Consider the following 57,671-nt stretch of genomic DNA (forward strand, 5'->3'; position numbering starts at 1 on the left):
TCTTTGGTGAAAGTGCTGAAACGTTAGCGGGTATTGTGGTGTTTAGTTCGGATCACACAAAAGATATCGGTTTTGGTGGTACGAAAAATAGCAGTGAAAGTGAAGAAATAACAGCAAGCACGGATGCTTCTTAATTTTTTCAAAAATAATATTATAAATTTGTTTGGTAATACAATCGGTTAATTCTTTGAATGTGGTATTAGTGGTCATTAAGCTAAATGTTAGCAACAGATAATCTGGTATAGGGTTATCTGTTTTTTTTTATCAAAAATAAACCGATCTTAAGGAATAGATCGATTTTTATTATAAGGATATACATGCGTTATTATCAAAAACGAAAGGAATTGTTTTTTATTATTAGTCTGTTATTCATGCCATTAAAAGTAAACGCCAAAGAAAATAATTCTGTTTTATTCTCCTATTCTTCATCTCAACACCACGTTGCTCAAATAGGCCAACAACTTTATCGCGCTTTACAGCAACAGCTGTGGAACAAGGCCGAAGAACTATTACTGGACTATCAACAATTACCTTTCCATGAAACACTATTAATTGATTATGCTAAAGCGCTTTTAGCCCAGACAAAAGGCGATTATTTACAAGCTGAGTTTTATTATCAGCAACAACTTAAGCAAAAAGCCGATTTTATCCCAGCGCAAACTGGGTTAATTCAGCTTTATTTTCATTTGCGAGAATATAAAAAAGCACAACAACAACTCAATCAGTTGAGCAATATGATTGATTTACCTAACGATATTAGTCAATCCATTGCGTTTTATCGAGTTAAATTAGCCTCTTATTTTCAAGGCCAACGTTTCTACCAACTTAGTTTTTTTTATGATGATAATATTAACCATGCACCTGATATAGCTGAAAAAGTTGTCTCTCAATCTACTCAAAGAAAAGTGACGTTAAGAGGTGCAAAACCTATTGCATCAACGGGTCTTACTCATTATTTTTCTTTTTATCAACCCGTTATCCTTTATTCTCACCATACTTTTTCTTCTTATACTTATGCACGATATATCGATTATCACTCTCACCGTAGTGCTAACTTTTTTGCATTATATACACAACTGGGTTATCGCTATCAAAAACCTCAATATCAATGGTTAATAACACCTTATTACGAAATAAAAAAATCAAAAACTCAATATGAATATCAAGCATGGGGAAGTGAAATACAATTTTCTTATTTGATTAATAAAAAGCAAACTATTAATTTAAGTTTGAACTATAAAATAAAGCAATATCAAGAAGCGTTAAATAATTTAAATAGTCAGCAACTTAGTTATAGTACTAATCATAACTATTATTTTAATAATGGAATGCACTTAGTTAATCAATTAAATTATCAGTTAAGCCGTAAAAAAAACACTTTATTAAATTATCAGCAGTATGGTATAAAAACTGGCGCTTATTATCCATTGTCAGTGAATTGGCATATATCTCTTTTTTTTCAGTATCAATTTAAACACTTTAATAACTATAATCCTTTATTAAAAAAGGGAAGAAAAGACAATAGCTTTGTTTTTACAATCAATATTAAAAATGAATCACCTTTTATTTTAGGGTTTTATCCCGCAATAGAGTTACGTTATACCCGAAGATTAAGCAATGTGGATTGGTTATATCAATATCAGCAACATGAAGTGTTATTTAAATTAGAAAAAAATTTTTAATTAAATAAATTACTTCCTTTATTAATTGAATAGGTAAAACAATGCATATAATGCTTTTTAGAAAGCGAAAAATTGTTTCAATCTTCGTTTCTCTATCGTTATTTTCTCCTTGCTTTTATCTGCAAGCCAAAGAAGATAAAACCGATCTTGGTCATATTCAGATTTCAGATAATAAAGAAAAAGATAAACAAGGTTATTCACAAGTTTATGAAAAAGATGTCTCTAATGTTTATTTAGGTAAAGAGCTATTAGAGCGTTATCAAGGTGTTTCTCCGGCTGATTTACTAAAAAGCGCCATTGGGGTTTATAGTGGTGAAGCGCGTAATGGTGGGGCGCTTGATCCGAATATTCGCGGCATTCAAGGGCAAGGGCGAATTCCTGTTACTGTTGATGGGACAGAGCAGGCGATTACCGTTTATCGTGGGTACAGTGGTGCCTCTAATCGTAACTATATTGATTCTAATTTGATTAGCAGTATCTATATTGAAAAAGGTCCTTCATTAACCCCAGATATGAAAACAGGGATCGGTGGTGGTATAGCCATAAAAACCCTAGATATTCGAGATATTGTGCCTATTGGTGACTCTTTTGGAATTAATTTTAAAGGAGATATTAGTAATAACTCTACGCGGTATAAAGAAGTTTATACAAATATGATTGAAGATTATCGCTATTATCCGAAGTTTTATCAGCAAAATGCTTATATTATTGATCCTGCGTTAGAAATCACACCTCAAAAAGGCAAAATACAAAATTTTCGAGATTATTCATTTCGTTTAGGTATCGGTTTTGAAGAGGAAAACTTTAACTTATTATTTGCTTATGCATTACGAGAAAAAGGAAATTACTTTGCAGGAAAAAGAAATGCCAAAAATTATAGTGAAACAGATAAGGATTTACTTGAATCAGTTCATGTAAAGGATGGCGGAAGAAACTTTGAGCCTTATTTACCTTTTATTGCCCATATTTATCGTCCAAATAATGAAGTATCAAACACTTCCAATCGCAGTCGATCTCTTTTAGTTAAAGGAACATTATTTCCTGAATCAACGCACCGTTTTTCGATTAATTACCGATATACCGATTTACTGTTTGGCGATATTATGCCATCACGTTTAAGTTGGGTTCGTTATGATAAAAATTTAGTGAATCAATGGCCGTTAGGGAATATTACACAACAAGCAGGAGTATTAACCTACCAATATAAGCCAGAAGATAAACAAACCGATTTATTATTACGATTATGGGGAAATTTAACCTCAGGACATACTAATACTCGAGGTGGTAAACCAAGAGAGCCCAAACAAGTTGATTTGTTTTCTAATAGAAATACCGAATGGGAACTCAGTTATGATACGGGATTTATTGATACCTCTTCTCTTTATCAAGAAAATAACCGATATGGTATTGATTTATCTTCAATATTTAAATTATCACCGCAATTTTCTCTTTCATTTTCCAGCCATTATCAGTTTGAAAAATTAGATAGTGATGAATTGGAATTACCTAAACATTTTGATTTTGTTACCTCTGGGCGAGCAGGACAACGTCATGAAATTAATTTAGCCCTTTCCACAGATTGGAAGCCACTTTCTTGGTTAGCTATTACCGCGGGCGGGAAATATCATTATTATCATTTAACAGATACTTTTTTAAATAATAAACGACGTAATAATGTAAAAGGTTATGAGAAGTCTCCCTCAATAAGAGGCTTTATTCTTCCTTATCGACGTACATTAACTTCGGATGAATATTTATTATATAAAGCTTACCATAGGGTGGATGTAGAAACGTTACCTGAAGAGCTTAAAAATTATAAACGTTATCCAGAAATAAATAAAAAAGTGCGTGAGTTTTTACTCTCTAAATTTGTTTATCCTGAATATGAAAATTTATCACCTGAAATAAAAGAAAAAATTATTAATCACGCTGAAGTTGGAAACGTTCAAGTTCATATGATGCAAGAAGATTTTCTTCGTGATGAACAAGGAAATCTCAATATAAAATCTTCCCAAGAACGTCCTATGACCATGGAATATACCGCCATATTTTATGATAAAAATGGCGAATTATCTAAAAGTAAAAATATGTTCTTAAGTGGTTATGTTGATATCAATGAAAAAGTGCCCAATCCCATTACAGGTAAATTAGTTAATAAATATGAAATGGGTGTGACCAATCCAATCCCTATTTATCTTGATGATAAAGATAATTTTGTACCTGAACCCAGCTATCAGCATGGGGCATTTTCACCACTGGTGTCTGCAACGGTGTATGCTAGCGATATATTACGTTTTTATGGACGTTATACCGAGCAACTGCGTTTACCTAATTTATTTGAAGATACTAGCGGGTTTTCAGGCTCTAAAGCCCGTTATTACGGTTTTAAGTTAAAACCAGAACGCGCCAAAAGTACAGAGTTTGGGGTTGTGTTTGATTTGACCGATTGGCTTAATGTCGAGCGCCATGCCGATATTAAAATAAATTATTTTCATACCAATATCGAAAATGTCTTTGATAGAGATGCGAATTGGCAAATTAGGCAATTTGAAAAGCAAAAATTAGAAGGGGTGGAAGTTCAAGCACGTTTTGATAACGGTTTTATTTTTATGGATACCGCGCTTGTTTATAGTCATAAAAATAAGGTATGCGATAAAAATGCTTTTAGTCACTATGATCCCTTTGGTTTCTTGGGTATTAAAGAGTGTATGACGGGGGGATATCCGGGTGGTTTTTTACGTACTTCTATTCAGCCTAAATATTCGGTTAATTTACATTTAGGGACTCGTTGGCTAGAGAATAAATTAGAAATAGGTAGCCGTTGGCTCTATTCATCTGAAGTAGAAAATAAAGATGAAAAATGGCTAAAAGAAAAGTTACCAAGAGAAATGTACGGTCAAAATAATANGAGAATAAATTAGAAATAGGTAGCCGTTGGCTCTATTCATCTGAAGTAGAAAATAAAGATGAAAAATGGCTAAAAGAAAAGTTACCAAGAGAAATGTACGGTCAAAATAATAATCCGATGCGTTGGGCAAAAGTCTTTACCGTTGATGCCTATATTAACTATCAATATAGCCCTAATTTATCTTTTGAAATAACGGGCAGTAACTTATTAAACGAATACTACATTGATCCATTAACGCGATCAGGTATGCCTGCACCGGGCAGAACGTTCCGATTAGGTGTGACTGCACAATTTTAATCAAAATAGAATTAAGGAGCTTTTTGTTATGTTGGCACTTTCTGTCAGGCATCCGCTTAATATTTATTATTGGCTAATAGGCATATCGTTAGTTTATATCGCCATATTAAGTTGGCTGTTACGTTCACTTTCTATGACAGAAAGTGCGCACCATATTCATCAGCAACAAGAAAATACATTTTCTGTTTACCAAGTGGTATTTTCACCGCCCCAACAATCGACAGTTGTGCCTGAGTCTATCGAGAAAATTGAGCCTCAAGATACCGCGATTGTTTTACCCAGTGCAGAAAAAGGGGAATTTATTGAAGTACCCAAGAAACTCCCTGAAAAACCCAAAGAAAAACCGATACCCATAAAACCAATCGCACCAGTGAAAAAGCAAGTGGCACAAGAAAAAGTAGAGCCGATAAAACAGCGTGATTTAGAAAGCCAAATAGCGCAAACGACATCAGAAGCATCGGCAGAAAGCGTAACGCAACATACGGCAAGTTCGTTAGCAGGAAGTAGTCGTGCATTAAGCGAGAAAGGAATCGGGCAAGGTGAGTCTGATAATCACTATATAAGTTCATTACGCAGAGAAATCGAACGCCACAAACGTTATCCATCACAAGCACGTCGCATGCAGCATGAAGGTCATGTAGTGGTGAGCTTTTCACTAACATCAGAAGGTGCGGTTTCAAAGGTTGATATAGAAAATACTTCAGGTATTGCTTCTCTTGATAATGCGGCTATTGCTGCGGTTAAACGCGTAAAATCCATCGGCCCTAAGCCTGAAAGTGTATTGAACCCGCTGGTTGTTTCATTAGATTTTCAACTAAACTAATGTCATAAACCAAACACCTAAGTTCACTGGAGGCTTAGGTGTTTTTTTATAAAGTTGTTTTTTGTGCGTTCCTTCTCACTTTTCCTATCACAAGCCCATAGATCCTTGTTGTTAATGATATTGATTATGATTAACATTAATAATTACATTTATTATTTAAAGTAAAGATTATTTACTTGGAAAGTGGTCATGTCTAAATCCGTTGTCTCTATTGCCTGTCTTTTTCTTTTTTCTTTGATTGTTAATACAGCAAATGCTTTTGATGTTGGCGCTGATAGCCAATCTTGGCCTCGTACTTTTACCAGTGTCGATGGCACTAAAACGGAAATTAAAGCAAAACCACAACGTATTTTATCTGCGTCGGTTTCTATCACTGGAACATTACTCGCAATGCAAGCGCCCGTCGTTGCAAGTTCAACCGCAGCAAATGGGCAATATTTTGCTCAATGGGATAAAGTGGCAAAAGAGAGAAATGTTGAAAAACTGTGGTCAGCGGGCAGTGTTTCATTAGAGATGGCTTATCTTTATGCGCCTGATTTAATCGTTGTTTCCGTAAATGGGGGGGATACGGTTTATCCTCAAGTTGAACAATTTAAACAAATTGCGCCTACCATTGTTTTAGATTACGGCAAGCAGAGTTGGGAAAGCTTGGCTTTACAATTGGCACAAGCCACGGGGCAAGAAAAAGAGACGGATACACTATTACAGCATTTTGCAGGCATAGTAAAAAAGGGGAAAGATGCGCTACAGTTACCAGAGGGGCAGGTCAATATTATCTCTTATTTTGGTGCCGGCACTGTTAACCCTGTTTCGCTAACCACTAGCCCTCACGCGGTATTATTACAACAACTTGGTTTTACTATTGAAAGTGCAGATCTCGCTTGGCAACCGAAAGATAAACCCGTTTCAGATTTTGTGTGGGCTCAATATGAGCATTTAACACAACTCGCGGCACCCACAACGTTTCTATTAAGTGGAACCGCCAAAGAAGCCGATGTATTTATGGCTGATCCCATTCTTGCCAACCTACCTTCTATAAAAAATAAGCAAGTTTATGGTTTAGGCGCAAACTCGTTTCGTATTGATTATTACAGCGCGCAAGAAATTATCAGTGATATGGTTGCGCGTTTTAGTCAACATAAGCAGTAACGTATGTTGACTTCTCACCACACCATAAAGTGGGGAATAAGAAGCGCTATTCTCCTATTGTTCTTTTTTGCACTATTAAGCTTATTTGTAGGAAGCCGACATGTTTCTATGTACACAACATGGCAGGCTTTTATCGATTTTGATACGACAAATAGCGAACACTTATTAGTGCGCTATCTCCGCTTTCCTCGCACATTATTAGCGATAGTTATTGGTGTCGCATTAGGCGGAGCTGGAACATTAATGCAAGCCTTAACACGCAATCCACTTGCTGATCCTGGTTTGTTTGGCATTAATGCCGGCGCCATGGTGGCGATTGTCTCTTTAATTGCGCTAACGGGGATCACTGATGTCACTATTTACATGTGGTTTGGCTTATTAGGGGCTTTCTTCGCCGGTATCGGTGTTTATCTTCTTGGTGGTGTAAGACACGGACTTAACCCTGTAAGAATGGTGCTTGCCGGTGTTGCTCTCTCTGTGGTTTTACTCGCTATCACACAGCTTGTTACGGTAAATAGTGATGAACGTGTCTTCGATCAATTCCGTCATTGGGTTGTGGGATCATTACAAGGACGTAGCTTCGATGTTTTGTACCCCATTACTGTATTGGTGGTGATTGGAAGTGTAATTGCTTACTCACTTACTCGTTCGTTAGATATCGTGACGTTAGGGGATGATATTAGCCATGCGTTGGGTGCTAATCAAAAACGAGTTTGGTTGTTATCAGCTTTTGCAATCGTCCTTCTTGCAGGGAGTGCAACCGCAGCGGTTGGGCCTATTAGTTTTTTAGGATTAACCGCACCTCATTTTGCTCGTCGTTTAGTCGGCGCTGAATATCGACGTATCTTACCGATGTCGATGCTGATTGGTGCATTAGTGATGTTAGTTGCAGATTGCTTAGGGCGCTTAATCGGTACACCGGGAGAAATTAGCGTTGGCATTATGATCTCACTGATTGGTGGGCCTTTTTTTATCTATCTGGTTAAACGTTGGCGGATCATTACATTATGAAACCTAAAAATAATGAGATCATCTGCCAAGTGGGAACAGGGTCTTGGATCTTCTCTCTAAAAGATATCATCATCGCCTTTATTTTATTTTTCTTGATGATTTCTCTCGCTTTTTTCGCTCTGACAACAGGTAAATTTCCCATCGAATTTTCTACATTGCTAGATATTGTTATCGGGCAATCAGAAGGTGGCATCAAAGAGAAAATCGTCATGGATATTCGCTTGCCTCGTCTACTTACCGCGATGGGCGTTGGGGCTGCATTAGGTATTTCAGGCGCTATTTTTCAGTCGATATCGCGTAATGTTTTAGGCTCACCGGATGTTATTGGTTTTACAACAGGTGCCGCAACGGGAGCATTACTTCAAATCATTATTTTTAATGGCACGGTTGTGGATATCGCTATTTCTACATTAATAGGTGGAATGGCTACGGCGTTAATTGTTTATCTGCTGTCCTTAAAAAAGGGTGTTATGTCTGGCTACACTATGATTTTAATCGGTATTGGTATCGGTGCCATTTTACATGCTTTTAATGGCTTATTGTTGGTAAAGGGCAATATTGATAATGCCATTATGGCGAATCTCTGGCTTGCGGGTTCGTTAAATGCACGTACTTGGCAACATGTTTATCCTACTTTTATGGGTTTGCTGATCCTTGTTCCGCTTATCATTTTTTATGCTAAGTCATTAACGTTAATGGAAATGGGTGATGACATGGCTCAGCAATTGGGTGTTCATGTGGGCAGAGTAAGATGGATCATGATTTTTAGTGCCGTATTGCTTGCCTCATTAGCAACCGCCAGCGCTGGGCCAATTGCCTTTGTTGCACTCGCCGCACCTCAATTAGTGATCAGATTAAGCCACTCAGGAAAACTACCCATTGTAGGTTCTGCATTAATGGGATCACTCCTTTTACTTTCTGCTGATGTGTTATCACAGAGTCTGCCCATCAATATTACGATGCCTGTTGGTTTAATGACGGGTGTTATTGGTGGACTTTATTTGTTGTGGTTATTAACAAGAAAACAGAAAACTTAAAATAATAATAAAGGAAGTAAATATTTACTAACTTAGGGATGAGTCATGGGATGGTCGCCAAAAAGACTAATTAAATATTTGGGATGTAATGAGGGTATTTTATAAATCGTCTAATGGCATGCTCTATGGCATGAAAGGTATAGACTTATGTCTGGTGTTCTTACTCTACGCGCAAAAAAAGCGACAATAACAACACTTGTGCAAACGGCTTTATTAGGTACTTTATGTATTGCCGTTCCTAATGTCAATGCACAAGAAATAGAAAAAACGTCAACATCACAAGATAATAAAAAACACGATGAAAAAGTGGATGTATTAATTGTGACGGGTGAAAAACTGAATAAATCTATCTATGACACAGGCTCCAGTGTCACGGTCTATGATGCGAAAAAAATAGCAGCGACACCCAATGCAGATGTGAATACATTACTACAAATGACACCCAACATTGTTGATAACGGGAATAGTAATGCGTTACCTGCTATTCGTGGTGTTGATGGTTCTGGGCCGGCACAAGGCGCTATTGCTTTTTTAGGTGGCACACGCCCCAGAGTTAATTTCTCCGTTGATGGTCGTTCATTTACCTATAACGAATTTGGCTATGGTGCTCAATCGTTATGGGATGTGAATACGGTTGAAATTTTCCGTGATCCACAAAGTTATGTTCAAGGTCGTAATGCGATTGCCGGAGCGATTTTGGTTAAAACGATGGATCCGACGTTTTATTGGGAAAATGCAGTAAAACTGGGGGCGGGTCAGCAAGATCTTCGAGAATATGCGGTGATGACTTCAGGGCCACTGATTGAAGATAAATTAGCATTTCGTTTTACCGCAGAAAGGCAAGAGCGTGAAAGCTTTGTTCATATGGATAAATACTCGCCAAGTGGTGATCCGCGCGATATTCGCTCCAATACATTTCGTGGAAAACTGCTTTATGACTCTTTAGATAATCCTGATTTTAAAGCTAAGTTGACTGTTAGCCATCTTGATAGTCGATCACCGCAAAATGAGGCTAATATGGCGAGCAATTTAGCGCCAAATGCGCCTTCACGTTTTCGTCCTGTGATTAAGCGTAAAACAACCAGTGGTATTTTAAATACAACATGGGAAGCTAATGATAATTTAAGTGTTGAAAATACATTGATTTATACTGATTTTTCAACGCGTCGTCTAACTGAAGCACAAAGCCCTCGCGCAGATATTGATGCTAAAGAATTTGAGTTTGAACCGATGCTTCGCTTTAAAACCGACAGCGAAGCATTAAGCGGAATTTTTGGTTTACGCTATTTCCACGCCAAACAAGATGAGTTTGTGAATATTTTTGGGGGCAGTTATTTTGATGATAAAACAGAAACGGCTTCCGCTTATGGTTCATTAACTTACGCACTATTTCCTGAAATTGACGTAACGTTATCAGGGCGTTTTGAACGAGAGCACCATACTCGTAATGGGGGAAGTGCAGCTGTTGCGATCGATTTTGATGAAACCTATAACACGTTTCTTCCTAAAGCGGATATCGCATGGAAACCCGCAGTGAATCAAACCGTTGGTTTTGCTGTTGGTCGAGGTTATAACGGTGGTGGTGCGGGTGTGACTATTGGTAAGCCGATTGTCACTTATGTGTATTCACCTGAATATGTATGGAATTATAGCCTCTATACACGTAATAACCTGTTGGATAACAAGTTAAGTGTGATGACGAATTTGTTTTACAACGACTATAAGGATATGCAACTGCCTTTCTATTTAGGGCCAAATTCTTCCACTATTCGTAATGCGAAAAAGGTTGAAACTTACGGTGCCGAATTAACAGTTGCTTATCAACCAATAGACTCTCTTGAGTTAAACACAGGTGTTGGTTTATTAAAAACTAAAATCAAAGACTTTGGTAACAGTGGTATTGAAGGGAAAGAGTTAGCCCGAGCACCAAGTTATACTGCAAATGTCGGCGCGAAATATCAATTAACACAGGCTATGGATATTAGCGGTAATGTTCAGTTCTCGGGAGATTATTTCTCGAATGCAAATAATGCAGATAGTGGCAAAGTAGATAGTTTCTGGTTAGCTAATTTACAGCTTGGCTATAACTTTAAATGGGGTAGAACAACGTTATTTGCTCAGAACTTATTTGATTCTGATAAACGAATTCTTATCCCAGATAATAATAAAGATACCGCTATTTATCAGCGCCCTCGCATGATTGGTGCTTCAGTAGAAGTTCGTTTCTAAATATAAATCACAGCAAAGGGTGATGGTTATTTATCACCCTTATTTTGCTTAATGTGATCATTCAATAAAAAGACAATGTTATGCACAATAGCCGATTACAGACGCACACTTTAAAGTTGGGATATCAACAGACAACGATTTGCCAAGATATTTCCCTTTCTATTCCTGATAAAAAAGTCACTGTCATTATTGGTCCCAATGGTTGTGGTAAATCAACGCTGTTGCGTAGCTTGTGTTGTTTATTAAAACCATTATCAGGCCATGTTTCATTAGATGGCCAGCTTTTAACGGCATTACCACCAAAAAAACTAGCCCGTCAAATCGCGTTATTACCTCAAACGATGCAAGCACCTTCTGGGATCACCGTGGCTAATTTAGTGGCAAGAGGACGATTTCCACATCAAAGTTTTATGCACCAATGGAGTCGAGAAGATAAATTAGCCGTAGAAACAGCAATGAAAGAGACAGGAATTGTAGAATTTGCAGATAAAACGGTAGATTCGTTATCGGGGGGGCAACGGTAACGTGTTTGGGTCGCGATGATATTAGCGCAACAAACAGAAATTTTACTGTTAGATGAGCCAACAACCTATTTAGATATTGCTTATCAAATTGAATTACTCAATATATTTCGAAAGCTCAATCAGCAACAAGGACGTACTGTCGTTGCCGTCTTACATGATTTAAACCAAGCGTGTCGTTATGCAGATAATTTGGTCGTGATGGTGAAAGGAAAAATCATTGCGCAAGGGGAGCCAAAATCGATTATCAATCAAGCGCTAATCAAACAAGTTTTTGATTTGGAATGCCAAATTATTCCTGATCCTGTTGTGGGAACACCGATGATTGTGCCTTGCTAACGATATTGCTAACGACGTTACTACTGTGTTGCTGAAAAACAAAAAGCGGCCTTAGCATGACTAAAGACCGCTTTTAGATTTGAATTAGCATAAATTACGCTGTTTTCGGCCACTTATTGGCAACCCAAAGCCCACTCATTTTCATCGAATAACCAAATAAAACACCCACGATTAATGAAGGGATGGTTTGAGAGAGATCCCCTTGAGCAGCAAATATCGTGCATGCGCCAATAAAAGTGCCAGGAATATAAGCAAGTAGCGCACTTTTGGCTTGAATACACATCACAAAGGCAATAACACCCGTGACAGCATAGCCAAAAATAGAAATATCACTAAAGACTTGGCTACCATAAATAATGGCTAATGCCCAAATTACGCCACTCATAATGGTCGCCATAGTAACGGCTAACCCTTTAATACCCTCTTTAGGATAAGCAAAATAGGCGGTACAACCTAAAAAGCCAGCCCAGCTTAATAAGTCAAATTGATTAGCAACAAATGCCCAAATGGCAGAAAGAATGCCTGTTGTCAGCGCAGTAAAATAAAGCGTTCTCACGATAGACTCTTAAATATAAGGGGGAAATTTACCCCGTTAACTAAAGGCGAAGTTTAGCATTGTCATTGGTTGATTTACTATATTTAGATCATTAAAAAGCATAATTAAGATGCGTATTTATGCGATATTTAAAATCTATTTTTATTAGAAAAAATAAAAATAGAAAGTAAACGTTTGCGTTGCTAATACACTAAAAAAATTGTGAAAATAAATATTTTTTAGTTAGCTTAATAGTATTTATTAATATTTAAGTAATTATTATTTTTCAATAATATGAATATACAAGGTTCGAAGAGTGGAAGATGAATTTTTTTCTATTTCGATTAAAGTGAAACCATGACGTATATAAAGATCAAGTAATTTTTTATTATCTTCACATTCTAATATAATAATTCGACCACCAATAAGTGCTTTAACATCGGATAAAACAGCATATATTTCATTTAAAATAAAATTTAAAGAAATTGGGTTATCCAAAATGGATGTGTTTTTCCCTATTTGCTCAATAAGAAAAACTTTAATTTTTTCTGCTTTTCTAGAAATTCCATCAAGTTGCTGTCTTTTTGTTTTACTTATTTTAACATTATCAAGAGTGAGCTCTTTAAAGGAAAGCGAAAAATAAGCAAGAATTTCACCACTATCATTTAAAATTAAATAAGTTCTTGCGTTACTGGTTTGTTCAAATCGAATAGCTTTTGTTGAAGAAGTCAAAAAATTTTCAACATCATTATTTAACTTATTAGAAAAACTATTTAAAAGCTTAATAGTTGTTTCTTCACCAAGCTCTTTTAGTAGTTTTCCAAGTTGGACAATCGTTGTTTTAATAACGCAATTCCTTGTCTATTTTCTGCTTCGTAATTCCGTTTAATTATTTTTACATGACGTGGATGGCTTAAATCACGTTGGATAAGATCAATTGATTGCTTATCTTTAACAATAAAAATTTTACTAAAAGAAGCCGTAGCCATAGGTCTCTCCTATCAATTTCTTTCGTAAGAAAGATAGCAATGTTAATGAGCAGACATAATCATTTTTTGTATAAAAAATAAACTACAAAAATAAGTAAGAAGATTACCTCATTTTTTAAAAAGCCTATAGCGTATCGTTATTTTTTATTTTTACGCTATAGGTTAGAGTCATGAACGCATTACTTCCCAATACAAAAACTAGAGAAAATACGGCCTAATAAGTCATCGGAGGTAAATTCGCCTGTGATTTCACTTAATGCTTGTTGAGCTAGTCTTAACTCTTCTGCTAATAATTCACCGGATTTTGCATAAACCAATTGTTCATGGCCTTGCTGTAAGTGCTCGGCGGCGGTATTTAAGGCTTGTAAGTGACGACGACGCGCTAAGAAGCCCCCTTCGGTATTACTATTAAAGCCCATGGCTTCTTTTAGGTGATCGCGTAGCAATTCAATCCCCATTCCATCGCGGGCAGATAAGCGGATCATGGGATAGTTACCTTGCGCGGTGATCTCGACATTTTCACCTGTTAAATCTGACTTGTTACGAATAACGGTAACAGGCAAGGTGCTCGGTAAACGAGCCATAAATTCAGGCCAGATATCTTCGGGTGTTGTTGCATCAGTTGTGGTGCTATCAACCATAAATAGCACTCTATCTGCTTGTTCAATCTCTTTCCAAGCACGTTCAATACCAATGCGTTCAACTTCATCACTGGCTTCACGTAAACCCGCTGTATCGATAATATGCAAAGGCATACCATCAATATGAATATGTTCACGCAATACATCGCGCGTTGTGCCCGCAATATCTGTAACAATCGCGGCGTCTCTGCCCGCTAATGCATTTAACAGGCTTGATTTACCCGCATTAGGGCGACCTGCGATAACCACTTTCATCCCTTCACGTAACAGGCTACCTTGACGAGCTTGGGCACGAACATCATCTAATTCAGCAATAACCGCATTAAGTTTTCCTTCAATGATACCGTCAGAAAGAAAATCAATCTCTTCATCAGGGAAATCAATGGCCGCTTCAACATAGATACGTAAGTGAGTTAATGACTCTACCATCTCATTAATATGAGAAGAAAATGCACCTTGTAATGAATTAATCGCTGAACGTGCCGCTTGTTCTGAGCTGGCATCAATTAAATCGGCAATCGCTTCGGCTTGTGCTAAGTCGAGTTTGTCATTTAAAAATGCACGTTCAGAAAATTCCCCTGGGTTTGCAATACGCACACCGGGAATTTGTAAGATACGTTTTAGTAATAAATCCAGAATAACGGGGCCACCATGACCTTGTAGTTCTAGAACATCTTCGCCTGTAAATGAGTGCGGATTTGGGAAGAAAAGGGCGATACCCTGATCAAGCACGGAGTTATCATCATTACGAAATGGCAGGTAATCGGCATAACGAGGTTTAGGCAACTTGCCTAAAACGGTTTGTGCCACAAGTGCCGCTTTGGGGCCAGAAACGCGTAGGATACCAACACCGCCTCTTCCCGGAGGTGTGGCCTGAGCGACGATAGTATCAGTGCTATGCATGGTGTACTCGCTTAATCAGAATCATCATATCAATATAAAAAAACAGAAGGCGGTCATTGTAGACCGCCTTCGCTATTTTATGTCACTTTCCTTTGAATGTAACCAAGGAAGAGGTTTTTCCTCATGTGACCTTATTTTTTGTCTCTACTGTGTAAGCCACGTTTTTCCAGACCGCGGTAAATTAACTGCTGCTGGATAATGGTCACTAAGTTACTGACGATATAGTACAGAACCAGACCTGATGGGAACCACAGGAAGAATACGGTAAACACAACCGGCATAAAGGTCATGATTTTTTGTTGCATCGGATCAGTCACTGCTGTAGGAGACAGTTTCTGAATGACGAACATCGTCACACCCATTAATAATGGCAGGATGTAGTACGGATCTTGTGCAGACAAGTCTTGGATCCATAACATGAATGGCGCATGACGTAATTCAACAGAGCCCATCAGCATGTAATACAACGCAAGGAAGATTGGCATCTGGATAATCAGTGGTAAACAACCACCCAGAGGATTCACTTTCTCTTGTTTGTATAACGCCATCATTTCTTGGCTCATACGTTGTTTGTCATCACCAATACGTTCACGCAGTGCAGCCAGTTTTGGTTGCAGTAAACGCATTTTCGCCATGGAGGTGTACTGTGCTTTAGTCAGCGGGTACATGATACCACGAACGATAAAGGTGATCATGATGATGGAGAAGCCCCAGTTACCGATAAAGCTGTGAAGGAATTTCAACAGTTTAAACAGTGGCTGAGAGATAAACCATAACCAACCGTAGTCTACAGACAGGTCTAAATGTGGCGCAATGGCGGACATTTCTGACTGAATTTCAGGACCAACCCATAATGTTGAGCTGATATCCGCACTGCTATTTGGTGCAATTGTCACCGGTGCTGATTTATAACCAATCAGAGCAATAGATTTATTTTCTAAAGTGATAGAGTAGAAGCTATTGTTCTGACTCTCTTTAGAAGGAACCCATGCTGTTGCAAAGTACTGTTGTAACATTGCAACCCAACCATTATTCGTGGTTAGAGATAAGTTTTTATCTTCGATATCACCAAAACTATATTTTTTATAGTTGGTTTCATCTGATGAGTATGCCGCACCACGATAAGTGTGTAGCGCAAAGTTGCTACTACCTGTATCACGGCTTTCTGGCAATTTAACAGATTGTTTTAACTGACCGTAGAAGTTCATGGTCAACGTTTTATCTGTTGTATTCTCAATTTTGTAATCAATGCCGATATCGTACTGACCTTTTTTCAGAATGAAGGTTTTGACGAATTTTACGCCTTCTTCATTTACGAAAGTCATAGGTACGCGTAATTCATCTTGGTTTTCACCAAGTACGAATTCGTTTTTATCAGCACTATAAACTGGGCGAGATTTCTGATCTGGACCATCTGGGCCGATTAAGCCACTTTGAGCCTGATACAGGAATTGTGGTGTAGTTTCCAGTAAACGGAAAGGCGTAGTCGAATTAAGCTCGGCGGGATAGGCTAACAAATCAGCCTCATCGATAGTACCGCCCTGAGTATTGATACGAAGATCAAGTACGTCAGTTTTTACGGTAATCAATTTTGCCTGCTCATTGCTGTTACCAGTTACAGCAAGACTATCACTGCTTGGCACGTCCGCTTGTTGCGAGATCTGAGCGGTAGTGGTGGTGTTTTGTGAAACTTTATCACCCTCCCACTGCTGCCAGATCAGGAAAGAAACGAACAGCAAAGCGATGAATAGAAGATTGCGTTGCGAATCCATCGTTAATTTTCTCTGTTATCGTCGTTTTTTCTAGGTGGGACAGGATCATCACCACCTTCGTGTAAAGGGTGGCATTTTAATATGCGTTTCACTGTTAACCAACTACCTTTTATCATTCCAAACCTGCGCAATGCCTCAATTCCGTAATGAGAGCACGTAGGATTAAAACGACAACGAGGCCCCAACAGAGGACTAATCCCCAGTTGATAGCCCCTAATCAGCAAGATCAGGACTTTTGAGCCAAGCGACAATGACGACGCCATAATTTACCCAACATTTCCGTCAATTGATGGTTATCAAGTTCAGCAACCCCTTTTCTTACTAATAGCACAAAATCCATCGGCGGTAATTCATGCTGATGTAAACGAAAGTATTCACGGGCTAATCGTTTAATACGATTGCGCTCATGAGCACGTTTAACGTTTTTCTTTGCGATTGTTAGACCGATGCGGGGATGCCCCAGCTCATTCTGGCGACCCAAAATAGTAACTTCTGGAGAACTCGCACGTTGTGGTTGCTGGAAAACAAAATTGAAATGCTTGGGAGTTAACAAACGTAACTCCCTTGGAAAAGCGAGCTTAACCACGGAATGGTTAGCTTTTATTATTTCGAAGAAACGGTCAGACGAGCGCGGCCTTTCGCACGACGGCGAGCCAGAACCTGACGACCATTTTTAGTGGCCATACGAGCGCGGAAGCCGTGGTTACGGTTGCGCTTCAGTACAGACGGTTGAAAAGTGCGTTTCATGGCGATTTCTACCTACTTAATATAATTACTGATTCAGCAAATGCGTTGACAGACAGGCGTGCAATAAATAAACAAACCAGTACTTCAATCGCAGCATCAATGATGGAAAGATGCGGGATTGTAATAAAATCACTCAAATGCGTCAATGAAGATGACGCTTTAAGTACCGATTTTTGTCGTCTTTTTTAGCAAACCCGATAATCAATCCTGACTTATGCGCAACGAGTACGCTTATTAGCGACCTAAAAGAGCGCCTTAATAAGTGACTTTGTTGGTACAAGCACGCAGGGTGCAAGATTATACGGACTCATGGTGAAAGCGCAAGGATCTTTGGTGGATCAAAAGAGAGATATTTGATCACTTACTATAAGAAAGAGAGATTTATGCAAAGAGAAAGTTATCCCCAATTGCTATTTATAGGACGACTCAAGTACACTAGAACGCCTTTGCATATTTCATTTGGTGAATTATCGTAAATCAGCAAGCCTGTGGATAAAAACCATAAAAACTGTGCAAAAGAAAGAGGATCTTCGTTTCATTTTGCGATATGATCCCCCGTCATGATCAGAATAGCCAGTCTGCGATCGTGAGTCACGATGTAAAAAAAATCGTTGTTACCAAGAGTTGTTCCTTATTAAGAATTGAAGAGGAACGGTGTTGTGCACTTTGTATTTAGGCGCACAGTGTTTAACTGCATTTTTCCTGTTTATTTTTTAGTCTTGTTTTTTTAGGGGAGTCCGCCGTGTCACTTTCGCTTTGGCAGCATTGTCTTGCCCGATTGCAGGATGAGTTACCTGCCACTGAATTTAGTATGTGGATACGTCCCTTGCAGGCAGAACTAAGCGATAATACGCTGGCGCTGTATGCACCTAATCGTTTCGTTTTAGATTGGGTGAGAGAAAAATACATTAATAATATCAACGCATTATTAGTGGATTTTTGTGGCTCTGAAGTCCCTTCTTTACGTTTTGAAGTGGGTAATAAACCCGCATCAGCACGTACAACGGAAAGTATTCCTAAAGCGGTTGTACATCCAACGGTGCATACAGCCCCAACACATAGTCAGCCTATTCGCCCTAGTTGGGATAATCAACCAGCGTCTCAACTGCCTGAACTCAATTATCGTTCTAATGTTAACCCTAAGCATAAGTTTGATAACTTCGTTGAAGGTAAATCAAACCAGTTAGCAAGGGCAGCGGCAAGACAAGTTGCTGATAACCCAGGTGGAGCTTATAACCCACTCTTTTTATACGGTGGAACAGGGCTGGGTAAAACGCACTTGTTACACGCCGTGGGTAACAGCATTATGGAACGTAAAGCGAATGCAAAAGTTGTTTATATGCATTCTGAACGTTTCGTACAAGATATGGTAAAAGCATTACAAAATAATGCGATAGAAGACTTTAAGCGCTATTACCGTTCTGTGGATGCACTATTAATTGATGATATTCAATTTTTCGCCAATAAAGAGCGTTCACAAGAAGAATTTTTTCATACCTTTAACGCATTGTTAGAGGGCAATCAGCAAATTATTTTAACGTCAGACCGTTATCCAAAAGAGATAAATGGTGTTGAAGACAGATTAAAATCACGCTTTGGTTGGGGATTAACGGTGGCTATTGAACCACCTGAACTTGAAACCCGAGTGGCGATTTTGATGAAAAAAGCGGATGAAAACCAAATTCAATTACCTGACGAAGTGGCCTTTTTTATTGCTAAAAGACTTCGTTCTAACGTCCGTGAGCTTGAAGGTGCATTAAACCGAGTGATTGCTAACGCAAACTTTACAGGTCGTGCGATTACTATCGACTTTGTACGTGAAGCATTACGTGATCTGCTCGCCTTGCAGGAAAAATTAGTCACTATTGATAATATTCAAAAAACGGTTGCTGAATATTATAAAATTAAAGTCGCTGATTTACTGTCGAAGCGGAGATCTCGATCGGTTGCCCGTCCGAGGCAAATGGCAATGGCGCTGGCGAAGGAATTAACAAACCACAGCTTGCCTGAAATCGGGGATGCCTTTGGGGGTCGTGATCATACAACTGTACTTCATGCATGCCGAAAGATAGAGCAATTGCGTGAAGAAAGTCATGACATCAAAGAAGATTTTTCTAACTTAATCAGAACATTATCATCCTAGCGCTATGAAATTTATCATTGAACGTGAACAGCTTCTTAAGCCGCTACAACAAGTAAGTGGCCCTTTAGGTGGTCGTCCAACATTACCTATATTAGGTAACCTATTGCTTAAGGTCACTGAAAATACCTTATCGCTAACGGGGACTGACCTTGAAATGGAGATGGTGGCAAGAGTTAATCTTAGCCAATCTCATGAAATTGGCGCCACAACTGTTCCTGCGCGTAAGTTTTTTGATATTTGGCGTGGGTTACCAGAAGGTGCTGAAATCAGTGTTGAGCTTGATGGTGATCGCCTATTAGTGCGTTCAGGTCGTAGCCGTTTCTCCTTATCAACATTACCTGCATCTGATTTTCCTAATTTAGATGACTGGCAAAGTGAGGTCGAATTTACTTTGCCTCAAGCAACATTAAAACGTCTGATTGAGTCAACTCAATTTTCAATGGCGCACCAAGATGTGCGTTATTACCTCAACGGTATGTTGTTTGAAACTGAAAATACAGAGTTACGCACAGTGGCAACAGATGGACACCGTTTAGCGGTATGTTCAATGGATATTGGACAATCTTTACCGGGGCATTCTGTTATTGTTCCTCGTAAAGGTGTCATTGAATTGATGCGTTTACTTGATGGCGGTGGTGAAAGCTCACTGCAATTACAAATCGGTAGTAACAATATACGTGCGCATGTGGGTGATTTTATTTTCACCTCGAAGTTAGTTGATGGTCGTTTCCCTGACTATCGCCGTGTATTACCGAAAAACCCAACGAAAACAGTGACTGCGGGTTGTGATATTCTTAAACAGGCATTTTCTCGTGCTGCAATTTTATCCAATGAAAAATTCCGTGGTGTGCGTATAAACCTCACCAATGGTCAATTGAAAATTACAGCAAACAACCCTGAGCAAGAAGAAGCAGAAGAGATTGTTGATGTTCAATATCAAGGCGAAGAAATGGAAATTGGCTTTAATGTCAGTTATCTCCTTGATGTCCTTAATACATTGAAATGTGAAGAAGTTAAGCTTCTGCTAACAGATGCGGTTTCAAGTGTTCAAGTAGAGAATGTGGCAAGTTCTGCGGCTGCTTATGTTGTTATGCCAATGCGTTTATAATAGTCACTAACATGATTTTATCCCGTTTATTGATCCGCCATTTTAGAAATATTGAACAGGCGGACCTGCCATTAGCGGATGGCTTTAATTTCCTTGTTGGGCCTAACGGGAGTGGTAAAACAAGTATACTTGAGGCGATTTACACGTTAGGTCATGGACGCGCATTTCGTAGTTCTCAAGCTAATCGCGTTATCCAGCATGATGAAAATGAATTTATTCTTCATGGGCGCTTAAGTGGGCTAAATGAAGAGAGTCGTGGCTATGCGATTGGATTAAGTAAAGATCGCGAAGGCAATAGTACAGTGCGTATTGATGGTAGCGATGGTCATAAAATTGCAGAGTTAGCAAAATTGTTACCTATGCAATTAATAACACCTGAAGGTTTTACACTACTGAATGGTGGGCCTAAATATCGTCGCGCTTTTATTGATTGGGGTTGTTTTCATAATGAACCTCGATTTTTTGCTGCATGGTCAGATTTAAAACGTGTATTAAAACAACGTAATGCAGCGCTGAGGCAAGCAACGTCTTATCGACAACTGATGCCTTGGGATAAAGAACTTATCTTATTAACAGAACAGATAAGTGAATGGCGAGCTCAATATACCGAAGATATCGCTAAAGATATTGAAGAAACGTGTCGTCTGTTTTTGCCTGAGTTTTCGTTGAAAGTGAGCTTCCAACGGGGATGGGATAAAGAAACAGATTACGGTGAGTTGCTAACACGTCAATTTGAACGTGATAAAATGTTAGCGTATACCTCACTTGGTGCTCATAAAGCGGATTTACGTATTAGAGCAAACGGCACGCCAGTAGAAGATATGTTGTCACGAGGCCAGCTCAAGTTATTGATGTGTGCTTTAAGGCTGGCACAAGGTGAATATTTCACTCGTAAGAATGGGCAAAGATGCCTGTATCTGCTCGATGATTTTGCTTCCGAATTAGATGCAAGTCGGCGTCAGTTGTTAGCCGAGCGTCTAAAGTCTACGCAAGCTCAAGTGTTTGTCAGTGCGATAACACAAGGGCAAGTGAAAGATATGCTAGATGTAAATAGCAGGCTATTTAGCGTAGAACGTGGCAAAATAGAGGTTAAACCATAGGAATAAAGCGAGAAACGTTGATGTCGAATACATATGACTCCTCAAGTATCAAAGTATTAAAAGGGCTGGATGCGGTGCGTAAGCGCCCGGGGATGTATATCGGGGATACAGATGATGGAACCGGTCTGCATCACATGGTCTTCGAGGTGGTCGACAACGCAATCGACGAAGCCCTCGCGGGTTTCTGTGATGAGATAATTGTCACTATCCATTCAGATAACTCCGTCTCTGTTCGAGATGATGGTCGTGGAATTCCAACCGGCATTCACCCAGAAGAGGGTGTTTCAGCGGCAGAGGTTATTATGACCGTTCTGCATGCGGGGGGTAAATTCGATGATAACTCCTATAAAGTCTCTGGTGGACTTCATGGTGTAGGGGTTTCTGTTGTTAATGCGTTGTCTGAAAAACTTGAACTGACAATCCATCGTGATGGAAATATCCATCAGCAAATTTATCGTCATGGTGTGCCTGATGATCGCTTAAAAGTGATTGGCGATACTGAAAAATCAGGGACATTTGTACGCTTCTGGCCAAGTCTTGAAACCTTTAAAGGTGAGACTGAATTCCAGTATGAGATCCTAGCAAAACGTCTTCGTGAGTTGTCATTCTTAAACTCAGGCGTTTCTATCCGTTTAATTGATAAACGCGATAACCGTGAAGATCATTTCCACTATGAAGGCGGTATTAAAGCATTCGTTGAATACTTAAGCCGTAACAAAACACCAATTCACCAAAATGTATTCTATTTCTCAACAGAAAAAGATGGTATTGGTGTTGAAGTGGCAATGCTGTGGAATGATGGTTTCCAAGAGAATGTTTACTGCTTTACTAACAATATTCCACAACGTGATGGTGGTACACACTTAGTTGGTTTCCGTACGGCAATGACACGTACGCTAAACAACTATATGGATAAAGAAGGATTTAATAAGAAATCGAAAATCAGCGCAACGGGTGATGACGCTCGTGAAGGCTTGATAGCGGTTATCTCTGTTAAAGTGCCTGATCCTAAATTCTCATCACAAACAAAAGATAAACTGGTTTCTTCAGAAGTGAAAACAGCGGTAGAAACGCTGATGAATGAGAAGCTGGTGGAATATCTGTTAGAAAATCCAAATGACGCGAAAATCGTTGTTGGCAAAATTATTGATGCTGCTCGTGCGCGTGAAGCTGCGCGTAAAGCGCGTGAAATGACACGTCGTAAAGGCGCATTAGATTTAGGTGGCTTACCGGGTAAATTAGCGGACTGTTCTGAACGTGATCCTGCTTTCTCTGAACTGTATTTAGTGGAAGGGGACTCTGCGGGCGGCTCTGCAAAACAAGGGCGTAACCGTAAAACACAGGCGATTCTTCCGTTAAAAGGTAAGATCCTCAACGTTGAGAAAGCGCGCTTTGATAAAATGTTGGCTTCTCAAGAAGTTGCAACGTTAATCACTGCATTAGGTTGTGGTATTGGTCGTGATGAATATAACCCAGATAAACTGCGTTATCACAGCATTATCATCATGACGGATGCGGACGTCGATGGTTCTCACATTCGTACTCTGTTACTGACCTTCTTCTATCGCCAAATGCCAGAAATTATCGAACGTGGTCATATTTTTATTGCTCAGCCACCACTTTACAAAGTGAAGAAAGGTAAACAAGAGCAATACATCAAAGATGATGACGCAATGGACGAGTATCTGATGTCTATCGCACTTGATGGTGCTGCACTTTATGTGAGCGAACACGCACCCGCAATGCACGGTGAGCAACTTGAAAAACTGGTTGTTGATTACCATGCTGCGCACAAGATCATTCGTCGTATGGAGCGTATCTATCCACTTAGCATGTTAAACAGTTTGGTGTATCACTCAACGCTGACAGAAGATGCGTTATCTGATAAAGCGAAAGTTGAAGAGTGGATGAGTGGCTTGGTTAACCGCTTAAACGAAGCGGAAGATCAAGGTAGTACTTATAGCTACACTATCGCTCAAAACGATGAAAATCGTCTGTTCGAACCTGTATTACGTATTCGTACTTATGGTGTGGATACAGACTACAAATTAGATTATGACTTTATCCACAGTAGCGAATATCAACGTATTACGCATTTAGGTGACATTATTGGTAACCTGATTGAAGAGGGTGCGTTTATTGAGCGTGGAGAGCGTCGTCAGCCAATTTCAAGCTTTGAAGAAGCACTTGAGTGGTTAACAAAAGAATCACGTCGTGGCCTTGCTGTACAGCGTTATAAAGGTCTTGGTGAAATGAACCCAGAGCAGTTATGGGAAACCACCATGAATCCAGATACACGCCGAATGATGCAAGTCACAGTAAAAGATGCGATTGCGACGGATGAGCTATTCACTACGCTAATGGGCGATGCGGTTGAGCCTCGTCGTGCCTTTATCGAAGAGAATGCGCTGAAAGCGGCAAATATTGATATCTAATAACGTGTAATGTCATCACGTAAAATAAAAACCAGCTAATTGAATTAGCTGGTTTTTTTGTATTTATAGCAGATGTTTTATCGAGAGATTAACGCAGAATATTCAGCATACGGCGTAAAGGCTCTGCGGCACCCCATAATAGTTGGTCACCCACTGTAAAGGCTGAAATAAATTCAGGGCCCATATTCAGTTTACGAATACGACCTACTGGTGTGCTCAATGTACCCGTGACGGCTGCTGGTGTTAATTCACGCATAGTTAATTCACGATCATTAGGAATGACTTTTACCCAATCATTATGGCTTGCGAGTAATTGCTCAATTTCAGCAACAGGTAGGTCTTTTTTCAGTTTTAAGGTGAATGCTTGGCTGTGGCAACGTAATGCACCAATACGAACACAAAGACCATCAACAGGAATGATATTTGAACCGGTGTTTAGGATCTTGTTAGTTTCAGCTTGTCCTTTCCACTCTTCACGGCTTTGACCGTTTTCTAATTGTTTATCAATCCAAGGGATCAAGCTACCCGCAAGAGGAACACCAAATTGTTCGGTAGGCATCGCACCACTGCGTGTAAAGTGAGTGACTTTACGTTCAATATCTAAGATTGCAGATGCAGGGTTTTCTAGCTCTTTAACCACTTGATTATGTAAAGAGCCCATCTGTGACAGTAACTCTCTCATATGGCGAGCACCCGCCCCAGAAGCCGCTTGATAAGTCGATACGCTTGCCCATTCTACTAAATTGTTAGCAAATAGACCGCCTAATGACATCAGCATTAAACTGACAGTGCAGTTGCCGCCGACAAAGGCTTTAATGCCTTTATTTAAGCTGTCTTGAATATGCTGCCCATTAACAGGATCGAGAATAATCACGGCATCGTCATTCATACGCAATGCGGATGCTGCATCAATCCAGTAACCTTGCCAACCGGCTTGGCGCAGTTTCGGGTAGATTTCATTGGTATAGTCACCGCCTTGGCAACTAATAATAATATCAAGTGATGCTAGAGTATCAACATCATAAGCATCTTGCAGAGTGCTACGGTGATTACCATAAGCAGGTGCTGCTTCACCTAATTGAGATGTGGTGAAGAAAACAGGGTTTATCCCATCAAAATCATGTTCTTCAACCATTCTTTGCATTAAAACGGAGCCGACCATACCACGCCAGCCCACAAAACCAACATTTTTCATTGTAATTACCCTGTCTTTATCTGTAGGAATAGTGAGAGACCTCACACTAACCTGACAAAATATAGAGATAGGTGCAAGTTAATTTATTGATTATTTACCAAAGAATTAGAAGCGTTTCTTATAGTCTGCATAGAGTTAACAAAAAGAAACCACAGAACGAACAAATATCAATAAGTTGTTAAAAAGAAAATGAACCAGCCATAAAAGTGTAAGAATATTCTGCTATATCTTATTTTGTTTTTTAGGATAAATAAAAATATATTCTTGTTTAAGAAAATAGAGTAAAAATAGAAAAATGTAAAATAGTGTAATATATAAGAAAAACGTATTTACTTAGAGGTGACTCCAAGCTTTATACTGAAAACCATTATTCAATAGATGATGTATTTTCATAAATAAAAATAATGATGAATGTTCTTCATTTACTCTCATTTTTATTTTACCTTAATTAAAGGCACTAGGAGGCGAAGATGGATATATCCACATTCATTCCATTATCTACATACTACTCATATTTAAAACGGTTTGTGATCTCACCAACCACAATGGGTACTATCGCGCCTTCATCTCGTTGGTTATGTTATGAAATGTTAGATAAACTCAATTGGCAACAGGATCTTCAGATTGCTGAGTTAGGTGCTGGCACAGGTGTTATTACTCAACAGATCTTAAAAAGAATGTCGATGAATTCATCATTAGATGTTTTTGAAATAGAACCCAGTTTTGCGACAGAATTAGATAAAATTAACGATGATCGATTAAAGGTTTATACCGCATCAGCAGAGAAATTAAATAGTCATTATAATATGATTATTTCAGGGTTACCTTTTTTATCTATTCCTAAAAAAACAGGTTTAAGAGTTTTAAAACGGGTACATAAAGAATTATTAAAAACGCAAGGTTGTTTTGTATTATTTCAATATACAACGCGATATGAAAAAACGTTATCTCGTTATTTTCATTTAGAAAAAAAATTAGTTATACGGAATGTTCCTCCTGCTTGGGTTTATTATTGTACGCCAAAAAATAAAATAGGGTAAATGCAAAGCTTGCTCGATGTTTATATTGTAAGTGAGAATTAAGAATAGATATTATTTATTCAGATAATGTTTGAGCAAGCAAAATAATACTCTTTTCAATTTCAATAGGATCATGAGCTGCATATCCTAATAATACACCTTGTTTCGGATAAGTTTGAATGCAGTAACGTGATAAAGGCTGTATGGCTAATCCAATTTCTCGTGATTTCTTCACAATATATTCTTCTGTATAGCCAGCTTGAAGCCAGCAGACAATATGGATGCCAGAGTCTGTCGGTTCAACACAGAAAACATGAGATAGATGTGTTTTTATGGCATGAGTTAACACTTGATAGCGTTCATAGCAGGCTTTTCGTATTCGCCTAACATGACGCGCATAATGCCCTTGAGAAATAAACAGCGCTAATGTTGCTTGCTCTAAAAAGCCAGAATGTGAATCAGTGTAGTATTTAGCGGCTTTAAATGTATCAACTAAAGGTAAAGGAACGACTAAAAAGCCTAAACGAAACCCAGGATACATCATTTTTGAGAATGTACCGGCATAAATAACGCGCTGGGATTTATCTAAACCTTGTAGTGATTGAATAGGTTTAGAGTGATAGCGAAATTCACTATTGTAGTCATCTTCGAAGATCCACATATTATTGGATGAAGCCCACTCTAATAACGCAATACGGCGTGAAAGTGAGAGGGTATTCCCTAAAGGAAATTGATGCGAAGGTGTTGTAAAAACAAGTTTTGCTTCAGGGCATTGCTCTATTCCTTGAGAAATATCCATTCCATCAATATCTGAGCTGATTGGGTGTGATTTTATTCCATAAGACGTGAAGATCCCGCGTGCGCTGTCATAGCCAGGATCATCTAACCAAACGGTATCACCTTCTTTTAATAATACTCTGGCGGTAAGATTAATCGCTTGCTGTGTTCCATTTACAATAATGATTTGTTCAGGTTGGCAATAAAGGCCACGAGTTGATTGCATGTATTGGCATATCATCTCTTTTAATGGTGTATAGCCTGTTGGCGAATTAAATGTTGCGAGTGCTTTTTTTGATTGCCGCCAAACTCGCCCTAATAATCTTCCCCAAAGCTCATGTGGAAAGAGAGCTACACACCCAACACCAACATGAAATATCGGATTACTATTGATATTCGGTTGTGATTGTTGCCAAAACGCTTGTGCTTTTTGCATATTGGGATTTAGCGTTTCTAATGGGTTTTCAATTGAGGGTGAAGAAGTTGAGTGGGGTGTTTTGATCCACTTATCTGAAATAATGGCATCAGGGATTGTGCTTGAAACAAAAGTACCCGCACCGCGTCGAGTAAATAAATAACCTTCATCAATTAAACGTTCAAATCCTGCAATAACAGAATTACGAGAAATTGACATCATTTCAGCTAAGGTACGGCTTGATGGTAGACGACTACCTGATGTTAAGCGCCCATCTAAAATAGCTTTTCTAATCGCGTGATAAACCTGAGAGCCAATAGGTCCTTCTTCTAAAACAAGGTTGGGAAAATAAGCTGTTTTTTTCTGTTTCATAAAGTGGATCCTATAAAAACACAAAAAGTGTACCTTATTGAGAACCAAAATTAAACGTACCATGACCATGATTAAAGGCAGGTGATACCTTTTTATAGCATTTATGAAAGTAGAAGGAAGTAACGAGATGAGCACAATCCCAATAACTGTTTCAATTCAGTTTGTTGAACAAGAGCATTATGCTCAATGGTTGCCACATTGGTTAAGTTATCAAGCATTTTATAAAGTTGAATTATCAGAAGAGATAACATTACAAACTTGGTCACGTTTTTTTGATGAAAAAGAGCCAGTTTATTGTGCCGTAGCGATGGAAGGTGAAAAGATGTTGGGTTTTGTTCATTATCTTTTTCATCGCTCAACATGGGCTGAAAGTGATTTTTGTTATTTAGAAGATTTATTTGTTTCACCAGATACACGTGGTCGCCATATAGGTAAGCAACTTATTGAGTTTGTTCATCAACAAGCAAAACAGCGTAATTGTGCTCGTTTATATTGGCATACGCAGGAAACTAATTTACGTGGTCAGCGCTTATATAACTGGGTGGCAGAAAAACCGGGTGTGATTGAATACCGTATGGCACTGTAAAAGAACGTTAGATAGGACAGATAGGGTAGAAAAGAGATGGCAAGATTTGCCATCTCTTTTCTGAAGTAGGGTTATTGATTCGATTTAATTTGGGTTAATTAAACGCTTGTTGGCAATAGAACTCATTGCCAACTTTTTTGGCTTCTTCACAAGCTTGTTTCATTAATTCGTCAGCTTTTTGCTTATTTGGTTCGATAATATGATATTGACCAGAGAACATAAAAGAAGCCATTGCTTGAGCAAATCCTTCAAACGTCATTTCGTTTGCTTTTGCAAACCACATATTCGCTTTTTCAGTATCTACAGGGACATTACCCACTCCGCTATAAAGAACACCTAACCAAATCGGCGCATAAACAAGTTCTGGTTGATGAGTTGTTGCAGCTTCTTCTAATAATGCAATTGCTTTTTTGTAATCTGTTTCACCCGATAAAGGGGCTATCAGCGTTGTCGCTAGACTTATTTTTCCTCTTATACTTCCTTTATTCTCAGCGATTGTTGCTAATTTTCTTGCTTCAACATAATGGTTTTTAAAATAAGGATCAGCACTAAATAAATAGAGATCAGCAAGTAATGCGTAGGCATCTGCATAGTCGTTTTTTATGGACTCATTTGCCCACAATTGTGCATTAAGCAGATTTTTTTCGACACCGGTTCCCATTAAATACATTTCGGCCAACTGATATTGAGCCTGTGCATTGTGATTTAGTGCTTCTTTGCGAGTATCTTCAAATTTTCTTTTGTCTTGCTCTTCAAAATTAGCGTGTAAAGAAAAAGAGAAGAAAAGGGGCATTAAACTGATAAAGGTCGAAATAGATTTAATAAATGTCATGTAGAGTACCATTTGTAATGATTTTGAAGATCTTACCAATAATAATGGTATAAAAGCAGTTTATTTCTTCGGCTTAATCAAATAAATAACAATCCTGGGAGAGCGGTAATGGCGATTGACCTTAGCAATCTTGTCACTGAAAGTAGAAATCACAACAGTGAAAATATAGACACACTTTCAACATTAGACATGCTAAAAGTCATTAATAATGAAGATAAAAAAGTGCCATTAGCAGTCGAGAAAACGTTACCTGAAATTGCTCAATTAGTTGATAAAGTTGCAATTGCTTTTTCGCAAGGTGGTCGCCTTATTTATTGCGGAGCAGGTACATCGGGACGATTAGGTATTCTAGATGCCAGTGAATGCCCACCAACCTATGGAACACCTCATGAAATGGTGATTGGTTTAATTGCGGGTGGACACAAGGCTATTTTACAAGCTGTCGAGAATGCAGAGGATAACCAAGAACTTGGTGAACAAGATTTACGCCAACTTAATTTTAATGAAAAAGATGTATTAGTGGGGATTGCTGCAAGTGGTAGAACCCCTTATGTCATTGGTGCTTTAAATTATGCAAAATCATTAGGGGCTACAACGGGGGCAATTAGTTGCAATCCTGAAAGCCCTATTGCACAAATTGCGGATATTGCTATTACACCGATTGTGGGAGCCGAGGTGGTCACAGGATCATCACGAATGAAAGCGGGCACAGCACAAAAGCTTATCTTAAATATGATAACTACGGGTGCGATGATAAAAATGGGTAAGGTATTTGGCAATTTAATGGTGGATGTTGAAGCCACTAACGCCAAACTGGTTGAACGCCAAATTCGTATTGTCATGCAAGCCACTGAGTGCGAAAGAGCGGTTGCTGAAGAGGCATTGTCACAATGTCAGCGTCACTGTAAAACGGCGATTTTGATGATCTTAGCAGGTGTGGGTGCACAGCAAGCGACACAAATGCTTAATAAAAATAAAGGATTTATTCGAAAGGCGTTGGGTGAGTGATTTTCATTTATTAAAGAGAATGTTAAATTTTATTCTTGATAAAAGCCAGCAAATACAAGGTATCGGCTGGCTTAATGATGGGCTGTAAACCGCTAAGAAATCTTACTCAATATTTTGGATCTGCTCACGCATTTGTTCAATTAAAACTTTTAATTCAATAGCTGAATTGGTGACTTCAGTATTAATTGATTTTGACGCTAATGTATTCGATTCACGATTAAACTCTTGCATCATAAAATCAAGACGGCGGCCTACCGCTTCTTTTTTAACGAGGATTTTGCGCGTTTCCTTAACGTGAGCTTCTAATCTATCCAGCTCTTCAGCAACGTCTAAGCGTTGTGCTAACATCACTAACTCTTGTTCTAAACGATTATTATCAATTTGAACTTGTGCTTCTTCTAATTTGCTGGTTAAGCGTTCGCGTTGCCATTGTAAGATCTCTGGCATTTGAGCTCTGACTTTAACCACTTCTGCGCTAACCGCATCTAAACGTTGCTCAATAAGTGCTTTAAGGGCTTGTCCTTCAGCTTCACGGCTAGCAATAAATGCATCGATTGCGAGATCTAATTCAGCTAAAAGCTCTGTGCCAATGGCATCTAAGTCTTGCTCTTGTGCTGAAATGACACCCGGCCAACGTAAAATATCAAAAGGACTGATAGTACCTTCATGGCTGTGGCTTTTTACCCAATTGGCAGAAACAATCAGTTGTTTTGCGAGATTTTCGTCAAGGTTAAGTTCGCCTTGAAAGCGAGCATTAAGATCAAAACGCAAGTTACATTCAATTTTTCCGCGCGTTAAGCGATTACGTAGACGTTCACGAATAACAGGCTCTAAACTACGTAATTGCTCAGGTAAACGAATATAAGTTTCAAGGTAGCGTTGGTTTACGGAACGCAGTTCCCATGCAGCGCTACCCCAGTCTTTTTTAATGTCTCGGCGAGCAAAAGCGGTCATGCTACGGATCATAATAGGGTCTCAATAATGTAAAAGATGATACGATTATAACCCTATGCATCAATACAAGGATAGGCATAAGCCATTTTAGGTCGTATAATGCGCCCCCAATATGTCAGAGAAAGCGGAGATAACACCATGCGTCCAGCAGACAGACAAGCAAACCAAGTACGCCCTATTACCATTACTCGCCACTATACAAAACATGCTGAAGGTTCTGTATTAGTCGAATTTGGTGATACTAAAGTCTTGTGTAATGCCACTGTAGAAGAGGGTGTACCACGTTTTCTGAAAGGACAAGGGCAAGGATGGGTGACCGCAGAATACGGCATGCTTCCTCGCGCAACAAATAGTCGTAATGCACGTGAAGCGGCTCGTGGTAAACAAACGGGTCGCACTATGGAAATTCAGCGCTTAATTGCACGCTCATTACGTGCTGCGGTTGATTTAAAAGCATTAGGTGAATTTACCATCACGGTTGACTGTGATGTTATTCAGGCAGATGGCGGTACACGTACAGCCTCTATCTCTGGTGCTTGCGTCGCATTAGTTGATGCTTTAAATAAAATGGTTGAAGAAGGTAAACTGAAAAAGAACCCTCTTAAATCAATGGTTGCAGCTGTATCTGTGGGCATTGTTGATGGTGAGCCATTATGCGATCTTGAATATGTTGAAGATTCTGCCGCAGAAACAGATATGAATGTGGTGATGATCGATGATGGTCGTATGATCGAGGTTCAAGGTACGGCAGAAGGTGCACCATTTAGCCATGAAGAATTACTTGCTTTACTCGCCCTTGCAAAAGGGGGGTTAGAAAAAATATTTGAAGCGCAAAAAGAGGCGCTTAAGCAATAAATTTTATTTTTATAAGGCGACTGAGAAGTCGCCTTTTTTATACCTAAAATTTGTCATCAAGTAACGTAGAGAGGAGAAAGAAATGAAAGCCTACCAACGCCGCTTTATCGAACTAGCATTAGCAAAAAATGTCCTGAAATTTGGTGAGTTCACACTGAAATCAGGAAGGGTGAGTCCTTATTTTTTTAATGCCGGTTTATTTAATACTGGGCGTGATTTGGCTTTACTGGGGCAGTTCTATGCGCAAACATTATTAGATAATAATGTGTCTTGTGATGTGCTGTTTGGACCCGCTTATAAAGGGATCCCTATTGCAACCACAACGGCAGTCGCATTGGTTGAACATCATGATATCGATATCCCTTACTGTTTTAATCGCAAAGAGGCTAAAGATCATGGTGAGGGAGGAACATTAGTAGGAAGCCCATTGAAAGGTAATGTTGTGATTGTTGATGATGTCATTACAGCAGGCACTGCAATTCGTGAATCAATGGAAATCATCAAACAGCATGATGCAACGCTTTCTGCCGTGTTATTAAGTTTGGATAGACAAGAGAAAGGGCGAGAAGAACTTTCTGCAATACAAGAGTTAAAACGTGACTATCAATGCCAAGTGTATTCGATTATTACTTTGGATGATTTAATTAGTTACCTCAGTGAGAGCGAGACTCTGTCTGAGCATTTACCTGCAGTTAAAGCTTATCGTGAGCGCTATGGTGTGAATTAATAAAGTTAATACGCGATAAACAAGTTGGTCGATTATAGATAAAAAAAAGCCCTCGCCCAATTATGGGCGGGGTGAGTAGTACAATGAATCTTCTGCGACAATTATCACAGATATTGAAATATAAAAAGGACTTTTACAGCAGGGGCAAAGCGAGTCGCTAATGCCACAATGTAGGAACTGCACGAGTGCCATTCCTGATAAATATATTTAGGTAACTCTGTACCAGAGGACGCATGTTAACACAAATAAGAAAAAAACGGCATATCTGTAAATTTCAAATTGTTGAGTTAAATCACGAGTCCATCATTTCATTGTAACTGCGCCAAAATTAATGGCCAGCGGGCTTCAAATTCTTGAGTGGGTTGATAGCGAAATTCTGTGCGTACAAAGCGCGCTAGCATACCTTCACAAAAAGCGAGTAGTTGTGAAGCAAGCAACGCTTCATCATGTAAGAAAGCACTACCTTCACGAATTTTACGCTCTTTAATGACTTGTCGTAGTTGAACCTCAATGCGCTCATAGAGTTGATTGATTCGTCCTTGCAATCTGTCTTGTTCAAACATCAATGCATGACCCGTCAAAATACGAGATAGCCCCGGGTTTTTCTCAGCAAAACCGAGGATCAAGATAAGAATTAAGCGAATTCTTGCAACAGTGTCTTTTTCGTCTTTTAAAATCAAATTAATACGAGAGACTAAGCTATCTTCAATAAACTCAATTAAGCTATCAAACATTTTGGTTTTACTGGGAAAATGTCGATAGAGCGCGGCTTCAGATACACCAACAGTTGCGGCAAGTTTCGCCGTTGTGATGCGCTGACTACCGTCACTTGATTCCAACATTTGGGCAAGTGACTGTAAGATTTCATCCCGTCTATTTCTTTTCTTTTTGGTTTCTTTTTCTTCAGCCATGACTGATAAGGCCCCTGCTAAAAGCAAAACAAATCAGTAAACCTTTGCACTCAGGTTTTTAGTGCAAAGGGAGTGATATCGTCATTGATATAATTAATGCAAGACGTCTTTGTTATTGGCGGCCGGAGTGACCAAAGCCACCGCTACCACGTTCCGTTGCGGTAAAATCTTCAACAATATTAAATTCAGCTTGAACGACGGGTACGATAATCATTTGAGCAATACGCTCACCCGGTTCGATGGTGAATGCGGTTTGACCGCGATTCCAGACTGACACCATCAGTTGACCTTGGTAGTCAGAATCAATCAGTCCAACTAAGTTACCCAATACAACACCGTGTTTATGACCTAAACCTGAACGAGGAAGCACCATTGCTGCTAATCCTTCATCGGCAATATGTACCGCAAGACCTGTAGGTAATAATTCGGTTTGCCCCGGTTCAAGAACCAATGGTGCATCAAGGCAAGCGCGTAAATCTAAACCAGCAGAGCCTGTTGTGGCATAAGCAGGAAGTGGATATTCTTGACCAATACGTGCATCAAGGATTTTAACATCAATTTTTTTCATCATAATGTTTGGCTATCTCGTCAAGTAGGCGATGGCTAAGTTGTGCTTTACTACTGTGTGGTAAGCGCGTTTCTCCATTAGCCCAAATAAGGTGTAATGCATTGTTGTCACTGTTAAAGCCTTGATTTTCTACTGAAACATCATTGGCACAGATTAAATCGAGCTGCTTTTGTTCTCGTTTTTTGCGGGCATATTCTTCCACATTCTGGGTTTCGGCTGCAAATCCAACAACAAAAGGGCGGTGTTCAACCATTTTTCCGACACTCGCGACAATGTCGGGGTTTTTTACCATAGTGATGGTGACTTCATCACCTTGTTTTTTTATTTTTTCAGTCGCGATAAGTTTAGCGCGGTAATCGGCAACAGCCGCACAACCAATAAAAATATCTTGTGAAGGTGCGATTAACATCACCTGTTCATGCATTTCTTGTGCGCTTTCAACATCAATACGTTTAACACAAGCGGGTGTCGGTAATGTGACAGGCCCCGCGATAAGCGTGACCTCAGCGCCACGTAATGCGGCTGCGTGTGCAATCGCAAACCCCATTTTTCCTGAGCTATGATTACTGATAAAACGCACGGGATCTAAGGCTTCACGAGTAGGTCCTGCGGTTATCGTAATTTTTTTACCTGCAAAATCTTGTGACTGTAAAGCAAGTTGTTTTTCGGCTAATGCGACGAGTGCGAGAGGATCTAACATTCGCCCAGGTCCTACATCACCACAAGCTTGACTACCAGAGTCAGGTCCCCAAATTAAACAGCCACGTCGCTCTAAAGCGGATAAATTTTCTTGTGTAATTGTGGCTCTGTACATTTGCTGATTCATTGCAGGTGCAATAGCGATAGGTGCGCTACTCGCTAAACAGAGCGTGGTAAGTAAATCATTTGCCATACCCACTCGTAAACGCGCAATAAGATCGGCAGTAGCGGGTGCGAGTATAATTAAATCAGCCCATTTGCCTAATTCAATATGCCCCATAGCGGCCTCTGCTGCCGGATCAAGTAAATCATCAGCAACAGGAAAACCAGAAACAGCTTGTAGTGACAAAGGTGTCACAAATGCATGAGCAGCGGGTGTCATTACAACTCGCACAATTGCGCCTTTATCACGTAAACGGCGTACAAGTTCAGGTGCTTTATAGGCCGCAATACCACCACTGATACCAAGAATAATCTTTTTGTCGTGAAGTGTAGTCATGATGAAATGCCTAAGTACATAAATAATTGTCCGTAATTTTACCACAAGGTAATCGTGAATTCGGAATTCTATGTAACCACATGTTTTATATATTAAATTTTTGCGATTTGTCTCGCATAAATTTGATGTGTGTCTTTTTTATACAAGATTAGCAGTTTATAGTAAATTAACTGTATAAAACAACAGTTGTTTTGCGGTTGGCATTTAATGATGAGTGATGCTTCACCTAAATCTTAATGCTGATGTGAATAAATAAAATAGATCATTAATACCACGGCCTTTACTTATTAAGGAGTCCACGGATGGAAAATCAATCGATTAGTGAACTTTTACCTAGAGAAAAATTATTACTTTATGGCGTGGGATCACTCACTGACATTGAGTTATTGGCACTTTTTTTACGCACCGGCACTTATGAAAAATCGGTATTAGAATTGGCAGCTTTTTTACTTAAAGAGTGTGGTTCTCTTTATCACGTTATTAATGCTGATTATGAAACATTAGGGCGTTTTAAAGGTGTTGGTGTGGGAAAGTTTACCCAGTTGCAAGCTATCAATGAAATGGCACAGCGTTTTTCTACAACACAATTTATGTATAAAAATGTCCTTTCTTCTTCTGAAGACACAAAGCATTACTTACAAAAATTGCTTCATTGGCGAGATCGAGAAGTATTTGTGGTACTTTTTCTTGATAATCAAAATCAGTTGATTGCATTTGAAGAGATGTTTAAGGGCACAATTAATCGTGTTGAAGTGCATCCGAGAGAAATTGTTCGTGAATCGATAAAAAAGAATGCAACATCTATCATTCTTGCTCATAATCATCCTTCTGGTCATTCAGAACCAAGCCTTGCAGATAAACAATTGACTGAAAAAATTTTTACTGCTTGCCAATTAGTGGGTGTAAATGTACCCGATCACCTTGTGATAGGGCATGATAATTGTGTTTCTTTCGCAGAACGAGGTTGGTTATAGCAAATATTTTTGTAATTATTGTCAATCTTTATTTGTACGGGTCTTGAGCGTTGAGGCCATTGGGCGTATACTACGCCACCTTTGAGGATCTTGGGTTTGGCGAGAAGAGCCTATCTCAGCAAGTTTTTTCTGAGGTGTTTACACAGTTTTTCAATCGTTAAAAGTTGCTGAGATGGGCTCCAAAGCCTGACGAGGCGGTCAAACCTGATATTAAAGCTCGAGCTGATTAGATTTTTGGAGAATAGACATGTCCCGAGTCTGCCAAGTTACCGGCAAGCGTCCTGTGAGTGGAAACAACCGCTCTCACGCATTAAACGCGACTAAACGCCGTTTTCTGCCAAACCTGCACTCTCACCGTTTCTGGGTTGAGTCTGAGAAACGTTTCGTAACTCTGCGTGTATCTGCTAAAGGTATGCGTGTGATTGATAAGAAAGGCATCGAATCTGTATTAGCAGATTTACGTGCCCGTGGTGAGAAGTTCTAAGGAGCTGAAAAATGGCTAAAGGTATTCGCGAGAAAATTAAACTCGTTTCTTCTGCTGGTACAGGTCACTTCTATACCACTACGAAGAACAAACGCACTATGCCAGAAAAACTGGAAATGAAAAAATTCGATCCAGTTGTTCGTCAACATGTGCTTTATAAAGAAGCTAAAATTAAATAATTTTAGTTTTCTTAAAAAACCCGACCTTAGTGTCGGGTTTTTTGTTATCTGGAGTCCGCTAAGTATAACAAAGTAAAGCTATTGTGATCTTCACTTGCTCTTTAGTTATACTATGGCTCTTTTTAAATCATCAGATAAATGGATTGCGGATGAGTAAGTCAGTATTATCAATATTACATACAGAATCATCTTGTGGGTGGGGTGGTCAGGAAATTCGTATACTGACGGAATCTCAAGGTATGATCCGCAGAGGACACCGTGTGGCATTAGTGTGTTGTCCTACATCCAAAATTGCGAAAGCAGCACCTGATTATGGTATTGAAGTTTTCACATTACCCATTGAAAAAAAACGCGGTTCAGCATTAAAAGCACTTCGTCAATGGCTGAAATTACATCGTCATCAATTTGATGTTATCAATACTCATAGCTCAACTGACGCATGGTTAGTTGCTGTTTCTTGTGCCACATTACGCCATTCTCCCGTGATTGTTCGAACGCGTCATGTTTCTACTGATGTTTCACGTTCATTACCAACACAATGGCTTTATCTTTCATCCAGTGCTCATGTTGTGACAACGGGTGAAAAATTACGCCAGACACTCCATCAGCATAATAAATTTCCATTAGAAAAAATGACATCAGTTCCTACAGGAATTGATTTACAACGTTTTTTCCCACAAGACAAACAACAAGCAAGAGAAAGAATAGGAATACCGAATAAACCGACATTAGGTATTGTGGCGACAATGCGAGTGTGGAAAGGACATAAATATTTAGTAGAAGCATGGAAATCATTGCATCAGCAATTTCCTGATTGGCAATTAATTTTTGTTGGTGATGGACCTCAACGTAAAAATTTAGAACCCATGGTGAAAGAGGCGGGATTAGAACAAAGCATCTTCTTTCTTGGTAATCGTAATGATGTGCCTGATTGCTTAAATGCGATGGATCTCTTTGCGTTACCGTCTTTTGGTAATGAAGGTGTACCGCAAGGTATTATGCAGGCGATGGCATGTGGTTTACCTGTCGTGTCAACGACGGTTGGCGCGATTAGCGAAGCTGTTATTGATGGTAAAACAGGCTTTACATTAGCACCACAAATACAAGAACAATTAACAAATCATTTAGCTAAATTAATGAGCTCAGATAAATTGCGTGAACAGATGGGAAAAGCAGCGTTTGAACATGCTGTTTCACGATTTGGTTTAGATAATATGTTAGATAAGATGGAAAGGATCTTTATTCAGGCAATCAACGATAAAAATAAATCAGTATGATTAGTGTTGATAATAAAGTCGTGAAACGATTATCTCTATTATCAACTTGGTGTATTCATCTTATTGATGAATATTTGTAATACTTTTTAGTGTATAGTCTGAGAAGTAAATGTATCATTTAAGCCAAATAAAAAGCATATGGATCCAAAAAATATATTGGTTATAGCGGTAGCGCGTTTTGGTGATACATTACTTATCACCCCCGTTATTCATGCCCTAAAACAGCGCTGGCCCAATGCTCGTATTCATGTATTTGCACATAAGCGTAGCGCATGTATTCTTGAGCATAATCCTGATATTGGTTGCATTAAACATTTTTCTAAAAAAAGTGCTGTTTGGTCGGGTTGGTTACCTCATAAGCCTTATGATTTAGCGCTAGTATATGGCAATGATAGTGGGCTGGTGAACTATGCTCGTCGCCAATCTCAGCATACTGTTGCTTTTGCTGATATTTCTCAGCAGCAAGGTAATGTGACTTGGGTTGAGCGTCCTAAGGCGCCGATGGTTGCACAAAAAGAGCGCGCCTTATTAATTAATGCATTAGGGATTTATCCGAGTTGTTGGCAATTACGTTACTTTATCAGTGATGAAGAAGCGAGTTTTGCACAACAGTTTTTAAAAGATAATTCATTAATTAATAAGAATATTATTGGTTTCCAACTGCAAAGTTTTCCGGCTAAGGCCTATAGGGATTGGCCTGTGGAAAATTTTCTGCAATTAGCAAAACAGATTATTACCCATGACGCGAGTACGTACTTTTTGCTATTAGGTAGTAAGGAAAGTGAACAATTATCCATTGATTTAGCTAAAAAAATCGGTGAGGAGCATTGTTTAGCCTTAGCGGGTCAAGTTTCAATGCGACAAAATGCGGCAATTATGGCGAATTTATCGCTTTATGTTGGGGTAGATACAGGACCCACACATTTAGCTGGCGCTTTAGATATCCCAATGGTGGCGTTATATCATAGCTATCACCCAGGATGTTATTTGGCACCATTACAACATTCTTGTTGTCAGGTTATCCAACATCCAACATCGTTGGAAAATGCCCGCCGTGAAGACAATATGGCTGAAATATCAGTCGAAGAAGTGCGGAATGCAGTGCGTAATATCATTGATGGAATGAAGGTGAAAAAGTAATCCATGAAGATCGGTATAATTGATGTCACAATCACCATGTCTTATGGCGGGATCCAAACAGCGGTTTGGGAACTGGCTAAGCAATTGCATGATGCTGGGCATGAAGTTCATCTTTATGGTGGCAATGGCGATATCCGACACAATCTGGCAGGACGCCAAATACAGGTTCACACTTACCCTTATACGCCAAGAGATAAAGTGATTGATCTTGGTGGGCGTTTTCGTCGTATTGTTGAGCGCTACACTTTTGCTCGACATGCCAAAAAAGAGGTGATCAGCCAAAATTTTGATTGGGTTATTTTGACGAAGCCTTTTGATTTTTTTTGGCCTTCTATGATGCCTAAATCATCCTCAACGCGTTTTTGTTATATGAGTGGCGGCACCAGTTTTTTTAAAGGTGATCGCCGGTTAGGTAAGAAAATCTCAGCATGGGTAGCATGTAGTCATTTTAATGCTTGGCAAATCCAGCATCATTTTAAGCAATTCCCTAGTGTGATTTATAATGGTGTGGATATTGAAAAATTTAAGCCGATGACCACCTCATTACGTGAGCAATTAGGAATAGGCGAATCCACTTTTTTACTCTCATTTGCAGGTCGATTAGTGGGTTGGAAAGGCTTGAATTTCGCAATCGATGCTATAGAACAGTTAAAAGGTGAAGATGTTAAGCTTTTGATTATCGGTGCTGGTGATGATTTAGAGCGATTGAAGAGTAAAGCGGTGGCGAAAGGTATTGCAGAACAAGTCATTTTTCATCAACCCGTTGAGCATAATCAATTACCTGAGTTTTATGCAGCCAGCGATGCAGGCATTTTCCCAAGTACTGGGGATGAAGCATTTGGTATTACGATTGCAGAAGCAATGGCGTGCGCCAAACCGGTTATTGCGAGCCATATCGGGGGTATTCCTGAAGTGGTAGGTAATGAGGGCACTGCGGGGTTATTGGTCGCTTCTGGTAATGCAGATGAAATTGTGATGGCAATTAATCATCTTCGCCAATTACCCGATAGAGGAAAAGCAATGGGCGAGAATGCACGTTTACGTATAGAAACACGTTATACTTGGCAACATTCTGCGCAACGATTATTACAGGCATTGGCGTCATAATAATGAAGATTGCCTATCTTGATCCTTACCCCGTTCCTGACTTACGAGTTGCTTCATTGCAAATATTGCAAAATGTCGATGCTTTTGCCAGAGCTGGTGCACATGTCACTTTAGTCACGCCAAAAGGGCAGTATCGAGATAGTGATATATTAGGTCGTTCAATCCATGCTAATGCAAGTTTAGTTTCCTTAAGAGATATCCGACGTAAATGGTATTTTCCATTTAATTCACAAAAACTTTTTTCATTACAAATAGCTCGCTGGGTTAAGCAAAATAATGTTGATGCGTTGTTTACCCGTAATTTAAAACTGGCTTGTTATCTTTGTGAAAATTATCCAGAAATTCCCCTCTTTTTTGAAAGCCATGAAATATTTGCGCAATCTTTTGCAGAGTCTCATTCATTTGAGAAAAAAAAGAATCGTGCGAAATATCATAAGTTATTAAAAATGGAGAAGTTGGTTTATAGTCAAGCGACGGGTATTTTTGTTCTTACTTCATTACTCAGAGATGATATTGTTTCGCAATATCAAGTTACTACACCAATAACCATTGTTCCTGATGGTGTGGATCTACATGCTGTAGCGGATCATCAGGCAGCACCTCTTAAATTAAATCAATCCATTACAGACGTGCTCTATTTGGGAAGTTTGCATAAATGGAAAGGTATTCCTACCATGATGCGAGCAATGAAATACCTTGATAATGCAAGATTGAATATCGCAGGGGGAACGCCGGAGCAGATTGGGGGATTAACCTTATTAGCGCAAGAAATGGACGTAAAAGATAAGGTCAATTTTTTGGGATTTATTGATCCGAAAAAACGCTTTGAAGCGATTGCCCAGCATGATATCTGTGTACTCCCGCTTACGTTAACTAGTATTGGAAGCCGTTATACTTCACCACTCAAGTTATTTGAGTATATGGCGATGGAAAAACCTGTGGTGATTTCAGATTTTCCTTCAATTCGTGATGTTGTAGATGAAAAAGCGGTAAGTTTTGCCGATAGTGGTGATGCGCAAAGTTTTGCAAAACAGATAATACAGTTAAGAGATAATCCACAACGAGCAAGCGAAAAAACAGCCCATGCCCGCTCATTAGTTGAAAACTATTACAACTGGGATAAACGGGCTGAGGTTATTTTAAAGACAATAGAGACGTTAATTCAGTGATCTATTGCTGTTTATCTGGCGGTGTTGCTAATTGATTATTGAGTAAAGCATGACGCAACGCCAACATTAACCCCACCAAAATACCCACTTGATTGATATAGGCATTTTCAAATAATCCCCGCAGTACATACACCCCTAAAAATGACATCAATAACACTAAAGCCGCTTGGCGAATAATACCTTGGTTTTTTCTTATTAGCTGAATGCCTTGTGCAATTATTGAAGAGCAGAAGTAAAGAATACTGAATAGGCCTAAAATACCACCAGCAAACCAAAAGGCTAAAAAGATATTATGGGGGCCAATGGATTTTTTAAATATCCAATTTTTATGTTCTTTAATACGTTCATTATAAATATTATGGTAAAGCTGATTACCATAGCCATAACCTTTTATCGGTTGTTCTAAAATAAGGTCTAGAGCTGCACCTTGAGTACCATTATCAAAACGTAATCCACTATTGGTTTGTGTTAATTTATGTTGAAGAAATTTGCTGACAACAGGATTTGTCGGTAAATTTATCGCACCAATAAATAATAGAGCGCAGGTTAACGCACTTATTATCATTAGTAACCATTGGCGATTAATAACTAAGATAAGTAATGTACTAATTGCTAATGCCATCCATGCACCGCGTGCTAAGGTTCCTAACATAATAAAAATAAATGTTAAACTAACAGTGGCGAGTAATAGCCAATTAATGATGGAATTTTGTTTTTTTAAAGCCCATAAAGCTAACACAATGGGAAAGAAAAAGAGAAGGGCGTAAGATATTTCTCTATGAATTAACTGACTTTTTCTCGTGAAGGCCCAAATATTTTTTTGATATTCTAAATAATACTGCACTAACTCCTTTGCCATAATCACCAATAACCCAATCGCAAAAGCCACCATCACCATCTTGGCAATATCGGCAGGTTTTTCTTTATATAATACAATCGGGAAAGTTACCGCAAAAAGCAGTAAGCCATTTAAAATGGGTTTATTAATCTCTTTTATACTGATACTGGGCTCGACAGAAATTACGATGGAATAGCCAATCACCAATAATAAAAATAGCAGAGAGAATGACAGGTTATTTTTAAAGATTTTACAGATAGCCTTAAAATCACGTACCAGATACCACAGTGCGGTTGCACCAATCAAGCCCATCACAATATTCTTATAACGAGTGATATCTGGTAAGTAGATCAATATAATGTAAAGCCCGATAATGGATAAATTCCACAGGGACTTTTTACTATAGTCTTTAAACACCATCATAATAATCTGCCATCATCCTTTATACTTTTAATAGAGTGGCGATCATACAATAAAATGCGGTTTATCGCTGTATCTCTTATCTGATAATCATGGAGCCATCTGTGCCTGAATTACCGGAAGTCGAAACCAGTCGCCGAGGTATTGAGCCTCATCTTGTCGGCAATGTGTTGCACTACGCCATTGTGCGCAACAGCAAATTACGCTGGCCTGTCTCAGAAAAAATAAAAACCTTACTGGATGAGCCTATCTTAAGCGTAAAGCGACGGGCTAAATATCTGCTAGTCGAGCTTAATACAGGATGGATCATTATTCATTTAGGGATGTCAGGGAGTGTTCGTATATTATTAGAGGAACAACCTGAAGAGAAACATGATCATATCGATTTGGTTTTTCGTGATGGCAAGGTACTGCGTTATACCGATCCTCGACGCTTTGGTGCGTGGCTATGGTGTGAAGATTTAGCCACCAGTTCTGTATTAGCCCATTTAGGGCCTGAACCACTTTCTGATGAATTTAATGCTGAATATCTCTATCAACAGTCCAAAAATAAAAAGACGGCGATAAAACCGTGGTTAATGGATAATAAATTAGTGGTTGGTGTCGGCAATATTTATGCAAATGAGGCACTCTTTTCATCAGGTATTATGCCAGATAGAAAAGCCAATAGTTTAACGACAGAAGAGTGTACTGTGCTGGTAACCGCGATTAAGCGAGTATTAACGCGCTCTATTGAGCAAGGGGGGACAACACTTAAAGATTTTCTGCAATCAGATGGTAAGCCTGGTTATTTTGCGCAAGAGCTCTTTGTTTATGGTCGTAAAGACAAACCTTGCTTGATCTGTGGGCAACCGATAGAAAGTATCAAACAAGGGCAACGTAGCACATTTTTCTGCCGACATTGCCAACATGGTGACAATGAGAACTAAATTTTACCGAGTTTTTTTAGCATGGCGGTGGTGACAACTTCAGGTAAAAATGTAGAGACATCACCGTCATGGCGCGCCACATCTTTAATTAAAGATGAAGAGACAAATGAAAGATTTTGAGAGGGGAGCAAAAACACACTATCAAGATCCGGTGCAAAATGACGGTTCATATTGGCAAGTTGCCATTCATATTCAAAATCAGAAACAGAGCGGACACCCCGAATTAAAATGGTTGCTTGTTGTTTTTTGGCAAAATTAGCCATTAACTCACTAAATCCCACCACTTCAACATTCGGTAAATGACTCGTTACCTCTCTTGCTAAATTAACCCGCTCTTCTAAGGTGAACATCGGATTTTTACGAGCACTATCAGCAATCGCTAATAAAACCGTATCAAACATACCTGCCGCACGGGTTAAAATATCAATATGACCATAAGTGATAGGATCAAAGGTTCCGGGGTAGATAGCTTTATTTTTCATGATTGATCGTCTTCTGGTTGAGTTCCCATAAAGAGGCATATTTATTAAAGGTATACTGTGCGTTAACAAATGCCAGTATTAACCCCTGTTTTCCGTCTAAAAAACCCGTTCTTAACAACCACGTTTTAAAAAAAGCACCTACTGTATGGCTTAATATTGAGCTAAAACTGGCTTTTTTACCTTGCTGATGGCGCTCTTTTGCCCATTCGGTGGCATATTTTAGCTGTTTTTGCTGAAACTCCATTAAATCACGGCAAGTAAGATGTAAGAGATCACCTTGCAATGTTTTAATTGTTGCACCTTGGGTTTCTAACGATTCATGAACCAAATTATTATTATATTGATAACGTTCACGAGCATATAAACGAGTCACTTTATCTGGATACCAACCACTGTGTTTCATAAACCGTCCCATAAATAAATTACGGCGAGCACAGTTATAAACCACATTTTCTTCAGGTTGTTGCAATATCGCGAGGATACTGTTTTTTAGTTTAGGAGTGACGCGTTCATCACTATCAATCATAAAAATATAATCGCCAGTGGCATATTGTTGCGCCAGTTGACGCTGTTTACCAAATCCTGGCCATTCACTATTGATAAAGACTTTAGCCCCTTTTTCTTTGGCAATATGACAGGTGTTATCTTGGCTACCTGAATCCAAGACAATGATTTCATCAGCCCATTGTACAGAGTCTAAGCACTCGCCAATGACATCAGCGACATTTTTACTGATCATCACCACAGAAAGGCGCTTACTTTGGCTCATTAGTGACTCCGAGGGGGAAGATAAGGTGAAAGTAAGGTAAGCAAACGCAGTAGTGCTCCTTGATTTTCATGAAGCACTTCAACAGCATGGCGACCATAGTAACGACGATAATCTTCATCATTAAGCAGTGAGGCAATCGCCGTTGCCATGGATCCACTGTCTGTAACGGTAATTAACCCTTCAGCTTGATCAAGCTTGGCACAGATATTTTTAAAATTAAAAGTATAAGGTCCCATAATCACGGGGATAGCGTGTGCGGCGGCTTCTAAAGGATTATGACCACCACGCTCAACCAAACTCCCTCCCACAAAGGCCAGATCAGCAATACCATAAAGTAACATCAGCTCGCCCATGGTATCGCCAATAACGACCTGAGTTTGTGCATCAGGCACAGCATCGGTGCTTCGTAAGGTATATTTTAACCCCGCCTCGCGTGTTAACTGTTCGGCTTTAGGAAAACGCTCTGGATGTCGAGGCACTAAAATTAATAAAAGCTGAGGAAATTGTGTTAGTAGCTTTTTATGTGTCTCTAAAATAATGCTTTCTTCACCCTCATGGGTACTTGTTGCAATCCAAACTGGGCGGTGAGCAGCCCATTGACGGCGTAAAGCAACGGCTCTGGCGGCTAATTCTGGGGTGACAGAGATATCAAATTTTAGGCTACCCGTTATATGTAAATGCGAACGTTTAAGCCCTAACTCGATAAAACGCTCACCATCTTCCTGATTTTGAGCAGCAATTAAGGTGATTTTTTGGAGCATCGTTTTGACAAAACTGCCTAATTTTTGATATCCGGCCGCAGAGCGTTCTGATAAACGAGCATTAGCGATAATCAATGGGATTTTTCGGTGATGTAGCTTTGAAATTAGATTAGGCCACAGTTCGGTTTCCATAATGATCACCAATTTAGGGTCAACCGTTTTAAGAAAACGATTAACTGAACCCGGTAAATCATAAGGAAGATAGACATGGTAAACATCATCACCAAATGCAGAACGAACACGTTCAGAGCCTGTTGGTGTCATTGTCGTGACCGTTATAGGCAAATCAGGATAGTGATGGCGAAGGGCGCGAACAAGTGGGACTGCGGCAAGTGTTTCACCGACAGAAACGGAATGTAATAATATCCCTTGAGGCACGACTTTGCCTTTGCAAAAGCCATAGCGCTCTCCCCACCGTTTACGGTAGGCGGGTGCTTTACGGCTGCGTAATAAAAGACGCAACCAAATCAGAGGTTGAATAAGGTAAAGAAGTACCTGATATAAACGCAACAACATGCTATCAAATTCACTTATCTGGACGAACGCTTATAGTATCACACTGTGTAGGAGAAAGTGTGTAAAAACAAACGTTGTGACGATAAACAACGCGGTATAATGTTTTTTTATTAATTTTAACAGGCTTTATTCAGGAAACTTGATAGAATTTTTTTTATAATCAAATCATATTATTAATTATTTACGTTCATTTGGAATGTTATGAGTGAAAAAATGAAGTTAATACAACGGGTTCTTATTATTAAGTTACGACATCATGGTGATACTTTGTTGATTACCCCTGTTATTAATACATTAAAAGCGAATTTTCCAAATGCTGAGGTGGATGTTTTAATTAATAAAGAAACAATGCCAATGATTGAGAATTTTTCTGCTATCCACCGTATTTTTGTGCTAGATAAAGCATGGAAAAAAGAAGGAAAAGTGGCAAGATTACGTTATGAATGGCAACTGTTAGCTAACCTTAGAAATCGTCAATATGATGTTGTTATAAACTTAGCAGATCAATGGAATAGCGCGATCATAACGTGTTTAACGGGAGCTAAAATACGTATTGGGTATGATATTTATAAACGTCAAAGCCCTTTTTGGAAAAAATGTTTTACCCATTTGATCCCTTTAGGCTCCGTTGATACTCAACATATTGTTGAGCAAAATTTAGCGCTTTTGCAACCGTTACAATTGCCTCAAATGGATACTCAAGTCTCCATGACATATAGTCATCAAGATAAACATATTGTTACCGAAAAATTAAAAGCACATAAAGTATTAGGTCGTTATATTGTTATTCAACCTACATCTCGTTGGTTTTTTAAATGTTGGGATGAAAGTAAATGGACTGAATTAATCGATGCCTTACAGCAAGATGGACATCAAATCGTTTTAACTTCAGGGCCTGATCTTCGTGAAAAAGAGATGGTGGAGACCATTATTGAAGGGTGTACTTCAAACAGTGTGGTGTCATTATCGGGACAACTCTCTTTACCTCAACTTGCTGCGTTAATTGATAATGCTCGCTTATTTATTGGGGTTGATTCTGTACCTATGCATATGGCTGCCGCGCTTAAAACACCACTTGTTGCACTTTTTGGGCCATCAAAATTATTTCATTGGTCACCGTGGGAACATATTGGCGAAGTGTTGTGGGCAGGAAATTATGGTGAACTCCCTGATCCTGATGATGTCAATACCAACACACAAACGCGTTATTTAAGCTTAATTCCTGTTGAAGATGTACTAAATGCCGTAAGAGGACAACTAAAATGAATTCATTCCGATTGGCTATAGTGCGTCAAAAATATCGACCTGATGGTGGTGCTGAACGATTTGTTTCTAGAGCACTTGAGGCATTAGATAATCAAGCCGTAGAACTTAATGTTATTACACGTTCTTGGGTTGGCGCGGTACAACCACAATGGCATATTCATCTGGTTAATCCCATAAAATGGGGGCGAATTAGCCGTGAAAAAGGCTTTGCTCAAGCAGCAAGACAATGTTGGCAAAAAGAAAAATTCGATTTAGTACAAAGTCATGAGCGTATAGCAGGATGTGATATTTATCGCGCGGGTGATGGTGTACATCGCCGCTGGCTATTACAGCGTTCTCGTGTTTTAAGTCCATTGCGTAGCAAATTATTGCTTAATAGCTGCTATCACCGCTATGTAATGAATGCTGAAAAAGAGATGTATCAAGCTCCAGAGCTGAAACGGGTTATTTGTAATTCAGAGATGGTAAAGCGTGAAGTGATGGAAGATTTTGGTGTTGAGAGTGAGCGCATTAGCGTAATTTATAATGCTATTGATAACCAACGATTTTTCCCAGCGACAGTGCTGTATCGTGAGCAATTGCGTCAACAATACCATATTCCTATTGAAGCAAAATGCTTTATTTATGTCGGTTCTGGGTTTGAGCGTAAAGGCTTAAAAGCGGCTATTGAAGCGATTAGTTGTACTCATGCGCACTTAATGGTTGTTGGACAAGATAAAGAGCAGAAAAAGTATCAACAACTCGCTCATCAATTAAAAAGCCATGATCGCGTTCATTTTTTAGGTATGCAAAAAGAGACCTTACCTTTATATCAAATGGCAGATGGCTTACTGTTACCCACGTTATATGATCCTTTCCCTAATGTTATTTTAGAGGCTATGGCATGTGGTTTACCGGTTATCACCAGTGATACTTGCGGTGGCTCTGAATTTATTGAGCAAGGTGTTAATGGTTTTGTCACGGATGCGCTAGATATTTCAGCAATGGTCAGTGCAATAGAAACAATTTCTGCCGATAATCTTGATAATAAGATGTCTAAAGCTGCCCGAAATAAGATACTGCCTTATACGCCAGAGCATTTATCTCAACAATTGATTGGGCTTTACCAAAAGGTTCTTAGTTTATGAAGGAACATATCCTTTTTATTATCGATGGATTACCCGGTGGTGGTGCTGAAAATGTCACTATTAGGTTATGTCATGGTTTAAGCCAGCGTGGTTATGCTGTTACGTTACTCTCTTTAGCCGAAAAGTGTGATTATTCTATTCCCGCTAATATTGAGTTATTGATTGATGCAGATAGTTACCGTGGGTTGTTTCATCGACAAACTGAACTGAAACGCCGAGCAAAATCGATGGATAACACGTTGAAATCACTATTTGCGCGTAAAGGTGCTCCATCACTTGTTGTTTCAAATTTGCATAAGACTGATAGGATTGTTGCTTTATCGAAAGAGCTGGCTGATAAAAATACGTGGTATTGTATTCATGGTATCTTTTCCCAATCTTATTTAGGTAATAAGACCGGTTTTTCTCGTTGGTTAAAGCAAAAGAAGATCCAAAAAGTATACCAAGGGAAAAATATTATTACGGTTTCCAATGCGGCTGGACAGGATTTGATCCAAAATGTGGGGATCTCGCCACAACAATTAAAAACAATTTATAATCCATTCGATATTCAAGAAATTAGAAATCTCGCGCTAGAAAATAACTCTTATCAGGGGCAAGACTATTTATTGCATATTGGTCGTTTTCATGAAGTTAAACGGCATGACAGGTTGTTAGAAGCATTTGCGTTAGCGGATTTACCTTGTAAATTATTTATTGCAGGGCAAGGCTCTTCTGAAGTAACAACTAAAATTAAAAATAAAATAGCAGCGCTTAATTTAGAAGATAAAGTGAGTTTAATTGGTTTTTTATCAAACCCCTTTGCTGTTATTAAAGACGCAAAAGCGGTTGTGTTAAGTTCAGACAGCGAAGGTTTAGGTAATGTATTAGTTGAATCCTTGATTTGTAATACACCCATTGTTAGTACCAATTGCCCCGGTGGTATTGGTGAGATTATGGAAGGTGAACTTGCATCTTATAAAGCGGAGCTAAATGCCGAATCGTTAGCAGAAAAAATGCGATTGATTTATTTTACGCCACCTAAAATCACACCAGAGATGTATCAAAAATTTGATATTGATGAAGTGATTGATCAGTATGTCTCACTCATAACACAATAAAATTGCTTAATTTATTTCTCAAAAAGACGTAAGGTATTTCAATGACTAAACCTGCATTTATTATCACATTAGATACCGAAGGCGATAATCTTTGGGAAAATGAGGGTGAGATCACCACTCAAAATACACATTTTCTACCCCGTTTTCAGCAACTCTGTGAGCGCTTTCATTTTAAACCCGTTTGGTTAACAAACTATGAAATGGTTATGGATGAGGCGTATATTGAGTTTGCTCGTGATGTTATTGCCCGTAATACGGGGGAAATAGGCATGCACTTACATGCTTGGAATAGTCCGCCATTAATTCCTTTAACGGATGACGATTTGCGTTATCAACCCTATTTAATTGAATACCCTAAAGCGCAAATGCGAGAAAAAATCGCATTAATGACTGACTTACTTGAAGATAAACTGCAAACCAAAATGTTAAGTCATCGTGCAGGGCGTTGGGCTTTTAATGAAATTTATGCACAACTCTTAGTTGAATTTGGTTATCAAGTTGATTGCTCTGTCACGCCTAAAGTGGATTGGCGATTTACCAAAGGCGATCCCGCACAGTCTGGTGGCACCAATTATACGGATTTTCCAAGTCATGCTTATTTTATGAATTTAGAGGATATTACTAAAACGGGAAATTCTTCGTTGCTAGAAGTGCCGATGAGTATTCAATATAAGCACTCTCCTTTAATGAATAAAGTTAAGCAGGGTTACGATAAATTAAGAGGTAAACAACGAGCACCTTCTGTCAATTGGCTACGCCCTAAAGGCGGTAATGCACAACAGATGATTGAAGTGGCTGATAAATCGTTATCTCAAGGCCACTCTCATATTGAATTTATGTTGCATTCGTCTGAATTTATGCCAGGCGGTAGTCCAACATTCCGAACAGAAAAGGAGATTGAAGGGCTTTATGACGATTTAGAAATGTTATTTAGTTTCTTGTCGGATAAAGTGCAGGGAATGACGTTAGCTGAGTATTATCAAACAAAAATTAGAAGATAAAATGAGCAGTAAAATAATTATCTCTTTGTGTTATAAAAAATAGAGTATTTAATTAGATAATTTTAAGGCATAGCATTATGTTAAAGTTTTTAGGATGGGAGAAAACGACATTTTCTGAATATAAAGAATGTTGTGATATTTATGGTTATAATTCTGAGTCATCTCCAGATTTTATTCAGTATATGCTGGATCAAGGTATTGAACTTACTTTCCTATCCTATATAAAAAAAGGTAAATTATTAGGGTCAGCTTGTTTAGATAATGGTTGGTTAGTTAATGATTGGAAGAATCCTATTAAAGAAAATAGAGAAAAAATAGCTCCTTTTATTCCCGAGTTTTCACCTTTGCCTCCTTTTGATCCATCGGTTAGATGTATCGCTCCATTTAAATCAAAATGTTTAAATCCACTTTCAACAAATTTTATTAATGCATCATTTTCTTTATTTTCAAAAAGAAAGATTGCTTTAAGTAAATCAATAAGCGAGTTTTCAAAAAAAACAGTGCAGACAAGAGAAAGAGATATTCGACGTTTTTGTAATGATGGAGGGGAATTTGTTGATATAAAAGAGATCGAGAGTAGCAAATTATATGATATTTTCAATGAGCTTTTTTTTAAACGAAGAAATATAGGTATTGGTGATCGAAATATCTGCATAGATTTTTTTAAAAGGTTTAAAAATAGTTTATTTGGGCAAGTGTTATATTATAAAAATACTCCAATATGTATACAGTTTTTAATATCGACACAATCTAAATTAGGCTTCTTTGTTGATTTTTGTAATATTGGCTATGATATGGAAATAAAAAAACATTCATTAGGCACAATAGCAATGTGGAATAATATAATTAAAGCTAATAATGTAGCTAATGAACTTAATTTACCATTATATTATTCATACGGCTTTATGTCTGGGGAGTATAAACAGCGCTGGTGTAACCCAGCGACGACAGGAAAAATAATAATGATTTAAAGTAGATAGAAGATAATAAGAATAAATCTTCTAGGGGCGTACTTTTCTTACCCAGCTACGGATGAAAATACGCCAAAATATTAATCTGATCGATTCTTTTAAGCTTCTTTTTCGTTTTTTTCTATCGAAATCAGTGAGATCAGCTCTAACTTCATTAGATATTGTCGAATTATCCGCATGTATTGTGAATGTGATTAAAGGTGGTACTATCGCTTTAATTGCTGAAATATTTTTTTCTCTGATGAGCTTCCATTCATCTGACACTATCCATATAGGTTGTAAAAATTTGAGTAAATTTTTTGCAGCTATTTGATTAATACAGTATCCATATGCACCAACGGAATCGATGACATTAACTAATGAATAAGTATCATTAAGTTTCTGTTTAAAGCTATCAATATACTCATTTACTTTATTTAGTAAGATAATTTCTGGCTTGTTAGTAAGATTTCGATGACTGAGTATATCTAAATATTGGCTTAAATTAGGATTAAGCTTTACATCATCTTCTAAAATAAGTGCAATATCTTCATTATTTTCAATAATTTTTTTATAAACGTTCAAATGACTTAAGGCACAACCTAATTCTGGCAATGTTAAACTGGTTTTCTCAAAATCAGGGCTTAAACGCGAAATTTCTTCTTGAGAAAGGTTTTTCCCATAAACGGCTGAGATAAACTCATAGTTTAAATTTAAATCATCAAGCTGTGCTTTAATTGATGCCTTTCTTTCAACATCTTTTTCTAAATTAACAATATAAATTTTCATATTACTATTCATTATTATTTAGCTTTATAAAAATATCCTGCGCACTTATCTCCCCAATATCCCCGCCTTCTGCTTTTACAGACGTTTGGTCTTTACCGTAACCGCCGATTAAACCGGGATCGGTAGGACCAAATAGGGTGATATTAGGCTTATCTAATGCGGCGGTTAAGTGGCTCAATCCGGTATCGACAGACACGACACTTTTCGCACCCGCAATCACTTGAGCAACATCAGCGAGTGACATTTTTGGCAACACATCAACATAGTCAAAATCTTTGGCTAAACGAATCGCGCGTTGATGTTCATGCTCTGCGCCCCAAGGTAATTTGATGCGCAATCCAGAATCGGCAAGTAGGGCAATTAATTTTCGCCAATGAGATTCTGGCCAATGTTTCTCATCACGTGTTGTTGCGTGCAAGAAGACCAAATAAGGGCGTTCATCAAAGGATGGAAGTGAGAGAAAATGCTGCGCAATCCCATAATCACCCTGAGATTGTGGAATAGGGTAATTTAAGCTTAAGGCAAACAACTGGCGAATTCGCTCAACGGCATGCATTTTTTTACTGACATCGTGGCGAATATCGTAAAAAAAACGGGCTAAAGGTTCACGGGCACTTTGACGAGAATAGCCGTGTTTAGTGCCTTTGGCGTATCGAGTGACCAAAAAGGCGCTTTTTAATAAACCTTGTGCATCAATCACAGCATCGTAATGATGTGCTTGGATCGCTTGACGAAATTGAGCACGTTCAGCACGAATAGGTGCACTAAACCAGTTTTTACGCCAACGGCGAATAGCCACAGGGATCACGGTATCAACGGCTTGATGCCAGCTTGGGATTTGTGCAAAACCTTCTTCAACTGCCCAATCAAAGCGGATATCAGGATATGCATTTATGGCATCAGTTAATGCTGGCAATGTATGTAAAACATCGCCCATGGAAGAGGTTTTAACGATTAATACCCGCTTCACGCTGATGGCTCCGTTGACAGTAAATTTTCTAATTCAGCAAAAACCTTCTCTGGCTGAATATCAATTAAGCTTTGGTGATAACCTTGTTCAGCATCCCCTTTACGTACTTTGTGATAACCCGTAATTAAACGGATCACGCGCGCTTTATGGGATAACGGTGGCGTAAAATCAGGGCTACTTGGGCCGTAAAGGGCGACTAATGGGCGCTCTAAGGCGGCTGCCACATGCATTAAACCAGAGTCATTACTGACGATGGCTTTACAAGATGCAATCAAATTAACCGCCTGTTCAAGACTGGTTTCGCCTGCAAGATTAAAACAGGCTTCACGAGCTTCTGGCGTTAAGGTTTGTTTGATCTCTTCACCAGCTTCGTTGTCTTTTTGAGAGCCAAAAAGGAAAATCTGATAACCCTGCTCAGCAATTAATTTTTGTGCTAAAGCGGCATAATGATAATGAGGCCAACGTTTTGCGGGGCCAAATTCAGCACCGGGGCAAAAACCAATCGCAGGGCGTTGTGTCGATAATGAAAATTGATGCAATGTGGTAGAGATATCACTCTCGGTGACTGATAGCTTAGGCCAAAGCAGAGGTTGAGGTAAATCTGTCGCTTTTTGTACTTTCTGCTTGTCATAAGCCAGCGCCACATAACGTTCAACCATTAGCGGAAAAGCGTCTTTATCTAAAGGGCGTAAATCATTTAATAAGCCATAACGCATTTCTCCACGCCAACCTGTGCGCTTAGGAATATCTGCAAAGAAAGGGACTAAGGCAGATTTAAACGAGTTAGGTAATACATAAGCATGGGTATAACCATTCTCTCTTAATTGTTTTCCTAAACGGCGACGTTCACCAATGGCTAACGCGCCATGGCCTAATGGCATTGGGATGGCATTATCCACTTCTGGCATTTTTTCGAGTAGTGGACGGCACCATGCTGGTGCCATCACATCAATCGTTGCCGCAGGATGTAATGCTTTCAATGTACGATAAAGACTTTGAGACATCATCATGTCCCCGACCCATGAAGGCCCTACCACAAAGATTTTCATAAACAGCGATTACTTACCTTGATTTAACCATTGCATATAAAGCTCGACACCTTCGGCAACTGTTTTAAACGGTGCGGTATAACCCGCTTTACGTAAATTCGTTAGATCAGCTTGAGTAAAGGCTTGGTAACGACCTTTTAATTTCTCTGGAAACTCAATGTGTTCGATAGAGAGATCTTTATCTTTATGATAAGCAATAACCGCATCTGCAACAGCTTGGAATGATTCAGCTCGGCCTGTACCACAGTTAAAAATACCCGATACATTATTGCGCCAGAACCATAAATTAACCGCCGCCACATCCCCAACGTAAATAAAATCACGCTGGAAGGTTTCGCTACCTTCAAATAATTTTGGATTTTGACCTGCATTGACTTGGTTATTTAAATGGAATGCAACACTTGCCATACCGCCTTTATGTCCTTCACGAGGGCCATAAACATTAAAATAACGGAAGCCACAAATCATCGATTCTGCTTCAGGTAAAATCTGACGCACATATTCATCGAATAAGAATTTTGAATAGCCATACACATTTAAAGGCGCTTCATATTTTCTATCTTCAATAAAGTTATCTGTACGACCACCATAAGTGGCAGCAGAAGAGGCATATAAGAAAGGAATTTGGCGCTCGAGACAGAAATGAAGTAGCTCTTTAGAATATTGATAGTTGTTATCCATCATATATTTGCCGTCCCACTCAGTGGTAGAAGAGCAAGCACCTTCATGGAAAACCGCATCAATATCACCAAAATCATCACCAGCAACAATGCTGGCAATAAAATCTTCTTTATCCATGTAATCAGTGATATTCAGATCGACCAAATTCACGAACTTGGTGCCATCTTTAAGGTTATCAACAACCAATATATCGGTATAACCTTCATCATTTAATGCTTTAACAATATTGCTGCCGATAAAACCTGCACCGCCCGTGACGATAATCATGTGGCTACCCCTTCCTATAAAAATCTAAAAATTAGCTCTAGGTCTATAATAACACTGAACAGCGTTAACGGTAGTGTTCATCACGGAATAACAGGCTGAAATTCTCGAAAAATACAGTGTGTATTAGTGATCTTAATTACACAAATAACATTATTTATTTACATTTGTCGTTTTTAATAGAGCAAAAGCATAGAATAAGAAACAATAACGACTACATTATAATCAAAAAATGTATGTTACCTCTTTTCGCCCTGCAGTCTTAGGAGAAAGTATGTCTACCCACTCTTTCTATCAACAAATTAATCAACAACTCGAACAAACTCGTCAAGATGGCCTCTTTAAAAATGAGCGCATCATCACTTCTTCACAAAGCGCAGATATCGCCGTTGCTGACGGAAGTCATGTTATTAACTTTTGTGCTAATAACTATTTAGGTTTGGCTAATCATCCAAAATTAATTGAAGCCGCAAAAGCAGGTATGGACAGCCACGGATTTGGTATGGCATCTGTACGTTTTATTTGTGGTACTCAAGATTCACATAAAACATTAGAAAATAAAATTGCTGAATTTTTAGGTATGGAAGATGCCATTTTGTATTCATCTTGCTTTGATGCTAATGGCGGACTATTTGAAACATTAATGGGGCCAGAAGACGCGATTATTTCTGATGCCTTAAACCATGCTTCTATTATTGATGGTGTGCGTTTATGTAAAGCGAAGCGTTATCGCTACGCCAATAACAATATGGCAGAGCTGCGTGCACAACTTGAAAAAGCCAAAGCAGAAAATGCTCGCCACATTATGATCGCGACAGACGGCGTGTTTTCTATGGATGGTGTGATTGCCGATCTTAAATCTATCTGTGATTTAGCGGATGAATTTGGTGCCTTAGTGATGGTCGATGATTCGCATGCCGTAGGTTTTGTGGGCGCTCAAGGCCGTGGTACGCATGAATATTGTGATGTGATGGGCAGAGTTGACATTATTACGGGCACTTTAGGTAAAGCATTAGGTGGTGCATCAGGGGGGTATACCGCAGCACGTAAAGAAGTGGTTGAGTGGTTACGCCAGCGTTCTCGTCCTTATTTATTCTCGAACTCGTTAGCGCCTGCGATTGTTTCGGCTTCTATTGCTGTTTTAGATATGCTGAAAACGGGTGATGAAATTCGTGCTCGTTTATGGCGTAACGCTTCGCTTTTCCGTGAAAAAATGAGTGAGGCAGGCTTTACATTGGCGGGGGCGGATCATGCGATTATTCCAGTTATGTTAGGCGAGGCTAAATTAGCCCAAGAATTTGCCACCCGCTTACTTAATGAAGGCATTTATGTCACAGGATTTTTCTATCCTGTTGTACCTCAAGGGCAAGCCCGTATTCGGACACAAATGTCGGCAGCACATACTACTGAACAAATTGAGCGTGCAGTAGCGGCATTTATCAAAATTGGCAAAGAACTTAATGTGATTGCATAAGGTTACTCTATGAAAGCATTGTCAAAATTAAAAGCACAAGAAGGTATTTGGATGACCGATGTTCCAGTACCTGAGCTTGGTCATAACGATGTGATGATCAAAATTCGTAAAACGGCGATTTGTGGCACTGATGTTCATATTTATAACTGGGATGAGTGGTCACAAAAAA

General features: G+C 38.9%; 55 protein-coding genes and 2 pseudogenes (2 of these 57 cut by a window edge). 34 read left to right on the forward strand and 23 right to left on the reverse strand.

What is annotated here, in order from left to right; all coding sequences use genetic code 11:
* The 10 genes and pseudogenes from B6258_RS02095 to B6258_RS02140 all read left to right on the forward strand — a co-directional run.
* A protein-coding gene (locus B6258_RS02095) for a Slam-dependent surface lipoprotein (RefSeq protein ID WP_099073887.1) crosses the window boundary here: on the forward strand, positions 1-134 show its end. 667 nt of this gene lie to the left of the window's left edge; only the last 134 of its 801 coding nucleotides appear in the window; its start codon lies beyond the left edge, outside the window; the stop codon is at positions 132-134.
* Positions 135-317: 183 nt separating this feature from the next.
* Entirely contained in the window at positions 318-1,682 is a 1,365-nt protein-coding gene (locus tag B6258_RS02100; RefSeq protein WP_099073888.1) for a surface lipoprotein assembly modifier, read from the forward strand.
* Positions 1,683-1,732: 50 nt separating this feature from the next.
* Positions 1,733-4,603: a TonB-dependent receptor domain-containing protein gene (locus B6258_RS02105; protein ID WP_476704251.1), complete on the forward strand. Its 2,871-nt coding sequence runs from the start codon at positions 1,733-1,735 to the stop codon at positions 4,601-4,603.
* A pseudogene (locus tag B6258_RS02110) lies at positions 4,594-4,887 on the forward strand (hypothetical protein); the annotation flags it as partial. The gene B6258_RS02105 and the pseudogene B6258_RS02110, both read left to right, overlap by 10 nt.
* Before the next feature lie 28 nt (positions 4,888-4,915).
* A complete protein-coding gene (locus B6258_RS02115) occupies positions 4,916-5,710 on the forward strand; it encodes a cell envelope integrity TolA family protein (RefSeq protein WP_099073891.1) in 795 nt (264 codons plus the stop codon).
* A 189-nt stretch (positions 5,711-5,899) separates the two neighbouring features.
* A complete protein-coding gene (gene fepB, locus B6258_RS02120) occupies positions 5,900-6,859 on the forward strand; it encodes a Fe2+-enterobactin ABC transporter substrate-binding protein (RefSeq protein ID WP_099073892.1) in 960 nt (319 codons plus the stop codon).
* A gap of 3 nt (positions 6,860-6,862) precedes the next feature.
* Positions 6,863-7,870 carry a FecCD family ABC transporter permease gene (locus B6258_RS02125; protein ID WP_099073893.1) on the forward strand — a complete coding sequence of 336 codons (1,008 nt, stop codon included), beginning with the start codon at positions 6,863-6,865 and terminating at the stop codon, positions 7,868-7,870.
* Complete coding sequence (locus B6258_RS02130; protein WP_099073894.1) at positions 7,867-8,907, forward strand: FecCD family ABC transporter permease; 1,041 nt, start codon at positions 7,867-7,869, stop codon at positions 8,905-8,907. The genes B6258_RS02125 and B6258_RS02130 overlap by 4 nt, the downstream gene beginning before the upstream one ends.
* Before the next feature lie 147 nt (positions 8,908-9,054).
* Positions 9,055-11,136 carry a TonB-dependent receptor gene (locus tag B6258_RS02135; protein WP_099073895.1) on the forward strand — a complete coding sequence of 694 codons (2,082 nt, stop codon included), beginning with the start codon at positions 9,055-9,057 and terminating at the stop codon, positions 11,134-11,136.
* 80 nt (positions 11,137-11,216) lie between these two features.
* Positions 11,217-11,996 (forward strand): annotated as a pseudogene (locus tag B6258_RS02140) (ABC transporter ATP-binding protein).
* Positions 11,997-12,090: 94 nt separating this feature from the next.
* Here B6258_RS02140 and B6258_RS02145 read toward each other — a convergent pair.
* The 8 genes from B6258_RS02145 to rpmH all read right to left on the reverse strand — a co-directional run bounded on the left by B6258_RS02145 (position 12,091) and on the right by rpmH (position 17,583).
* A complete protein-coding gene (locus B6258_RS02145; RefSeq protein ID WP_088494149.1) occupies positions 12,091-12,552 on the reverse strand; it encodes a DUF1097 domain-containing protein in 462 nt (153 codons plus the stop codon).
* Positions 12,553-12,810: 258 nt separating this feature from the next.
* The gene (locus tag B6258_RS02150) at positions 12,811-13,263 is read right to left on the reverse strand and encodes an acetyltransferase (protein WP_099073896.1); all 453 of its coding nucleotides are present in this window, start codon (positions 13,261-13,263) and stop codon (positions 12,811-12,813) included.
* A 77-nt stretch (positions 13,264-13,340) separates the two neighbouring features.
* Entirely contained in the window at positions 13,341-13,520 is a 180-nt protein-coding gene (locus B6258_RS02155; RefSeq protein WP_099073897.1) for a hypothetical protein, read from the reverse strand.
* Positions 13,521-13,699: 179 nt separating this feature from the next.
* Positions 13,700-15,064, reverse strand: a complete 1,365-nt coding sequence (gene mnmE, locus B6258_RS02160) for a tRNA uridine-5-carboxymethylaminomethyl(34) synthesis GTPase MnmE (RefSeq protein ID WP_099073898.1) — start codon at positions 15,062-15,064, stop codon at positions 13,700-13,702.
* A gap of 131 nt (positions 15,065-15,195) precedes the next feature.
* Positions 15,196-16,836, reverse strand: coding sequence for a membrane protein insertase YidC (yidC, locus tag B6258_RS02165; RefSeq protein ID WP_099073899.1), 1,641 nt, complete (start codon positions 16,834-16,836; stop codon positions 15,196-15,198).
* 2 nt (positions 16,837-16,838) lie between these two features.
* Complete coding sequence (gene yidD, locus B6258_RS02170) at positions 16,839-17,099, reverse strand: membrane protein insertion efficiency factor YidD (protein ID WP_072070482.1); 261 nt, start codon at positions 17,097-17,099, stop codon at positions 16,839-16,841.
* Positions 17,063-17,422: a ribonuclease P protein component gene (gene rnpA / locus B6258_RS02175; protein WP_099073900.1), complete on the reverse strand. Its 360-nt coding sequence runs from the start codon at positions 17,420-17,422 to the stop codon at positions 17,063-17,065. The genes yidD and rnpA overlap by 37 nt, the downstream gene beginning before the upstream one ends.
* Before the next feature lie 17 nt (positions 17,423-17,439).
* Positions 17,440-17,583, reverse strand: coding sequence for a 50S ribosomal protein L34 (rpmH, locus tag B6258_RS02180; RefSeq protein ID WP_004246509.1), 144 nt, complete (start codon positions 17,581-17,583; stop codon positions 17,440-17,442).
* A 742-nt stretch (positions 17,584-18,325) separates the two neighbouring features.
* On the opposite strand from rpmH, the gene dnaA reads away from it, so the two are divergent.
* The 4 genes from dnaA to gyrB are packed head-to-tail and all read left to right on the forward strand — an operon-like array spanning position 18,326 to position 24,369.
* A complete protein-coding gene (gene dnaA / locus B6258_RS02185; protein ID WP_099073901.1) occupies positions 18,326-19,726 on the forward strand; it encodes a chromosomal replication initiator protein DnaA in 1,401 nt (466 codons plus the stop codon).
* A gap of 4 nt (positions 19,727-19,730) precedes the next feature.
* Positions 19,731-20,834: a DNA polymerase III subunit beta gene (gene dnaN / locus B6258_RS02190; RefSeq protein WP_075673270.1), complete on the forward strand. Its 1,104-nt coding sequence runs from the start codon at positions 19,731-19,733 to the stop codon at positions 20,832-20,834.
* 11 nt (positions 20,835-20,845) lie between these two features.
* Complete coding sequence (recF, locus tag B6258_RS02195) at positions 20,846-21,934, forward strand: DNA replication/repair protein RecF (protein ID WP_099073902.1); 1,089 nt, start codon at positions 20,846-20,848, stop codon at positions 21,932-21,934.
* A gap of 20 nt (positions 21,935-21,954) precedes the next feature.
* Positions 21,955-24,369 (forward strand): DNA topoisomerase (ATP-hydrolyzing) subunit B, encoded by a 2,415-nt coding sequence (gene gyrB, locus B6258_RS02200; RefSeq protein ID WP_099073903.1) that lies wholly within the window; start codon positions 21,955-21,957, stop codon positions 24,367-24,369.
* 88 nt (positions 24,370-24,457) lie between these two features.
* On the opposite strand, the gene asd is transcribed toward gyrB, so the two are convergent.
* Complete coding sequence (gene asd, locus B6258_RS02205; RefSeq protein WP_099073904.1) at positions 24,458-25,564, reverse strand: aspartate-semialdehyde dehydrogenase; 1,107 nt, start codon at positions 25,562-25,564, stop codon at positions 24,458-24,460.
* Positions 25,565-26,034: 470 nt separating this feature from the next.
* Between asd and B6258_RS02210 the strand changes: the two genes are divergently transcribed.
* On the forward strand, positions 26,035-26,604 hold the full coding sequence (locus B6258_RS02210) for a class I SAM-dependent methyltransferase (RefSeq protein WP_099073905.1): 570 nt from the start codon (positions 26,035-26,037) through the stop codon (positions 26,602-26,604).
* Positions 26,605-26,659: 55 nt separating this feature from the next.
* Here B6258_RS02210 and pdxR read toward each other — a convergent pair whose 3' ends face one another.
* A complete protein-coding gene (gene pdxR, locus B6258_RS02215) occupies positions 26,660-28,147 on the reverse strand; it encodes a MocR-like pyridoxine biosynthesis transcription factor PdxR (RefSeq protein ID WP_099073906.1) in 1,488 nt (495 codons plus the stop codon).
* A gap of 127 nt (positions 28,148-28,274) precedes the next feature.
* Between pdxR and B6258_RS02220 the strand changes: the two genes are divergently transcribed.
* Complete coding sequence (locus B6258_RS02220; RefSeq protein ID WP_099073907.1) at positions 28,275-28,733, forward strand: GNAT family N-acetyltransferase; 459 nt, start codon at positions 28,275-28,277, stop codon at positions 28,731-28,733.
* A gap of 94 nt (positions 28,734-28,827) precedes the next feature.
* Here the strand turns inward: B6258_RS02220 and B6258_RS02225 are convergent, their stop codons facing one another.
* On the reverse strand, positions 28,828-29,565 hold the full coding sequence (locus B6258_RS02225) for a tetratricopeptide repeat protein (RefSeq protein WP_099073908.1): 738 nt from the start codon (positions 29,563-29,565) through the stop codon (positions 28,828-28,830).
* A 108-nt stretch (positions 29,566-29,673) separates the two neighbouring features.
* Between B6258_RS02225 and murQ the strand changes: the two genes are divergently transcribed.
* Positions 29,674-30,573, forward strand: coding sequence for an N-acetylmuramic acid 6-phosphate etherase (gene murQ, locus B6258_RS02230; RefSeq protein WP_099073909.1), 900 nt, complete (start codon positions 29,674-29,676; stop codon positions 30,571-30,573).
* 102 nt (positions 30,574-30,675) lie between these two features.
* Here murQ and B6258_RS02235 read toward each other — a convergent pair whose 3' ends face one another.
* Complete coding sequence (locus B6258_RS02235) at positions 30,676-31,539, reverse strand: YicC/YloC family endoribonuclease (protein WP_099073910.1); 864 nt, start codon at positions 31,537-31,539, stop codon at positions 30,676-30,678.
* 126 nt (positions 31,540-31,665) lie between these two features.
* On the opposite strand from B6258_RS02235, the gene rph reads away from it, so the two are divergent.
* Both rph and pyrE read left to right on the forward strand, forming a co-directional pair.
* Positions 31,666-32,382 carry a ribonuclease PH gene (gene rph / locus B6258_RS02240; protein ID WP_099073911.1) on the forward strand — a complete coding sequence of 239 codons (717 nt, stop codon included), beginning with the start codon at positions 31,666-31,668 and terminating at the stop codon, positions 32,380-32,382.
* Between the two features lie 82 nt (positions 32,383-32,464).
* Positions 32,465-33,109 (forward strand): orotate phosphoribosyltransferase, encoded by a 645-nt coding sequence (pyrE, locus tag B6258_RS02245; RefSeq protein ID WP_099073912.1) that lies wholly within the window; start codon positions 32,465-32,467, stop codon positions 33,107-33,109.
* A 308-nt stretch (positions 33,110-33,417) separates the two neighbouring features.
* Here pyrE and slmA read toward each other — a convergent pair whose 3' ends face one another.
* From slmA to coaBC, 3 genes are all read right to left on the reverse strand, one after another.
* On the reverse strand, positions 33,418-34,020 hold the full coding sequence (gene slmA / locus B6258_RS02250) for a nucleoid occlusion factor SlmA (RefSeq protein ID WP_099073913.1): 603 nt from the start codon (positions 34,018-34,020) through the stop codon (positions 33,418-33,420).
* 112 nt (positions 34,021-34,132) lie between these two features.
* Positions 34,133-34,591 carry a dUTP diphosphatase gene (gene dut, locus B6258_RS02255; protein ID WP_006534255.1) on the reverse strand — a complete coding sequence of 153 codons (459 nt, stop codon included), beginning with the start codon at positions 34,589-34,591 and terminating at the stop codon, positions 34,133-34,135.
* Complete coding sequence (gene coaBC / locus B6258_RS02260; protein ID WP_099073914.1) at positions 34,575-35,786, reverse strand: bifunctional phosphopantothenoylcysteine decarboxylase/phosphopantothenate--cysteine ligase CoaBC; 1,212 nt, start codon at positions 35,784-35,786, stop codon at positions 34,575-34,577. Before coaBC ends, dut begins: the two co-directional genes overlap by 17 nt.
* A gap of 302 nt (positions 35,787-36,088) precedes the next feature.
* Between coaBC and radC the strand changes: the two genes are divergently transcribed.
* The 7 genes from radC (at position 36,089) to B6258_RS02300 (ending at position 42,116) form a co-directional block, all read left to right on the forward strand.
* The gene (gene radC / locus B6258_RS02265; protein ID WP_099073915.1) at positions 36,089-36,760 is read left to right on the forward strand and encodes a RadC family protein; all 672 of its coding nucleotides are present in this window, start codon (positions 36,089-36,091) and stop codon (positions 36,758-36,760) included.
* A 247-nt stretch (positions 36,761-37,007) separates the two neighbouring features.
* Positions 37,008-37,244: a 50S ribosomal protein L28 gene (gene rpmB / locus B6258_RS02275; RefSeq protein WP_036914542.1), complete on the forward strand. Its 237-nt coding sequence runs from the start codon at positions 37,008-37,010 to the stop codon at positions 37,242-37,244.
* An 11-nt stretch (positions 37,245-37,255) separates the two neighbouring features.
* Positions 37,256-37,423, forward strand: coding sequence for a 50S ribosomal protein L33 (rpmG, locus tag B6258_RS02280; RefSeq protein ID WP_006534250.1), 168 nt, complete (start codon positions 37,256-37,258; stop codon positions 37,421-37,423).
* Between the two features lie 149 nt (positions 37,424-37,572).
* Positions 37,573-38,700, forward strand: coding sequence for a glycosyltransferase family 4 protein (locus B6258_RS02285; protein ID WP_099073916.1), 1,128 nt, complete (start codon positions 37,573-37,575; stop codon positions 38,698-38,700).
* Positions 38,701-38,838: 138 nt separating this feature from the next.
* A complete protein-coding gene (locus B6258_RS02290; RefSeq protein ID WP_099073917.1) occupies positions 38,839-39,840 on the forward strand; it encodes a glycosyltransferase family 9 protein in 1,002 nt (333 codons plus the stop codon).
* Between the two features lie 3 nt (positions 39,841-39,843).
* A complete protein-coding gene (locus B6258_RS02295; protein ID WP_099073918.1) occupies positions 39,844-40,947 on the forward strand; it encodes a glycosyltransferase family 4 protein in 1,104 nt (367 codons plus the stop codon).
* Positions 40,947-42,116: a glycosyltransferase family 4 protein gene (locus B6258_RS02300; RefSeq protein ID WP_099073993.1), complete on the forward strand. Its 1,170-nt coding sequence runs from the start codon at positions 40,947-40,949 to the stop codon at positions 42,114-42,116. The genes B6258_RS02295 and B6258_RS02300 overlap by 1 nt, the downstream gene beginning before the upstream one ends.
* A gap of 1 nt (position 42,117) precedes the next feature.
* Here the strand turns inward: B6258_RS02300 and rfaL are convergent, their stop codons facing one another.
* On the reverse strand, positions 42,118-43,377 hold the full coding sequence (rfaL, locus tag B6258_RS02305) for an O-antigen ligase RfaL (protein ID WP_099073919.1): 1,260 nt from the start codon (positions 43,375-43,377) through the stop codon (positions 42,118-42,120).
* A 101-nt stretch (positions 43,378-43,478) separates the two neighbouring features.
* On the opposite strand from rfaL, the gene mutM reads away from it, so the two are divergent.
* On the forward strand, positions 43,479-44,303 hold the full coding sequence (mutM, locus tag B6258_RS02310) for a bifunctional DNA-formamidopyrimidine glycosylase/DNA-(apurinic or apyrimidinic site) lyase (protein WP_099073920.1): 825 nt from the start codon (positions 43,479-43,481) through the stop codon (positions 44,301-44,303).
* Here mutM and coaD read toward each other — a convergent pair.
* The 3 genes from coaD to waaA are packed head-to-tail and all read right to left on the reverse strand — an operon-like array spanning position 44,300 to position 46,831.
* Positions 44,300-44,785 (reverse strand): pantetheine-phosphate adenylyltransferase, encoded by a 486-nt coding sequence (coaD, locus tag B6258_RS02315; protein WP_099073921.1) that lies wholly within the window; start codon positions 44,783-44,785, stop codon positions 44,300-44,302. The genes mutM and coaD overlap by 4 nt on opposite strands.
* Positions 44,775-45,554, reverse strand: coding sequence for a glycosyltransferase family 2 protein (locus B6258_RS02320; protein ID WP_099073922.1), 780 nt, complete (start codon positions 45,552-45,554; stop codon positions 44,775-44,777). The genes coaD and B6258_RS02320 overlap by 11 nt, the downstream gene beginning before the upstream one ends.
* Entirely contained in the window at positions 45,554-46,831 is a 1,278-nt protein-coding gene (waaA, locus tag B6258_RS02325; RefSeq protein ID WP_099073923.1) for a lipid IV(A) 3-deoxy-D-manno-octulosonic acid transferase, read from the reverse strand. Before waaA ends, B6258_RS02320 begins: the two co-directional genes overlap by 1 nt.
* Before the next feature lie 201 nt (positions 46,832-47,032).
* Here waaA and rfaQ point away from each other — a divergent pair, with 201 nt between their 5' ends.
* The 5 genes from rfaQ to B6258_RS02350 all read left to right on the forward strand — a co-directional run bounded on the left by rfaQ (position 47,033) and on the right by B6258_RS02350 (position 52,296).
* Positions 47,033-48,097, forward strand: a complete 1,065-nt coding sequence (gene rfaQ / locus B6258_RS02330) for a putative lipopolysaccharide heptosyltransferase III (protein ID WP_099073924.1) — start codon at positions 47,033-47,035, stop codon at positions 48,095-48,097.
* On the forward strand, positions 48,094-49,224 hold the full coding sequence (locus B6258_RS02335; protein WP_099073925.1) for a glycosyltransferase family 4 protein: 1,131 nt from the start codon (positions 48,094-48,096) through the stop codon (positions 49,222-49,224). Before rfaQ ends, B6258_RS02335 begins: the two co-directional genes overlap by 4 nt.
* Positions 49,221-50,324, forward strand: coding sequence for a glycosyltransferase (locus tag B6258_RS02340; RefSeq protein ID WP_099073926.1), 1,104 nt, complete (start codon positions 49,221-49,223; stop codon positions 50,322-50,324). Before B6258_RS02335 ends, B6258_RS02340 begins: the two co-directional genes overlap by 4 nt.
* Positions 50,325-50,365: 41 nt before the next feature.
* Positions 50,366-51,325 (forward strand): polysaccharide deacetylase family protein, encoded by a 960-nt coding sequence (locus B6258_RS02345; RefSeq protein ID WP_099073927.1) that lies wholly within the window; start codon positions 50,366-50,368, stop codon positions 51,323-51,325.
* 77 nt (positions 51,326-51,402) lie between these two features.
* A complete protein-coding gene (locus B6258_RS02350; RefSeq protein WP_240531508.1) occupies positions 51,403-52,296 on the forward strand; it encodes an antimicrobial resistance protein Mig-14 in 894 nt (297 codons plus the stop codon).
* Between the two features lie 30 nt (positions 52,297-52,326).
* Here the strand turns inward: B6258_RS02350 and B6258_RS02355 are convergent, their stop codons facing one another.
* From B6258_RS02355 to rfaD, 4 genes are read right to left on the reverse strand one after another with little or no spacing between them, the layout of a single operon-like run.
* Complete coding sequence (locus tag B6258_RS02355; RefSeq protein WP_164996124.1) at positions 52,327-53,064, reverse strand: glycosyltransferase family 25 protein; 738 nt, start codon at positions 53,062-53,064, stop codon at positions 52,327-52,329.
* Positions 53,065-53,068: 4 nt separating this feature from the next.
* The gene (gene rfaC / locus B6258_RS02360; protein ID WP_099073930.1) at positions 53,069-54,034 is read right to left on the reverse strand and encodes a lipopolysaccharide heptosyltransferase RfaC; all 966 of its coding nucleotides are present in this window, start codon (positions 54,032-54,034) and stop codon (positions 53,069-53,071) included.
* Positions 54,031-55,083 (reverse strand): ADP-heptose--LPS heptosyltransferase RfaF, encoded by a 1,053-nt coding sequence (gene rfaF / locus B6258_RS02365; protein ID WP_099073931.1) that lies wholly within the window; start codon positions 55,081-55,083, stop codon positions 54,031-54,033. Before rfaF ends, rfaC begins: the two co-directional genes overlap by 4 nt.
* A gap of 9 nt (positions 55,084-55,092) precedes the next feature.
* The gene (rfaD, locus tag B6258_RS02370) at positions 55,093-56,031 is read right to left on the reverse strand and encodes an ADP-glyceromanno-heptose 6-epimerase (protein ID WP_099073932.1); all 939 of its coding nucleotides are present in this window, start codon (positions 56,029-56,031) and stop codon (positions 55,093-55,095) included.
* A gap of 271 nt (positions 56,032-56,302) precedes the next feature.
* On the opposite strand from rfaD, the gene B6258_RS02375 reads away from it, so the two are divergent.
* Together B6258_RS02375 and tdh are read left to right on the forward strand one after the other, a co-directional pair.
* Entirely contained in the window at positions 56,303-57,502 is a 1,200-nt protein-coding gene (locus B6258_RS02375) for a glycine C-acetyltransferase (protein WP_099073933.1), read from the forward strand.
* Between the two features lie 9 nt (positions 57,503-57,511).
* Positions 57,512-57,671, forward strand: partial view of an L-threonine 3-dehydrogenase gene (gene tdh, locus B6258_RS02380; RefSeq protein ID WP_099073934.1) — the beginning only. Its footprint extends 866 nt past the window's final position; the window shows 160 of its 1,026 coding nt (coding positions 1-160); the start codon lies at positions 57,512-57,514; the stop codon falls past the right edge of the window.

Source organism: Proteus alimentorum (assembly GCF_002607735.1).
Taxonomy (GTDB): domain Bacteria; phylum Pseudomonadota; class Gammaproteobacteria; order Enterobacterales; family Enterobacteriaceae; genus Proteus; species Proteus alimentorum.

Coding starts and splice junctions, on each gene's coding strand:
- B6258_RS02135 (WP_099073895.1), top strand. CDS start 9,055: ATGTCTGGTGTTCTTACTCTACGCGCAAAAAAAGCGACAATAACAACA.
- B6258_RS02220 (WP_099073907.1), top strand. CDS start 28,275: ATGAGCACAATCCCAATAACTGTTTCAATTCAGTTTGTTGAACAAGAG.
- B6258_RS02235 (WP_099073910.1), bottom strand. CDS start 31,539: ATGATCCGTAGCATGACCGCTTTTGCTCGCCGAGACATTAAAAAAGAC.
- B6258_RS02350 (WP_240531508.1), top strand. CDS start 51,403: ATGTTAAAGTTTTTAGGATGGGAGAAAACGACATTTTCTGAATATAAA.
- pyrE (WP_099073912.1), top strand. CDS start 32,465: ATGAAAGCCTACCAACGCCGCTTTATCGAACTAGCATTAGCAAAAAAT.
- dut (WP_006534255.1), bottom strand. CDS start 34,591: ATGATGAAAAAAATTGATGTTAAAATCCTTGATGCACGTATTGGTCAA.
- B6258_RS02130 (WP_099073894.1), top strand. CDS start 7,867: ATGAAACCTAAAAATAATGAGATCATCTGCCAAGTGGGAACAGGGTCT.
- B6258_RS02340 (WP_099073926.1), top strand. CDS start 49,221: ATGAAGGAACATATCCTTTTTATTATCGATGGATTACCCGGTGGTGGT.
- B6258_RS02295 (WP_099073918.1), top strand. CDS start 39,844: ATGAAGATCGGTATAATTGATGTCACAATCACCATGTCTTATGGCGGG.
- rfaF (WP_099073931.1), bottom strand. CDS start 55,083: ATGAAAATCTTTGTGGTAGGGCCTTCATGGGTCGGGGACATGATGATG.
- B6258_RS02335 (WP_099073925.1), top strand. CDS start 48,094: ATGAATTCATTCCGATTGGCTATAGTGCGTCAAAAATATCGACCTGAT.
- B6258_RS02125 (WP_099073893.1), top strand. CDS start 6,863: ATGTTGACTTCTCACCACACCATAAAGTGGGGAATAAGAAGCGCTATT.
- dnaN (WP_075673270.1), top strand. CDS start 19,731: ATGAAATTTATCATTGAACGTGAACAGCTTCTTAAGCCGCTACAACAA.
- yidD (WP_072070482.1), bottom strand. CDS start 17,099: ATGGCGTCGTCATTGTCGCTTGGCTCAAAAGTCCTGATCTTGCTGATT.
- B6258_RS02355 (WP_164996124.1), bottom strand. CDS start 53,064: ATGAAAATTTATATTGTTAATTTAGAAAAAGATGTTGAAAGAAAGGCA.
- asd (WP_099073904.1), bottom strand. CDS start 25,564: ATGAAAAATGTTGGTTTTGTGGGCTGGCGTGGTATGGTCGGCTCCGTT.
- rpmH (WP_004246509.1), bottom strand. CDS start 17,583: ATGAAACGCACTTTTCAACCGTCTGTACTGAAGCGCAACCGTAACCAC.
- B6258_RS02285 (WP_099073916.1), top strand. CDS start 37,573: ATGAGTAAGTCAGTATTATCAATATTACATACAGAATCATCTTGTGGG.
- mnmE (WP_099073898.1), bottom strand. CDS start 15,064: ATGCATAGCACTGATACTATCGTCGCTCAGGCCACACCTCCGGGAAGA.
- rpmB (WP_036914542.1), top strand. CDS start 37,008: ATGTCCCGAGTCTGCCAAGTTACCGGCAAGCGTCCTGTGAGTGGAAAC.
- coaBC (WP_099073914.1), bottom strand. CDS start 35,786: ATGACTACACTTCACGACAAAAAGATTATTCTTGGTATCAGTGGTGGT.
- slmA (WP_099073913.1), bottom strand. CDS start 34,020: ATGGCTGAAGAAAAAGAAACCAAAAAGAAAAGAAATAGACGGGATGAA.
- rph (WP_099073911.1), top strand. CDS start 31,666: ATGCGTCCAGCAGACAGACAAGCAAACCAAGTACGCCCTATTACCATT.
- B6258_RS02345 (WP_099073927.1), top strand. CDS start 50,366: ATGACTAAACCTGCATTTATTATCACATTAGATACCGAAGGCGATAAT.
- fepB (WP_099073892.1), top strand. CDS start 5,900: ATGTCTAAATCCGTTGTCTCTATTGCCTGTCTTTTTCTTTTTTCTTTG.
- coaD (WP_099073921.1), bottom strand. CDS start 44,785: ATGAAAAATAAAGCTATCTACCCCGGAACCTTTGATCCTATCACTTAT.
- rpmG (WP_006534250.1), top strand. CDS start 37,256: ATGGCTAAAGGTATTCGCGAGAAAATTAAACTCGTTTCTTCTGCTGGT.
- pdxR (WP_099073906.1), bottom strand. CDS start 28,147: ATGAAACAGAAAAAAACAGCTTATTTTCCCAACCTTGTTTTAGAAGAA.
- rfaL (WP_099073919.1), bottom strand. CDS start 43,377: ATGATGGTGTTTAAAGACTATAGTAAAAAGTCCCTGTGGAATTTATCC.
- B6258_RS02225 (WP_099073908.1), bottom strand. CDS start 29,565: ATGACATTTATTAAATCTATTTCGACCTTTATCAGTTTAATGCCCCTT.
- rfaQ (WP_099073924.1), top strand. CDS start 47,033: ATGAGTGAAAAAATGAAGTTAATACAACGGGTTCTTATTATTAAGTTA.
- B6258_RS02375 (WP_099073933.1), top strand. CDS start 56,303: ATGTCTACCCACTCTTTCTATCAACAAATTAATCAACAACTCGAACAA.
- B6258_RS02320 (WP_099073922.1), bottom strand. CDS start 45,554: ATGAGCCAAAGTAAGCGCCTTTCTGTGGTGATGATCAGTAAAAATGTC.
- waaA (WP_099073923.1), bottom strand. CDS start 46,831: ATGTTGTTGCGTTTATATCAGGTACTTCTTTACCTTATTCAACCTCTG.
- B6258_RS02100 (WP_099073888.1), top strand. CDS start 318: ATGCGTTATTATCAAAAACGAAAGGAATTGTTTTTTATTATTAGTCTG.
- B6258_RS02155 (WP_099073897.1), bottom strand. CDS start 13,520: ATGGCTACGGCTTCTTTTAGTAAAATTTTTATTGTTAAAGATAAGCAA.
- B6258_RS02115 (WP_099073891.1), top strand. CDS start 4,916: ATGTTGGCACTTTCTGTCAGGCATCCGCTTAATATTTATTATTGGCTA.
- gyrB (WP_099073903.1), top strand. CDS start 21,955: ATGTCGAATACATATGACTCCTCAAGTATCAAAGTATTAAAAGGGCTG.
- murQ (WP_099073909.1), top strand. CDS start 29,674: ATGGCGATTGACCTTAGCAATCTTGTCACTGAAAGTAGAAATCACAAC.
- recF (WP_099073902.1), top strand. CDS start 20,846: ATGATTTTATCCCGTTTATTGATCCGCCATTTTAGAAATATTGAACAG.
- yidC (WP_099073899.1), bottom strand. CDS start 16,836: ATGGATTCGCAACGCAATCTTCTATTCATCGCTTTGCTGTTCGTTTCT.
- B6258_RS02210 (WP_099073905.1), top strand. CDS start 26,035: ATGGATATATCCACATTCATTCCATTATCTACATACTACTCATATTTA.
- rfaD (WP_099073932.1), bottom strand. CDS start 56,031: ATGATTATCGTCACGGGCGGTGCAGGTTTTATCGGCAGCAATATTGTT.
- radC (WP_099073915.1), top strand. CDS start 36,089: ATGGAAAATCAATCGATTAGTGAACTTTTACCTAGAGAAAAATTATTA.
- B6258_RS02290 (WP_099073917.1), top strand. CDS start 38,839: ATGGATCCAAAAAATATATTGGTTATAGCGGTAGCGCGTTTTGGTGAT.